This is a genomic window from Syntrophales bacterium (assembly GCA_023228425.1).
In the GTDB taxonomy this organism is placed as follows: Bacteria; Desulfobacterota; Syntrophia; order Syntrophales; family UBA2210; genus MLS-D.
On the sequence record JALOBE010000015.1, the window covers coordinates 1 to 56283 of the forward strand.

Sequence of the window (56283 nt, forward strand, 5' to 3'; positions counted from 1 at the left end):
AACACGCTGAAATCAAAACCCTATTTCTAATGGTTTCCATTAGAACATACTCAGGATAATCTCACAACTAAAAGCGACTAACGCTATCTATTATGACCAAAATCTGCTAATGGAAAATCTGGGTTTATAGTGCTTCGTCGCGCGTTGCTGCCGGAATCAACGCTCATGCCCCGGAGGCTTGTTTGAAAAACCCCGGAATTTTGATTATCACCCTCATCATGATCGCGATACTCTCGATCGCCTGCCCGTCTCACGGGGCTGCCGCGCGGGGATCCGGCGAACGCGAAATCGTCGTAGGTGCCGGATCGTCCCTCCACGGCGGCCTCGCCAGCAGACAAGTGCTGATTTCACCGGCTCTCAGCACGCAGCCGACGCGCCAGCCCTCTCTTCGACTGCGCCTCGAAGGAAACCTTGAATTGATCCATTATGATGGAAAACTGACTACCATTGCCGGCATCGCGCCGATGATCCGAGTCTACCTCGTGCCCGGGCGGGACCGGGGGCTTTTTGTCGAGGGAGGAGTGGGCGTTAATGTCAAAAGCCGGAAGACCATCCGCGAAAGAGAACTGGGAGGTTCCCTCATTTTCAGCCCCTCCCTGGGCGCGGGATACGCTTTTTCTGAGCGGCGGCACCCCGCGGCTCTTTCAATTCGTTACAGGCATCTCTCAAACGGAGGACTCTATTCAGAGAATCGGGGATTTGATTCCTGGTATGGCTTGATTTCTATAGGGTTTTAACGCAAGGAGGATGATCATGGAAAAAACCAAACCAACCCGGGATGAGGCGCTGGCTCTCCTGATGCAGTATAACCGGAGCGAAGGACTGATTGTGCATGCCCTCGCGGTAGAGGGGGTTATGCGCCACTTCGCCGGGAAATTCGGCGGCGATCCCGATGTGTGGGGCATCGTCGGTCTGGTCCACGACCTGGACTACGAACAATACCCCGACCATCACTGCCGGAAGAGCCGCGAGATTCTCGAGGAAAACAACTGGCCCGAGGAGTACATCCGTGCCGTCGTAAGCCACGGCTGGGGCATTTGCAGTGACGTTCCTCCCGAATCGAAGATGGAACAGGTACTCTACGCAATTGACGAACTGACGGGGCTGGTATCAGCCGCGGCGCTGGTACGGCCATCCCGAAGCGTGATGGATCTGACCACAAAGTCGGTCAGAAAAAAATGGAAGGACAAGCGCTTCGCCGCCGGTGTCGACCGTGGAATCATCGAAGCGGGGGCCCGAATGCTGGATATGGACATCAACGACCTGATCACGGAAACCATTGAAGGCATGCGCGGCGTGGCCGAAGACATCGGTCTGAAATAAAAGATAAAAACCTCTTTTCTCTGACGGAGGCATTCTCAGAGGGCTGTATTACAGGCAGAAAGCGACTGTCGCCTCGGGAAATTTAGAGATGAGGCAGTCGTTTTCCTGCCGACCGCATACCGGGAATTCTTTCCGGGGTATGCGATGATGACTTGTGAACGTGCCAGTACTTAAACAAACCATGAACCGGGAGGATATGCCGTGATGGGTCTGATCAAAGAGTTTAAAGAATTTGCGGTACGGGGTAATGTCGTCGATATGGCAGTCGGCATCATTATAGGAGCCGCCTTTGGTAAAATCGTTTCGTCCGCCGTGGGCGACGTTATCATGCCTCCCATCGGTGTCCTCCTGGGAGGAGTCGATTTCTCCAATCTTGCCTTTACTGTGAAAGAGGCCACCGGAGACCTGCCGGCTGTCGTCATCGGCTATGGGAAATTTATTCAGACGGTTATTGATTTTACCATCATCGCGTTTACCATATTTATCGCGATAAAGGGAATCAACTCGCTGAAGCGTAAAGAAGAAGCGCCCGCGGCTCCACCGGAACCTCCGGCACAGGAAGTATTGCTGATGGAAATACGTGATTTGCTGAAAGAACGTAAGTAAACCCCGGTACGGGGGCTCCGGTACCGGAGGTCATACCTCCGGTACCATTCTACGAAGCCGTCATCTTGTACCGCCCATCAAAGAGCCCGGAAGGCCACGGACAACCTGCCGTCCCGCAGAGGAGCCGACGGAGCGAACGGCACTCTTTTTGCCGCGGCCTGCACCATGCCGTCTGCCCTGCCGCCAGGGGGTCCCGTTCGTCCGAAAAGTAATTCGTTTATTCCGCCGCCAGGGCTCTTCGCCGCTGTCGCCGCCGCGTGCTGCCGGGCTGCCTCACGCGACTGCGCGTGCCCGGCATCACCCGAACTCCGTCAGCCGCTTCCTCTGTTTCACAGCTGCGGGACGTCTGTTCGATACTGTCAAGTGTCGATTTTGCATTGACAAGTTATTTTGCATGTATACTATTGGTATGCAAAATAAAATGGAAGGTGCCTCCATGAACGATGATGATCGGTTGATATTGCTCCTGTTTACAGCCCAGCAAAAGTTGCGGTCCTACCTCAACAATGCACTGGCGGCATCGGATATCGGTGTGACCGTTGCCCAGTCGGGAATCCTCTTCCTTCTCAAACAGAAGGAAGGACGGACAATGACGGAAATAAGCAGGATCCTCGGCATTGACAACTCAACCGTGACCGGCCTGACGGATCGCCTGGAAAAGGCGGGCCTGGTCAGGAGACAGAACAACCCGAATGATCGACGGATTTCACACCTGCAGATTACAGAAAAAGGGCTGCGGGAGGCGGATCGGGCACGAGTGGTGATTCATCGGGTCAATGATGAAATCAAGTCAGGACACACAGACGAAGAGATCGATTCTTTCAAACGGGTACTCAAACGTTTCTTTGCCAAGTTCGACGGATCGAAAAAAGCGGTAGAGGCGGAGGCTTCTTCGGAGAAACTTTCCACCCGTGAAGAAAGATTTGAAGGGGCCGGGCGATGACACACCGATTCTCTCCGGATCTGACGGCTCTGCGGCATCGGGTGGAAACCTTCGCGGCAAAGGAAGCTCTTCCCGTCCTGATAACCAGTGAAGACTTTCCCCGGAACCTCTGGTCAACCATGGGACAGAAAGGATTACTCGGCCTGGGGATTCCGGAAGAATACGGCGGGTCGGGAGGAACGTGGATAACTATCCAGGCTGTCGGCGAATCCCTGGTACGGGGATGCTCGAGCATCGGCCTGGCCCTGTCCTGGCTTATCCATGTTCTTTTGAGCCGCTTTATGATCATGGGATTGGGAACCAGGGACCAGATGGATCAGTGGCTGCCCCGGCTCGCCCGGGGTGAAACCACGATAGCGCTCGCTATTTCAGAGCCCCGGGTAGGGTCTCATCCCCGGCACCTGCGGACATTCGCCGCACATGAGGGCACGCAATGGAGACTTCAGGGAGAAAAAAATTATCTCTCCAACGGCCCCCTGGCCGGGGTGTTTTTAGTCCTCGCTGTTTCAAGCGGAAAAGGAAGCGCAAAGGGATTCACCGCCTTTCTGGCACCGCGGGACACAAAGGGTCTTCGGTTAACGGAAACTATCCGGTCGGAAACCCTGAAGCCGTCGATTCTCTGCGGTATGAAGCTGGAATCGTGTGTTCTTCCGGAGGATTCGGTTCTTGGCCCGCCCGAGAGGGCCTATGATACAGTTTCTAAACCCTTTCGGGATCTGGAGGACACCCTTCTTATGGGTCCGGTGGTGGGCGCCACGGCGGTGCAGATATCGCGCCTGGCGGCACTGATTCGTAACCAGGAGATAGAAAGAAGCGATGAACTGAAAAGAGGCATGGGGGAACTTCAATCGCACCTGGACACCCTGAGAGTACTTGCCGTCGAGGCAGCCGCCATGATCGATAGCAGCCATCGCGACCGGGAGTACCATTCAACTTTACTCTATTTTCGTCGATCGGTCGGGCATTTTCAATCCACGATCCTGCGTTTGATCGAACAGGGCCATATCGAAACCGATGAGGCATTCAGAACGCTCACAAACGATATAGCGTTCACTATCGGTATCGCCCGCAATGTTGCCATGATACGCCGGCAGCAAATGGGAGAAGCACTTCTTCTTGAAAAGGACAGTCATTATGCAGAACAATATTGAACACCCGGTTACATCACCGGACATACTCCGACAGGAACTCCGGAAACGTGGTTACGTGGCGAGCCGGCAGATCGCGACGACGGTTTACCTGGCCTGCCGTCTTTGCAAACCGGTACTGGTGGAAGGCCCGGCCGGAGTGGGTAAAACCGAACTGGCAAAAGCAACGGCGTCTCTGCTGGATCTGCCTCTCATACGCCTTCAGTGTTATGAGGGACTGGATGAATCCAAGGCGCTGTATGAATGGAAATATGGGAAGCAGCTGTTGTACACACAGCTGCTCAAGGACAAGCTCGACAGCATCATCCGGCGAGAGAACGGCTTCAGTGAGTCCATCGAAAAGTTGTATCGTTATGACGACATCTTCTTCTCTCCCCACTTTCTTGAACCACGGCCCCTGATGAAGGCATTGCAACAGGACCGGGGGGCTGTCTTGCTGGTGGATGAAATCGACAAATCCGACGATGAGTTCGAGGCATTTTTGCTGGAAATACTCTCGGATTTTCAAATTTCCATTCCCGAAATCGGAACGGTCAAGGCCCGCGTCAAACCCTTTGTATTCCTGACAAGCAACAATACGCGGGAACTGGGCGAAGCCCTCAAGCGCCGTTGCCTGCACTTGTTCATTCCCTATCCGGACGCGGCGCTTGAAAGAAGCGTCGTCAAAATACATGCTCCGGACATATCAGACACGCTCAACCGACAGCTGGTCGCCTTCACCCAGGCCGTGAGGCGACTGGACATCAGGAAAGCCCCCTCGATCAGCGAAACCATTGACTGGGCCCGCGTTCTCCTGGTCCTGCACGCGGAACACCTGAACAGCGACGTGGTGAGGGACACACTGAACGTATTTCTGAAACATGAGGCAGACATCGCTCTTGTAGCGGACCGCCTGCATGAGCTCACAACAGGCGCCCTCAGGGCGGCAGGTGATTCCTGATGGATCGTGTCATCAGCACGTTCATTACCTGCCTTCGACAGGCCGGCCTGGGGATTTCCACGTCAGAAACACTTGACGCTCTTGAGGCGGTGCGACTGGTCGGCTACGAGGACCGGGCTGTTTTTAAAGACGCGCTCTCGGCCACCCTGGTCAAGTCCGCCCACGAAATGGACACTTTTTTACGGTATTTTGACAGGTATTTCTCTCTGGACCCGATTACCGATGAGACAATGAACGCCATCGGTTCACTGACAAAATCTCCGGATGAATCCGGGGCGGCTGCCGATGTTTCTCTTGTCGACATGCCGGCCATGAAAAATAAAACAGCGCTGCTCCTGGCTCTTCAGAAAGCGGCCCAAGAAGTCAGACTCGAGGACATCCGGTATATAACACAGAGAAACCCTTACGTGACCAAGATGCTTGATGCCATGGGCATGCGGGACATGGAGCTTCTGATCGGGAGCCTCAAGGCAGAGGGCACAGCGGCTGCATCAGGTCGGGCGGCGGCCCTTGAAAGGGCCGTAACGTCTCTGAAGGAAAGTACCAGGTGGTACGTGGACCGCCAAATGGCACTGAACATGTCATCGGCTGCCGTGAGCCGGACCGATCCGACCTTGCGCCACAGAAAACTCTCAACACTTGAAGAACGGGACCTCAAGGAGATAGAAGCTATTATCCGACGCATGGTGAAGCGTCTCCGGGACCGTCAGTCCAGGAGCAGGACGTCCGCTCACCGGGGACAGCTGGATTTCAAGAAGACCTTGAGAAAGAATATGGCCCGCCATGGATTCCTGTTCGATACTCAATGGAAGAAAAAGAAGATTGACCGTCCCGAACTGGTCGTTATATGCGATATCAGCAAATCGGTCATGCGAACCGTCCGCTTTCTGCTCATGTTTATCTATGGCTTGAATCAGATCGTGTCGCGCATCAGAACCTTTGCTCTGTGTTCGAATCTTGTTGAAGTCACCTCTGTTTTAGACAGGTTGCCTCTTGAGGAAGCCATAGAAAAAATACGGCTCGGCGAAGGATTACCGATATTTATGGGGTACACCGATTACAATCAGTCTTTTCTGGATTTCAGGGACATGTTTATGGACAGCGTCTCCCGTAAAACCACCGTAATCATTCTCGGGGATGCCCGCAATAATTACCAGGAAGCACAGACGGCGGTGCTCCGGACAATTCATGAGCGCAGCAAGCGCCTGATCTGGTTGAACCCGGAGGATGAATCTTTCTGGGGATCGGGAGACTCGGAAATGAAACAGTATATTCCCTGCTGCAGCATGGTTCAGGAGTGCAACACGCTGCACCATCTTGAAGAGTTTGTCCGGAAGACGATTTCGATATGAGATGCCCGCCGGAAGAGCTGCGCGCGCGCCGGTCAGGCAATAATGTGTGGTCCGCGGGTGAGATCTGACGGCAAGGCTGTACGACGCCTGTACGTTTGCGTCAGTGAAACATTCTCAACTTTACGAAGCCGTCAAAGCTGGAGCCACCCGGGCTCCATCTTTCTCAATTCCGCGTTGATATACTTGCGGTCCTTCCAGAGGTGTTCCACAAGTTCCTCATACCCTCTCCCCTGGTGATCACTGTTTTCAGCGATGGCGGGAAGGATCGTGAAGGAGGCCGATTCCCTGTCGCAGCGGATGTCGACGTAATTTCCCTCCATTCCACCGAGAAGGGGCACGTGGTAAGAGAAATCCCCGCCAGCCCGCAGGATGTCTTTTGCAAGCAATCGGGCGTCTTTTTTCGATCGTATCTGAAAGGGCTGTTTCCTGACCATACGGTTCCGTCACTTCCTTTCCCCTGTGGATTTTCTCCTCATATATCATATCAAAAAAAGCACTGTATCCGATTTTCCAGATTTTGCAATGCTTTTCTCCCCTTCCCCGGCAGCCCGGGAGAGATCACGATCGTTGTTCAGGGAGGTAAAAAATGCTGACGGACCGGAAAGAGAACAATGAACAGGAGTGCGTACCGGGACTGACGGTGTGCTTAAGCGAAATCGGTTAGTTCCATGTCGGAGAATCGGAGACGGTTATTCCGTCACCAGACCAAGCTTCTTCATGATCGGATCATGCACCGACACAATGGCGGTGGTTTCGGTCTCATCGTCATAGAGAAGAACGGCCGGCCCCCGTTCGAGCCCGGACTTCTTCCGGTTGTACTTCTCGTCCCAGGAAACCTCGATTTCACCGTAATCGGTCCCGCATCCGGAGATGAATTCCCTGATCACGCCATCCAGCGCTTCGGGGCTCAGCCTGTTCACGGATATTCTGTGGTTCCGAACTCTCTTCGTGACCCGGTGCAAGAAATTTCTTGCACCGGATCGCCTAAGATATTGAACCGGCTTTCCGGCGGTGTGTACCTTGGGAATCCGCGTGGCTATAAATCGAAATCGAAGGGGCTGTCCCCATCCACCGGGCTGGTACGTGCAACCATTGAACTCCCCATCGGGTCGCTTTCGAGTGCGATACCACGCTGACTGATTAAAAATCGGGTCCAATATTTCCAATGAGTTACAAGACTGCCTTTGGGAAATTCGGACTTTTTACGAGGCCGTCAAACTTGTTTTTCTCTCAAGTACAAAAAACTACTTGAGGACACCTATGTCCACGAAATAGAAGAACTATTTTTCGCGGGTGTTACACTCCGGTCATACGTTTATGAAAGTACCCCACAGAAAAACGGGAACCTGGGGGCAAACCCCACGTTCCCGTTATCACAGGGAATAATTTTACAAATATGGTGCCGAAGCCGGGACTTGAACCCGGACGGGCGTGGCCCACTACCCCCTCAAGATAGCGTGTCTACCAAGTTCCACCACTTCGGCATGTTGCCGCACCGTAGTGCCTTTCCCCTGTTTTGTCAATAAAAAAACGCCGGGTTATCCCCCCTGCCCGGCGTCGGGTTTATCAATCAGCCGCCGGGCCTGGAGGCGGAGGCGGTTGGTCCGGAATGTCGGGAACGACAGGCAACGGCGCGCGTTCGTCGATGCTGTGTTCCACCGCTGAGGGAGGAGCAGGTCCCCGAATAACCGATTCGCTCTTATGGGCCGCAAAGTATGCGAGCCAAAGTGACGTCAGCATAAAAACAACAGCCACCACGGTTGTTGCCTTTCCGAGAAACGTTCCCGGGCCGCTGCTGCCGAAAATGGTCTGGCTTGATCCGCCGAAGGCCGCGCCCATGTTAGCCCCCTTGCCTGACTGCAGGAGGACGACGAGCACCATTGAAATGCAGACGATTATGTGAAGAACGACAACCACAGTACTCAACACGTATATCTCCTTACACCGTTGCAGATGATCGGAACCGCACTATGTTCATGAATGATGCCGGTTTGAGACTGGCTCCACCGACAAGAACGCCGTTTATTCCTTCGTGCGCCATCAACTCGTCTATGGTTCCTTCGTTGACGCTTCCCCCGTATATGACAGGAACCGTCCGACCGTCACCGATTCCGGCATATCCGGAAAGGATTTCCTTTATAAATATATGTACTTCAACAGCCTGCTCAGGGGTCGCTGTTTTACCGGTGCCGATAGCCCAGACAGGTTCGTAGGCAACTATAATTTTCCGTATATCATCGGCAGAAACATTTCGCAATCCTTCTTTTATTTGCCCTTCGACTGTGGAAAGCGTCCTGCCCGATTCCCGCTGTTCAAGGGTTTCTCCCACACAGACTACGGGTATGAGTCCCGTCTTCAGGGCGAGCTTTACTTTTTTGTTGACCTGGCCGTCTGTTTCTCCAAAAAGATTGCGCCGTTCGGAATGGCCTATCAGGACGTATGAACAACCCGCATCGGCAATCATCGCTGCCGAAATTTCGCCCGTGAAGGCCCCCGATTCCGCATAGGCCATGGTTTGTGCCGCCAGTTGAACGGTCGATCCCCTCAGGATATCGGCCACCGGACGGAGCGCCGTGAACGGCGGCGCAATGATTACCGTCCTGTCCGTGAACGTCGATGCTTCGGCTTTCAGTTCCCGGGCAAAGTCAACTGCTTCCTCAATGGTCTTATGCATCTTCCAGTTCGCCGCTATGATTGGTTTTTGCATTTCAGCACTCCTCGTATGGTTCCGTGAGTTCCTTCAGAGTGGAAGCTTCCCGAAGGTATCCGTCGCGGGGAAGCGGACATGCGGAAGTAGTAACGCCATGAAAGCCGATAGTCAACACAATTTTTCGGCACCATCCTTCCTTTCCTGCAGTGATCAGACCGTCATTCCTTCATCCACCGGCAGGAAAATAAAACTTCTCCCCGCACCGTGTGGACAGGAGACTCCGGGCCGTTTCGTTCTGCTGCTGATGCCCGGCGGATCGCCGCACCACGGCCCGCGAGGGAGACCTTCGTCCGTACTGCTCCGGAATATCGAAACAAACAGCCATTTTGATGTGCAGATGCGGACAATGCTCCGGGCAGCCTCGCGGCCGCCGACGCCGGCGCAATACAAGACTTGAAAAACACACAAACGTGACGCAACAGAAAGATGGTGGTGGATTTGGGAAGAGATAAGGGGTTGACAAGAAGATTGTTTTAGAATATAATAAGTGGTTACATAATATATGTGGATAAAATCATGGAAGAGCGGACGAATTCAACATTACAGTGGATTCCGGGGAAATGGACGGCAGTGGGCCTGCCGATTCTTGCCCTTGTATGCTCTATCTCGGTTCTTGCCCTTGATGGCCGCGAGGCATGTACCGGTGAGTACCGACCGCAGGAGCATCTGTTTGCCCGGTTCGCGGAGGTTCAGTCACTGGCTGAGCCGGAGACCGTCTGTGTTGATCCCGTCGAGGAAGAAGCGGTCATCATTGTGTGGAGAGACGACAGTTTTGACGACATCATCGAGGAACGGGCCCAACGCTACGGTATCGAACCGGAGCTGGTAAAGGCGATCATAATGGCAGAATCCGGCTATGACCCCATGGCGGTTTCCAGCGGGGGGGCCAGGGGGTTGATGCAGCTTATGCCCCGTACAGCCGAATCGCTGGGAGTTGAAGACTGCTTCGACCCTGTGGAAAACATCGATGCCGGCATACGGCACTTCAGGGATCTCATGGACCAGTTCGACGAGCAGACAACACTGGCTCTGGCAGCCTATAACGCCGGTTCGCGGCGGGTCAGGGAGTACCAGGGTGTCCCACCCTACCCGGCAACCAAAATATACATAAAGAACGTCTTCCGGTATTACCGTTATTTCAAGAACATCACCGACGACACGGCTGAACACACCGCCTGAGACGGACTCGCTTCCCACGGTCGTTATTGCGAAGCCCGCTGGTCCCTCGGTATAAAATCACGCACCTTGGATCCGATATATATCTGCCTGGGTCGACAGAGCCTCGATTCCGGGTCCTCCATGCTTTCCATCCACTGACTGATCCATCCCGGCAGCCGCCCAATGGCAAACATGACGGGGAACATGTTCACCGGGATGTCAATGGCGCGAAGCAGAATGCCGCCGTAGAAATCCACGTTCGGGTAGAGCTTGTGCTCGATGAAATAGGGGTCTTCAATCACCCGTTCTTCCATTTCCCGCGCTATGGCGAGGAGCGGGTCAACCCTTCCCAGTTTCGCCAGCAACCTGTCACAGAGCTTCTTGATGATCGGAACCCTGGGATCGTAGGTTCTGTATACCCGATGACCGAACCCCATGAGACGGAAGGGATCTTTTTTGTTTTTCGCCCTTTCTATGAAGGGTACGACGTTTCCTCCGCTCGCCTCTATCTCCTGAAGCATTTCGACCACCGCCTGGTTTGCGCCGCCATGGAGCGGTCCCCAGAGCGCGCTGATGCCGGCGGAGATCGAGGCGTACAGGTTGACCTGGGCGCTTCCCACGTGGCGGACGGCCGAGGTGGAGCAATTCTGTTCGTGGTCCGCCGATATGATCCAGAATACTTCGAGGGCTCGCACGACGTCATAATCGATGACATAGGGGCGAACAGGGGAGTCGAACATCATGTTCAGGAAATTCGCGCAGTACCCCAGCTCGGGGGAAGGATAGATCACAAGGTGACCCTGGCTTATCTTGTAGGACATGGCGGCCATGGTTCTCAGCTTGGAAAGAAGCCGTGCTACAGTGATGTTGGTTTCCTCCTCCTGGCTGCGTTCCGGCACTTCGGGGTAAAAAGCGCGCAGAGCATTCACCATGGATGAAAGAATTCCCATGGGGTGGGCACCCCGGGGAAAGTTGGAAAAGAAGGTTTTCATGTCCTCGTGGACAAGAGAGTGATGGTTGAGCAGCCCTGAAAAAGTGCTCAATTCGTCAGGGTTGGGGAGATGTCCGTTAATGAGCAGATAGGATGTTTCCACAAAAGTGGAATTCTCCGCAAGCTGTTCAATGGGGATTCCCCGGTACCTCAGGATTCCTTTCTCACCGTCAAGATACGCTATGGCGCTTCTGCAGTTTCCCGTGTTGACATAACCGGGGTCATAGGTGATGTAGCCCGTTTCTTCGAGGAGATTTGAGATATCGATGGCTTTTTCTCCCTCAGAACCGACGATAACAGGAAATTCATAGGTTTTTCCCTCGAGAATAAGCGTTGCTTTCTGCGGCATGATGTGTACCTCAATACATAATAAATGTTGGAAAAAACCGCAATGTAACAGACCCCTCCTAACTTTGCCAGATAAATTAATCCGTCACCCGCTATAACAGGAGACCTCGAGGTTTCGATAAGGGTTTGACCCGACCGGCCCATTGTAGTAGCTAGTGCCGTGTCACGCCCCATCGTTTTCCCGGATAGTGTGACCAAGCGCTCCACGAGGCAGGTTTTGCTCAGGAGGGTCAGATGTTTCACGACACCGGAGGCGGCTCCACGATGCAGCATCATGGGTGTACCTTTACCGTAAGGAGGATTGTGTTTCATGGGTGCTCTGCCCCGGGAATTTTTCAACCCCCGGTCTGTCGCCGTGATCGGTGCGACGCGAAAACCGGGATTTGGTTCCGGAATCCCCCGTTTGTTGAAGCGGCTGGGCTACACGGACCACCTCTATCTTGTCAATCCCCGCGAACATGAGATCGAGGGACTGCCGGTCTACCGTCGTGTCACCGACATTCCCGATCCCGTCGATCTCGCCATAGTCATCGTTCCCCGGGATCACGCGCGAAGCGTCATCGAAGACTGTATCGCGAAAAACATTCACGCGGTGATCTTGGAAACAGCCGGTTTCAGTGAAACGGGACCCGAAGGCGCCCGCATGGAGCGGGAAATAGCTGATCTGATAAAGGACGAGCCCGTCAGAATCATCGGTCCCAACTGCGTGGGGCTTATCAATCCCCATGGCCGTTTCACGTCAACGGAAGTTGCCCTCGAGGATATTACCCCGGGAAACATCGGAGTCATAGCCCAGAGCGGCGTCTTCGGCAGCATCGTCGCCGACTGGGCGCCGGGGCAGGACCTGGCCGTCAGCTCCCTGGTCACCATCGGGAACCGCCTCGACGTCGATGAAGCGGACGTGCTGTACCATTTCGCCCAGGACGCCACAACCGATGTCATTGTTCTGTATCTTGAGGGGGCGAAAGACGGACGGCGCTTTCGAAAGGCCCTTGGAGAAGCCTCACGCCGGAAACCTGTCCTGCTGTACAAGAGCGGCAGGACCGAGGTGGGGCGACGGGCCGCCGCGTCACACACGGGGAGCATGAGCGGTGTCGACGGCCTCTATGAAGGCCTGTTGAAACAGGCGGGCGTCATCAGGGCATCCAGTTTCCAGGAGCTTTTCGACCTGGCTCGGGTCTTTTCGCGGCAGCCTCTCATGAAGGGCACCGATACGGGGATCGTATCGACGTCGGGATCACTGGGTGTCATGGCTGCCGACGCGGCCGTCCAGTGGGGACTCCGGTTCCCCGATCTTTCACCCGGGACATTGGAGATGATCGAACGGCAGGCGCCGGCCTGGATGAACGTGAAAAACCCTCTCGATGTCGGACCGTCAGGCCTTTTCGGGCCCGGCCTGGAAGGTCTGCTCCGGGATTCGAGGATACAGGGAGTGATCGCCATCCCCGTTGTTCCCGACTCAACTATGCGGTTGATAGCGGATAGGGGGATGGGCCCCGATGTGCTTACAGGCGATGTCGAAGCTCTCCGGCGCCTGCTGCCGGACAAACCGGTGGTTACCTACACGGTGGGCGGCGCCTTCTGGACGTCGCTGGCGAGAAAAACCATCGGTCCCCACTTTACCATGGTACGTTCCGCCGAAACAGCGGCGAAAGCGCTCTGGGCGCTCCACCGGTATTACCGATTCCGGCGCGACAACCCCTGAAAGCCCGTCACGGCACCTGACCGATGCTTTCATCAACGGCGAAACCTGTTGAACTCGGGAGGGCGTTTTTCGAGGTAGGCAGATCTACCCTCCCGGGCTTCCTCCGTTCGGTAGTACAGATCGGCCGCCGTGAAGGACATTGCCTCGGTGCCGGCGATATGGTCGGACTCCCTGTTGAGGGCCGCTTTCAGCATCCTGATGGCCGTCGGGCTCATGGCGAGGATTTTCCGGCACCAGGCCTCGGTTTCACGGTCCAGTTCACCCTTTGGAACGACTTTGTTCACGAGTCCCATGCGAAGGGCTTCTTCAGCGCTGTAACGTTCGCAGAGAAACCATATTTCCCGGGCCTTTTTTTCGCCCACCACCCTGGTGAGGTAGGCGGCACCGTAGCCGGCGTCGAAGCTTCCCACCTTCGGTCCCGCCTGTCCGAACAGGGCGTGGTCGGCGGCGATGGACAGGTCGCACACGAGATGAAGCACATGCCCGCCGCCGATGGCATAGCCGTTTACAGCCGCTATGACCGGCACGGGAACGCGGCGTATGAGGTCGTGGACCTTTCTCAGGTAGATAATGAGATCAGCATCATAGCCCGCAGCCGCGTCAGCCGGATCGCCGGCATCGCCTCCCACCGAGAAAGCCCGGTCTCCATTTCCCCTCAGGACAGCGACGCCGATCGACGGGTCGCGAAAAATGTCTTCAAAGGCGTCGGCCATTTCAATGACCGTCCGGGTCCGGAAGGCGTTGAGCTTGTCGGGGCGATTCATGACGACCCGCGCGATGCCGTCCTTTTTTTCATAGACAATATCTGAATAGTTCATTGCGCAACTCCTGTACAAGGTCTGTGTTCCCGTGCGTGGTGACAGGTACTGGTACGATACCATTCCGCATCATATCACGCAATCACATGTTGACGGCGGGCTATCGAAAGGAGGAGACAGGGACATCTTTTTGTGATAGGGAGCAGACATTATGGCGATACACTGACAATACCGACGGCTTCGTACAATGGTACCGGATGCTTGGTTGCGTCCCCTCCCTCGTCACGGCGGCGTACCTCACAGTACGCCTCATTAAGATGTGTGCGCCGTGCCTCAAGGAGCTTTTTACAAAGCCGCTCTCTATCAGACGTTTTCAGACTTTGTACGAGTTCGTCAATACTTTTCTTCGTCAGAAAGATACTGCCGATGGGTTTGCTGCATCTTCTTCTGGAATCTCCCGGAGCCTTTCTCCTGATGGCGATACCGCTCCTGTATGCCGTGATTTTTCATGAAATCGCCCACGGTTTCGTGGCGAACCGGATGGGTGATCCCACGGCGCGGCATATGGGGCGATTAAGCCTGAACCCCCTGAAACACCTTGACCCCGTGGGGACCTTCATGCTGTTTATCTTCGGCTTCGGGTGGGCCAAACCCGTTCCCGTCAACTTCGCCGCTATCGGTAACGACAGGAAAGCGCTGATTGCCGTTTCCGCGGCGGGTGTCGTCACCAACATGATTCTCGCTTTTATCGCCCTGTTTCTGCTGCAGTTGCTGAAGCCCTCGCCGGGCGGGATTCCGGCGACGGCGCTGACCTATTTTGCCTACATCAACATCATCCTGGCGGCTTTTAACCTCATACCGATTCCCCCGCTTGACGGTTCGAAGATACTCATGGGGTTTCTGCCGCCGGGGCTTCAGCGGCAGCTTTCCCGGCTCGAACCATACGGCTTTTTCATTATCATTGCCCTGCTGTTCCTGGGTGTTCTGCGACCGGTCATTCTGTTTATTTTTAATATTCTCTACGGTCTGATCGGGTTCGTACTCGGCTGATGGGAGGCGGCGCGCCGGTTTCCCTCCGGATTCTCCGGCAGACTTTTTCAGAAATCACTTGACTTCAGCGGAAAAATGAGTAAAGTGCCGACTATTCTGAGCGCGTCGGGGCTTCATGAGGGTCGCGGGGCGTGTTAAAGTCTGGATTGAAACACTTTGAAGTACGAAGTTGAACATCGAAAATTTCAATTGTCGGTTTGTTTCATAGATGTGGCCGATCCAACTTTAGGAAAATCCGGAAAGAAGGAGGATTGCCACAATGTCTACAGGCATAGTGAAATGGTTCAATGAAAGCAAGGGTTTCGGTTTCATCGAGAACGATGAAGGCGGAGATGTCTTTGTTCATTACAGTGCCATTCAGGGCGATGGTTTCAAGGTTCTTCGTGAAAACCAGCGTGTGAGCTTCGACGTGGAGCAGGGCAAAAAAGGTCCTGCGGCGGCTAATGTGAGGCTTCTGTAAAAGAATCTGAACATGGATCATGAAACGCCTCCGGGACTCAATTCCCGGGGGCGTTTTTCATGTTCGGCCCGCGGGCGCGGAAGAGAAGAAGTGAAGAAAGGTCTTTCCGATGGCGCCCGTGATGTGATACCTCTACGCAACACCCATGTATAAGGAGTGATGCCCCATGATACGCAAAGAGTCACCTCCTGCCGGCGACTTTATCAGGGATAGTATCGACGAGGATCTCAGAAAGGGTGTGGTTTCCTCCGTTGCGACCCGTTTTCCGCCGGAGCCGAACGGATATCTGCACATCGGCCACGCCAAGTCACTCTGCCTGAATTTCGGTATCGCGGCCCAGTACGGCGGTACCTGCAACCTCAGAATGGATGATACCGATCCGGAAGGTGAGTCCCCGGAGTTCGTGGAATCCATCATCAGGGACGTGTCGTGGCTGGGATTCGACTGGAACGATCGTCTCTATTTTGCCTCCGACTATTTTGAAAAGCTGCATGACTTTGCCGTGGCCCTGATCGAGGCGGGCGGCGCCTATGTCTGCGACCTGTCTGCCGATGAGATCAGGGAATACCGGGGCACCTTTACTGAACCGGGAAGGGAAAGCCCCTGGAGAAACCGTTCTGTTGCGGAGAATCTGGACCTTTTCAAACGCATGCGGGAGGGAGAATTCGCCGACGGTGAGCGGGTACTCCGGGCCCGGATCGACATGGCTTCTCCAAACATCGTCATGCGGGACCCCGTCCTGTACCGTATCAAGAGAGAATCCCATTACCGACGGGGAACGGACTGGGTCATCTATCCCATGTATGATTTTGCCCACTGTCTTTCCGACGCTCTTGAAGGCATCACCCACTCAATCTGCACTCTTGAGTTCGAAAATAACCGCCCGCTCTACGACTGGCTCGTGGAACGGCTCATCGAAACCGGAAGACCCCGCCAGATCGAATTTGCCCGCCTCAATCTCAGCTTCACTGTCCTGAGCAAGCGGATCCTCATTGAACTGGTGCGCGGGGGCGTTGTGTCCGGGTGGGATGATCCCCGAATGCCGACGGTAGCGGGAATGAGACGAAGGGGATATACACCGGAGGCAATCCGTGCGTTCTGCGGAATCATCGGTGTTGCAAAGAATGAGAACCTCGTGGACATATCGGTCCTCGAGCACTGCCTCCGGGATGACCTGAACGAACGGGCTCCCAGGGCCATGGCTGTCCTGCGTCCGTTGAAAGTTGTCATCGAAAATTATCCCGAAAACCGGGTGGAAGAAATCGATATTCCCAATCATCCCCGGAATCCCGGCATGGGGACCCGGAAGGTTGCCTTTTCCCGGGAATTGTACATAGAGCGTGACGACTATCTGGACGATCCTCCGAGAAGCTTTCATCGCCTCGGACCGGGCCGGGAGGTGCGTTTGAGAAACGCCTGCGTCATTCAGTGCCGGGAGGCGATCCGGGACCCGGCCACAGGCGACATCATCGAACTGCGGTGTATCTGTGACCCTGAAACGCTGGACGGTCGCCCGTCCGAGGGCCGCAAGGTCAAGGGCGTCATTCACTGGGTGTCGGCACCCCATGCCATCCCTTCAGAGGTCCGGCTCTACGATCGGCTCTTCAGCATTCCCGATCCGGCCGGTGAAGATGATATCCTTTCCTGCCTGAACCCGAATTCCCTGGAGAAACTTCACACCTGCTTCCTGGAAGCAAGCCTCCATGAGGCCCGGCCGGGGGATCGTTACCAGTTTGAGCGGTTGGGATATTTCTGCCGCGACAGCACAAGCTCGCCGGGGGACAGGCCCGTATTCAACAGGATCGTGCCATTGCGCGACAGCTGGGAAAAGATAGCCGCCCGAACGACCGCTGAAACGAGAGGGTGACCGGTGTCACGGCAGACGCCGTGACCCGGTTCTCCATCCTTTTCAATGCTCCCCTGCCACCACGAGTCCCGCCTCCTTTTTTATCCGGAACGGACGGACCGGGTACGTATTTTGTTCGTCACATCACAGGGTTTCTCCTCGCGGTCGAAATGGAACAATCAATTAAAGATCTTGACAAACCGGACCCGACGATGAAGAAATTTATCCATGGAACGATTAAAATTCAGATGGAACGATCCTCGGGTATTTCGTGTGATCGCGATTGCGGTGCTGGTGCTTGCCGCCGCCCTGTTCATGGTCGGGAAGCCGGTATCTGTAGAATCTCTGATTGAGTGGGGGAGCGCCATGAGTGCCCATCCTGCCGTCGCGGTGGGTCTCGTGGCTCTTCAGGCAGTGCTGCTTGCCCTGGCTCTGCCCGGTACGCTCATGCTCTGGGTGGTGGCCCCCCTGTATACACCCTTTCAGGCCGCCTTGATACTGACGGCAGGCAGTGTTCTCGGTGCTTCGGGGGCATACGGGATCTCCAGGCATATCAGAGGCGACAGGCTATTCCGGGGTTTCAGCGGCCGCGTCATAGGACTCCTCAGAAGGAGGAACGATCTTTTTATACAGCTCCTGCTCCGTATTGTTCCCGGTTTTCCGCATTCAGTCATAAATTACGGTGCCGGGATGCTCAAGCTCCCCTTGAGTACGTTTCTTGTCGCCACGACCCTGGGGCTGGCGGTCAAATGGTTCGTTTACGCCTCTGCCATGCATGCTATGCTCGAAATGGGTTCCGGTGAAGGAAAAATAGGAATAGATTCGTTGATCCCGCTTTTTATTCTAGCGATCCTTTTCGCTGTGGGATGGCTGGTTCATCAAAGGGTAAAGACCAGGCGGTCGCCGTACCCGGAACATGATGCATGATGAATGAACGGCGGGGTGGAGGGGATTGCCACTCGTAGGGAAATCCCCCCTCCACTATCAAATGGCTGGGGGAAGAGGATTCGAACCTCTATTCACGGAGTCAGAGTCCGTTGTCCTGCCGTTGAACGATCCCCCAATGATGTCGGATTCAGGATATCGTTGTTGTGTCAACGAGGCCCTTCTATAAAAGATTATGATCCCTTCTGTCAATACCTTTCGTAAAAAATCAGTCCGGAGCCCGGCGGGGACGCAAGACATGCCCTGATCCCGAAGGGCCGGAGACTACGAAATCAATCCCCTGAAGCCGGTGGCAGACCCGCGGGCGGTCCATCGCACTTCAATCAGGATCCTCAGGGCACGATGACCGTAAAAAGCGCGTTTTGTCGAAGTTAACATATTCAACAGGCTCGTAAAAGTCGGGAAACGTTCGATCCATGACGGCTTCGTAAAAAGATAGGCGGGCGCGGTGCGTGCACCCCCGAAGAATGACGCGTGTTGCGGGATAGGCGACGGTGACGAAGAACACGGGACGGGAAAACCTCCGGACTTTCATGAAGCCGTCATATTTTATGTTAACTTTTTTATTGACACCGGACGGGGCTTTCCTTACAGTCGTTGCCGGATGCCTCGTAAACAACGAAGAACCGAGACCTGGTTTGAAAAACTATCGATTGTGTCATTTCGATATCAAGGAAAGATTTCTCGTCGCTTCGCTTCTCGAAATGACGGACCTTAAGACGCTCCTCGAAATGACATTTTTAAAGGTCACTTCGAACGTTCCCCTGTCACTTCGAACGCATGTGAGAAGTCTGAAATATCCCTCGCTTTGCTCGGGACAGGGATTTCTCGTCGCTACGCTCCTCGAAATGACGGACCTTAAGGCGCTCCTCGAAATGACAAAATAAAGGTCTCAACCGGAAGCTCGAAATACAATCATACCGCCTGCCCGGATTTCTTAAACAGGTACTCCTATGATTGAGAAGAAGAATTCTGAAGGACCGGGGCCGTCTCCGGCGAGAACTTCACGGGACAAGGAACTCATATATCTGACCCCTCTGGCCGTTATCGAAATCGGCCGGGACGGTCGTATACTCGACGCGAACCGCCACGGCCGCAAACTGCTTGGCTTCAGCCGTAATGAAAATCGTGCTGGGGGAGAAAACATCTTCGACCGTATTGATGCCGCCGATCATGATCTGGTCAGGGCCCGCATTAAATCAATCCGCGCGGGAGAACCTGTGTTCCCCACCAAGATCAGGGTGTTACGCCGGGACGGCACAGTCGTTCCCGTTCTCATCGTCTATGCGAATCTGATAGCGGCCGGAGGAAAAGAAACGGGTATCAGGGCCGCTATGACCGGTTGTGCCGAAGAGATCGAGACTGACCATGTTCACTGGAGGATTCAGGAGAAGTACAGGAAGCTCGTGGACCTTCTGCCCCAGGGTGTCTTCGAAACGGATGCCGCGGGCCGTGTAATCTATGCCAACAGGAGCATGCTCAAAATGTTCCGGCTTACGGCGGAAGACATCCGCGGAGGGCTGAGCGTCGCCGACGCGATTCTGCCGAAGGAACGGCCCAGAATGAATAAGATCATGCAGAGACTCGAAAACGGAAAGAAGCCCTGTTCCGAAACCGTTGGCTGTCTCAGAAAAGACGGTTCCGTCTTTCCGGGCCTGTTCACCGGCCGCGGCATAGTGCGCAACGGCACCTTCCGGGGGATATGGGGTATCGTGGCGGACGGAACAGTCCGAAGAGAAACGGCCGGGAATGTCGGTGTACTGGATGAACCGTACCGATCGCTCTTTTTCTCCGCGGGAACGGCGATGATCATCATCGAGGACGACATGTCCATATCACTCGCGAATGAAGCGTTTTACCGGTTCAGCGGCTATCCGCCCGGTGAAAACCTGACACTCTCCTCCCTGGTTCCGGATGAAGACAGGGACTTTATGACGAAAACGCTTCGCGAGCGGGCCGGCGGCGAAAAGACCGTTCCCCTGAGATACGAATTCAGGCATGTGAGGCGGGATGGTGGAGTACGGGACGGCATTTTGAGTGCCGAGCTGATTCCGGGGACACGGCGGACCCTGGCCTCTGTCGTCGATATCACTGACCTGAAACAGACGCAGAAGAAGCTGCAAAGGGAATCAGAAAACCTGTTGGACGCAAAGGCGGCCCTGAACGTTCTCCTCAAGCGTCGTGAAGAGGACAGGTCGAACCTGGGAAGAACGGTCCGGACGAATCTGAAACACATCGTTCTTCCCCACCTGGACATGTTGAAGGCACACAGGCTCTCCGCTGAAGGGACTGACATCATTGCAGCCATAGAAGACAGCCTGGAAGCGATCTTGTCTCCTTTTCTTCAAGATATTACCGCTACCTACGCGCAGCTGACCCCGCGGGAGATCGAAATTCTGATCCTCGTAAAGGAAGGCCGTTCAACCAAAGAAATTTCCCGGATGCTCAACAGCTCGCAGCGTACAATCGATTATCACCGGAACAATATACGGAGGAAGCTGGGGATCAGCAACAGCAGGGTCAATCTGAGAACCCACATCATGACCCACCTCGATGCCTACTGATGGTGTGTCATCGGACAACCCCGGCGGCTTCGTACAATGGTACCGGAGGCATGCCTCAGGCACTACAGCCGGATGCTGCTTGATTGCGCTCTTTCCTTCGTCACTGCGGCGTACCGCACAGTACGCATCGAGACCTTTTATTGTGTCATTTCGAGAAGCATCGCGATTTTGTCATTTCGAGGAGCATAGCGATTTTGTCATTTCGAGGAGCGTAGCGACGAGAAATCCCTGTCCCGAGCAAAGCGAGAGATCATTGAGGCTTCTCACATGCGTTCGAAGTGACGGGGGAACGTTCGAAGTGACCTTTAAAAATGTCATTTCGAGGAGCGCGAGCGACGAGAAATCTTTCCTTGATATCGAAATGACACAATCGATAGTTTTTAAAGGTCTCGCCTCATTCCTCATGATGCGCGTGCCGTGCCTCAAGGAGCTTTTTACAAAGCCGTCCTCTATCAGACGTTTTTCGACATTGTAGGAGGACGCCGATCTTATATGCGCCGTTTGAGGTCTGTCAGTTGTATGACCGATGCGGCGATTTCCTCAACCGACATGTAGGTAATGTTCAGGTAGGGTATCCGTTCCCGGCGGAAGAGTTTTTCGGCAGACGTGAGTTCCGCGCGAATCTGCTGCATACTGGCATACTGGCTGTTGGCCCGGCGTTCCTGACGGATCTGGTAAAGCCGCTCCGCGCCGACTGTGAGACCGAAGAGTTTTGAATGCTCCGCTGCCAGCCTCGGCGGCAGGTCGTCCCGTTCGAAGTCATCGACTGTAAGCGGGTAGTTTGCCGCCTGGATGCCGAACTGCAGTGCCAGGTAAAGGCAGGTCGGGGTCTTGCCCGTTCGGGACACGCCGGTGATGATTATATCGGCCTGGGAGTAGTCGCTCATGGCTGACCCGTCGTCATTCTGCAGCGTATAATGGAGGGCGTCGATGCGTTCGGTGTAAATGTGGGGATTTCCCATACCGTGCGACCGGCCGACGACGGGTTTTGAGGGCACACCCAGGGCCTCTTCCATGGAACCGGTAAAGGTGGAAAAGAAGTCGAAGACTTCTCCGCGGCACTGGGCCAGGCGTTTCCGCAGAACCGGATTTGTCAGAGTGGTAAAAACGAGAGGCGGCAAACCATCTTTCTCGGCGGTCTTGTCGATGCGCTGAATCGCCCGGTCGATCTTCTCGTTTGTATTGACGAAGGGGAGGCAGACGGACTGAAAGATGATGCCTGGAAACTGCGTCAACAGCGTATGACCCAGCGTTTCAGCGGTAATGCCCGTGCCGTCCGAAATATAAAAGACGGAGCGCACCATGGTCAGGTTCCCGTCCGTACCGTGTAGCGCAGGATGGCTGTCTCACCCGGCGCGACGGGAAGGTCAAAGCGCACCCTGAATGCGTCAATTACGGTGAAGGGATGACTGCTGTCCAGTATGTCCCAGTCCCCCGCGAGGGTTTCCACCGAGGCAACAGTGATCGCTTCATCCTTGCGGTTTGTCACCGAGAGTTCCTGGCGGGATTCGACCACCCGGCTCGTGACCTGCCTGAACTCGAGCTGCTTCCGCTCAGCCGTTACATCAAAGGTTTTCCCCGCCCGGAGACGGATTTCGGCATCTTTCGGTGTGTGATGGATCCTGTCTTCGCCGATGAACCAGGTTCCGCCCTGTCCATCGGTCTGGTAGAGGCGGACCACGCCGGCCGGGAGGGGTATGCCCAGGTTGCTTGTTTCATCATTGAGCAGCGTCAGGTAGACTTCCACTGATTGCCGTTCCGTGATACCCGGCGGGGAGGATCGGGGAAACAGCCTCGGTGATGAAACCCGGTACTCCCTCTCGAACGGGACATCCCCGATATCGATGAAACCGACCTGTACGGCCTGGTTGTTCTCTATGGATGTGGTACGCTGCAGGTCATACCGGTAATACTCAAACAGGGGGGCTTCTTCAAACTGGTCGGGGACCGCCGCGCTTCGAGCCATGAGGGCCTTTTCGCCAAAGCCCTGGACGTCTGAATCATCGACGAGCCGCACTTCACCGGCCACCAGAGAAACCCGGGCGTTTGACCAGGCGGTGCCGCTCCGGTTGTCGATGGTAACCCAGGAGGACAGGTCTCCCCTGTTTGTGTCGGCGTCGATATTGAATGTGTAATCGGAACGCCACCGGATGCCGCCCGTGAGATAGACCGCAGTAATGTCATGGTCACCGCTCCGGGGATTGTCAAAAAGCCAGGTGATGGTCGGTTCCGTTGTCAGGTTCTCCGGAACCTCCGGTAGCACCATGATGCCCGGATGGCCGAGATAGATCTCTTCGCCGATACGGAAAATCAGGCCTTCCCGGTTGCTCAGCAGCGTTGCTTCCAGGACGTCCTTTCGATCATGGTGGCGGTTATAGTCTACAATCTTTATGGTCTTGCCCACGTATCGGTCCAGCAGGGTTTTTTCGCTCATGAGGTCGTAGGAGTAAACCTGTTCCAGGATGTGCGGGGAAGGACCATCAACCGGCGATGACAGGTGGAGCGTCACGGGCATGATCCTGTCCGCAACGTCGGTGAAACGAAGAGAACACCTGCCCGCCGGAAGCGCCACCCGACGGCTGTCCCGTATGAAGCCCCTGTCGTTGGAATAGACCGTCAGTTCTAACGACGTCCTGTCTTCAGACGTGGTGGTCAGCCGGGGGGGCGTGTCAGCCCGGCCTGTTCCTGTCGCCATGATGATGACGGCCATAACCGTAACCGCCGCGTGCCATGCTTTCACGATGTGTTCTCCTCGTCGGGGCTGTGGATTACGGGCATCATCCTACCCGACGAGCCGTGATTCATCAAGAGGAAAGGCGACCGGCCAGAGGTGGCACAGTGCGAGGTATGTCTTTTCCTTTGCCGGGGCGGTGAGGGGCTATGCCGTGGGTTTCGAAGAAACCTGCTTTCCCTAGGGCAGGCGCTTTTCTTCGGGCCGCATGAGGCCGGCATTCCTGTTCTTGAATATTCGGCTTGTCCGGTGGTATGCTGGGTGTGTCCCGTCGAATACGGAAACGACGTGTCCTTTGCATTGTGTCGCTTCGGAGGGCATCACGACGGGAAATCGTTCACTGCTATGGTCACCCGTGTGCGACTTCCCCCCGCGGCTGAAATAACGAAATCTATCGTTTTTCAATGGATTTACGAAAGAACATGAAAGGAGAATGTGTCGATGAAAGGATGGCGGGAGGATGAGATCGAAAACAGGTATCTTATGGCTCCCTGCGGCTTGTATTGTGGAGCCTGCGGGATATATATAGCGACGCGGGACGACAACGAAAAATTTCGCTCCGTCATGGCCGATCTCTACGGGACACGGCCTGAGGAAACGCGATGCCTCGGGTGCATGCAGCCCGACGGAGCGGGGATGATCTACGAGTACTGCCGCTCCTGCGCTATACGGGATTGCGTTCAAGCAAAGGGCTGGTATTCCTGTCACCAGTGCGATGAATGGCCCTGCGACCTGATAGAGAATTTTCCCTACGTCACGGGAATTCGGGTGATGAAACGTACCATTCCCATCTGGAGGGAGCAGGCGGCACAGCATGGCGATGAGAAAGGAAGCGTCGAATGGGCCCGGGGCGAGTGTGCCCGGTACCACTGTTCCTCCTGCGGATATCCGCTTTTCAGGGGGGCCCGGCGATGCAGAAACTGTTCCAGGCCCGTGGCGGATGAACTCGATGGTTCTCTGTGAAAAAGGAGAGAAGCAATGGATATGAACAGTACTCTTCCTCCGGCTGTCACGCTGCAGGAGGTCGCCTTGAGGGACGGTCTTCAGAATGAACAAACGATACTGACCGTCGAACAGAAGGTATGGCTCGTCAACGCCCTTGCGGACTGCGGCTTGGCCAGGATCGAGGTGTCATCCTTCGTGAATCCGAAGGTGGTTCCCCAGATGGCCGATGCTGAAGAGATATGGGAGCGGATGGACCGTGTCGAGGGAGTACTCTATTCCGCGCTGATTCTTGACGAAAACGGTCTCAACAGGGCTATTCGAAGCGCCGTTCCACATGTCGGGATCTGGGTGTCGGCAAGTGAGACCCACAGCAAGGAAAACAGCAACAAGACCATCGGCGAGTCTCTCAACCATGCCCTGGATTTGATCGAACGGGCAAAGGATGCCGGCATGTGCGTCAGGGCGGGTGTGATGTGTGCCTTCGGCTGCGCCTATGAAGGCGACGTGCCGGTGGATCGGGTGGCGGGTGTCGTCAGGAGCATGAAAGCGGCAGGCCCCGATGAAATAAGCCTTGCCGATACAGCGGGAATGGCAAACCCCCTGCAGATCGACTCCACCGTCAGGACCGTGAACGACGGCATCGACGGTTTGCCCCTGTCGCTTCACCTCCATAACACGAGAGGTCTCGGCATGGTCAATGTCTATGCCGCCATCCTTCGGGGAGTGACAATTTTTGATTCCTCCCTGGGCGGCATCGGGGGATGTCCCTTTATCAAGAACGCCTCCGGTAATATCGCAACGGAAGACATGACCCACATGCTCAAATCCATAGGTATCGAGACGGGAGTGGATCTGGAGAGGCTCGTGGCCGTCTCCCTTCGGTTCGAAGAGATGCTGGGGAAGAAACTGCCCGCCGCCATAACGAATCTCTACGGGACGACATCCTGGATGTCCCCTGTCAACTGATTCTTCGGAGCGGACTCCGCCCCCTGGGGTTCCGGTTCATTCTGTCCGGGGACAGGAAAGCGTGACACCGTGGGGAAACTATTTTTCAAGGGATGTAAGGCCTTCCCTGATAGCGTACTTCACCAGTTCAGATATACTGTGAATATTTAATTTTTCCATGATGTTGCGCCGGTGCGTCTCCACGGTTTTGACGCTTACGCCGAGATGGAAGGCTATTTCCTTTGTGGACATCCCTTCGGCGAGTACCTGGAGGACTTCCCGTTCCCGTTGGGTAAGGTTCGTGAATACGGAACCCTCGGATTGGGGAGCTTTCCCGATGTAGCGGCTGACGACGATTCCCGCGATTCTGGGACTTAAATAGATCTGGTCGGATGCCACCGACCGGATCGCCCGAACCAGTTCTTCGAAGGCGCAATCCTTCAGCAGGTATCCCGCGGCGCCTGCCTCAAGCATGCCTGAAACGAACCGCCGGTCCGAATACATGGACAGGGCGATTACCTTTGTCCGGCGGTTCAGGCGCACGATCTGACGAGTCGCGTCGATTCCGTTCATGTCCGGCATGGCGATGTCCATGATGACGATATCGGGGGATAGCTCTTCCGCCAGATGCGCGGCTGTCCGGCCGTCTTCGGCCTCGGCGATCACTTCCATCCCTGATTCACTGTCGATGAGAGTTCGTAATCCGTCCCTTACAATTTTATGGTCATCTGCAATCAGTATTCGAAGGTTTCCCATGGCTCCTCCATGCGAGTTGGGGATTATGAAGTTGCTGTCGCCGTCAATCCCGATTCCTGTTGCTCCGGGCTTGTGCCCGGAAACCCGTCGACGACAGACTCTACCCCGATATGACGTAAATAGCAAGGAACGCAAATACCCGTCGACTTGCCCTGGTGATTCATGCGTGATACATAAGGCACTGCATACAGGGAAGGGAGGGGAAAAAATGACAGGAAGTGAAGAGGAACTGGAATCCAGGATAGTCATGATAGCGGAGGAGATTCTCCGCTCTGAACGCATCGTGGCCTTCACCGGTGCCGGGATAAGTACCGAATCAGGCATTCCGGATTTCAGGAGCCCGGGCGGAATCTGGACCCGGTTCGATCCCGAAGATTTCACCATACAGCGATTTCTTTCCAGCGAGACGTCCCGTAAAAAGCAGTGGAAGGTTCTCCTGGAGGGCGGGCTCTTCGGAGTGGTTGAGCCCAACCCCGCCCACCTGGCTCTCGCCCGGCTTGAAGCCTTCGGTAAACTTGACTGCATCATTACCCAGAACATTGACAATCTCCACCAGCTGGCGGGTAATCGCCCCGATCGGGTTCTTGAGCTGCACGGTTCCCTCAGGCAGGTTCGTTGCCTGGACTGCGGCCGTCGTTTCGAGACGGAACGGATCCTTCAGCGGCTCAGGGCGGGCGTCGAAATCCCGGACTGTGAGGTCTGCTTTGGAATCCTCAAGCCCGACGCGGTTTTTTTTGGAGAATCCCTTCCCTGGGATACCATGACCGCGGCTATCGATCATTCAAGAAACTGCGATCTCTTCATCGTCATAGGATCGTCGCTGGTAGTGGCGCCGGCGTCCCACATGCCCGTCCATGCTCTCGATTCGGGGGCCAGGCTCATCATCATAAACGTCGGGGATACCTCCTGTGATTCACGGGCCCACATACGCATCAACGGGATGGCGGGTTCCGTCATGTCCCGAATTCTTGAAAGGGTTTCCCGGCGACTGTGTGTCTGATTATCTTCGCGTATCGCCTTCACAGTGAATACCCCCTCATCATCGCCGCCAATCGCGATGAATTCTACGATCGTCCCACGGCGGCGGCCTCGTTCTGGAAAGACGCGCCGGAGGTTCTCGGCGGCAGGGATCTCAGGGGAGGCGGAACCTGGATGGGGATAGAGCGTGGAGGACGTCTGGCGGCGCTGACAAACTACCGCGATCCCCGGTTCATGAAAGACGGGGCGCCTTCACGGGGGATGCTGGTCAGTTCCTTCCTGACGGGCGGGGATGAGCCGGTTTCTTTCCTGCGCCGCGTGAATGAAACAGCTGAAGACTACAGTGGATTCACCCTGCTCCTGGGGAGTCCCGAAAGCCTCTGGTGGTACTCCAACGCCGGCGGCGGCATAACCTCCGTCAAACCGGGAATCCACGGTCTGAGCAATCATCTCATGGACACACCCTGGCCCAAGGTTGAACGGGGGAAACAGCTCCTGAAGGAACTCCTCTCCGGAGAAGGCAGCCCGTCACCCGAGGGTATTCTGGACATTCTGGAGGATTCCCACCACCCGCCGGATCACCTGCTGCCCGATACGGGGGTGGGTATCGAATGGGAACGAATGCTCTCACCGCTCTTCATCACCAGTTCCTCCTATGGTACCTTTTCGTCCACGGTCCTGCTCGTGAACAAGAAGCGGGAGGTTCTCTTCGTGGAAAAGGACCAGCGTCCGGGGCCTTCACAGGGAACCGTCGCGCGGTTCGAGTTCCCTCTCGGTGGGGGAAGCAACGAAAGGCAGTCATAGTGGCTGAACGGGAATATCCCGGGGCCCCACGCCTGGGCGCGGGTGCTCTGGTCATGAAAGGAAAGACCGTTCTGCTGGTAAAGCGGGGAACTTCCGGAACTGCCGGTTTCTTCGGAGACGAAGAAGCTTCTCGAACGGTTCTCTTTCGGCTTCTCCTGAAAACGGCCTCTTACAGCCGATACACTTTCTCTCCCGGCAGGATGGTGAACCCCCTCTGCTGAAGAATCTCGATAGCCTCATCGGTTCGGTCAAACCGGAAAATGATGATGGCGTTCTCGCCGCTCCGTTCGACAAAGGCATAGGTGTATTCAACGTTGACGTCCTTTTCCGAAAGGGCCTTCATGATGCTGTGAAACCCGCCGGGGCGGTCGGGAACTTCAACGGCTACAACGGCGGTCCGGCGAACCGTGAGGCCCTCCTCCTGCAGCGCCTTTTCGGCGGCTTCCGTGTCGTTTACAATGAGCCTCACAATTCCGAAATCCGATGTATCCGCGAGAGAAAGAGCCCTGATGTTGATCCCGGCATCGCCGAGTACCCTGGTTACGCCTTCCAGACCGCCAGGTCTGTTTTCAAGAAAGATCGATATCTGATCGACCGTCATGTCCCGCCCTCCTTTCTAGCTCAGATGTTCCGTTTGTCGACGACGCGATCGGCCTTGCCCTCGAAACGTTGAAGACTTTTGGGTTCAACCAGTTTTATGGCCGCCGTCACTCCGAGGTAATCCTTGATATCTTTCGCGATGCGCCGTTCTATTTTCTGGAGGGAACGGACTTCGTCCGAAAATATGTGCTCGCCCACTTCAACCCGAATTTGCAGAGTATCCAGTGTTCCCTCGCGATCGACCGTCAATTCGTAATGGGGTTCAAGCCCCTCGATTCCCAGGAGGATGCTTTCTATCTGTGACGGGAAGACATTGATTCCCCTGATGATAAGCATATCGTCGCTTCGTCCCGATACGCGCGCCATCCTGGTAAGCGTCCGCCCGCACCGACAGGGTTCCTTCATGAGGCGGGAAAGGTCTCTCGTGCGGTACCGGATCAGAGGGAACGCCTCCTTGGTGAGGGACGTAAAGACCAGTTCGCCGATTTCCCCGTTTTTCACGAGTTCTCCCGTAGCGGGGTCGATGGCCTCGACGATGAAGTGATCTTCAAACACATGAAGTCCGTGCTTGCCTTCGATGCATTCCATGGAAACGCCCGGGCCGATTACTTCAGACAGACCGTAAATGTCCAGGGCGTTGATACCCAGACGTTCCTCGATTTCGTCGCGCATCTGCTCGCTCCAGGGCTCGGCTCCGAGAATGCCCACCCTGAGCCTCAGGGACTTCATGTCGAGGCCCATTTCCTGCCCTTGCCCGGCAAGAAAAAGGGCGTATGAAGGGGTGCAGCAGATGGCCGTGGGAGCGAAATCCTGGAGAATCATGAGCTGTTTTTTCGTGCTGCCCCCGGACATGGGGATAACACTGGCTCCCAGCAATTCGGCCCCGTAATGAGCCCCCAGGCCTCCCGTGAAGAGTCCGTACCCGTATGCGTTGTGAATAATGTCGTTCTTCGTGAGACCAGCGGCGACGAAGGAACGCGCCATGAGCGCTGACCAGGTATTGATATCCCGCTTCGTATAGCCCACGACGGTGGGCTTTCCCGTCGTGCCCGATGACGCGTGAAGCCGTATGACGTTACTCATGGGTACCGCGAAGAGCCCGAAGGGGTAGTTGTCTTTCAGGTCCTGCTTGGTGGTGAAAGGTAATCTTCTGATATCATCAAGGGTCCGGATGTCGTCGGGTGTGATGCCGGCCTCGTCGAAAGCGGTACGATAGAACCCGACGGTGTGATAAACTCGCTCCACCACCTGTCGAAGGCGCTTCAACTGAAGCGCGTCGAGGGCTTCCCGGGGCAGTGTTTCGAACTCTTCGTCGAAAATCATAAAGCGGTCTCCTTTTTCGATATATGCTCACCGAGAGATGCAGGCAGGATGCGGTATCACGCCTGTCGGCGGGATACTCCTGTTTCACCGTGAGCCATGGTTACAGCTATCAGACTACGGAGGAAAAAACAAGTTCAGAGGTGAAGCTGGGGAGGGGTTCCCGAGGGGTTTCTTCCCTCGCAAGGAGCCTTTTATTTTCATATTTCGGGATTTTATGATAGAAAAAACGCAGCAGAGAGAAACACAGCGACAGCATCAAGGAGGCTTCGTATGAAAGTGTACTACAGCGACGCATTTATCCCCAGCTACTGTAGCGATCCGGCCGCTTCACTGGGCCGCATGGAGTCGATAGTCAGGGCACTGCGCGGCAACGTCAGCTTTCTGGACGTCATTCCGGCCGACATCGAGGATATCGCCGCCTGTCACACGGACCGTCATATTGCACAGGTGCGCAGCCAGGGGCTTTACGACATCGCTTCCCTGGCGGCAGGCGGTGCCATCCAGGCGGCCTTTACGGGCCTTGAAGAACCGTCCTTCGCGCTGGTCAGACCTCCCGGTCACCATGCCTCCGCCGACAGTTCCTGGGGATTCTGCTATTTCAACAATATCGCCATCGCCATAAGCAAACTCCGGGAACAGAAAAAAATCGGGAAAGCCTTCATCCTGGATTTCGACCTTCATTTTGGTGACGGTACCATGAACATCCTCGGTAACAGCGGCTACGTCGATATCCTGAACCCCTCGGATGCCGATCCGGCACGATATCTCCTCGAGCTTGAGGAAGCCATGCCGGATGACGCCGACATGATTGCCGTGTCAGCGGGGTTTGACAACCACCGCGAAGACTGGGGAGGGCTGCTCTCGACTGACGATTACCGGGAGCTCGGCCGCATCGTGCGACGGGCGAGTGAGCGATCCGGCGGCGGATGCTTCGGAGTTCTTGAAGGAGGCTACAACCACGGCGTACTCGGTCAGAGCGTAATGGCCTTTCTGGAAGGCATGCGGGGAGACTGAAGGCGGGTCCACGATGGGAGGCACGGCTTCAGACGACCTGTTCCTGAAGCTCTCTCACCCTCCATTGCTTCCCCGGACCGTGCGGCAGGGCGCTCCACAGGACAGGTCGAGACCCTTTGATTTTGTCATCTCGACCGTCCCTTTCATCATTGAGACTGTCCTCTCGCCGTTTCGACCGTCTTCACCGTCATTTCGACCGTTTCCCCCGTCATTTCGACCATCTTCACCGTCATTCCGACCGTTTCCCCCGTCATTTCGACCGGAGGGAGAAATCTTTCACGGTGATGATGGAAAAGCGAGATTTCTCGTCGCTTCGCTCCTCGAAATGACGGGATATGGGTGCTCCTCGAAATAACGGAATATGGCCGCTCCTCAAAATGACGGGATGTGGGTGCTCCTCGAAATGACGGACCTTAGGCGCTCTTCCAAATGACGGGATGTGGCCGCTCCGGCTTCGTAAGGGGCAGTCGCCTCTACTTGCCGATGCAGAACCTGCTGAATATGATGTCCAGCACCTCATCGCCGGCACCTTCGCCAGTGATGAGCGACAGGGTCCGAAGCGACTCCCTTACGTCAAAGGCTATCAATTCGGGTGACCTGTTTTCCTGAAGACCCTGTTTTGACTGATGGACGAGGGAGAGGACTTTCTCGAGGGCCTCTTTGTGACGCAGGTTCGTGAGAACCACGTCGGTACCATCGATATCTGCCGCGGTTTCCGGCATGGTCAGGATCCTCTCTTTCAGGGCATCGATGCCCCGGTTCTCTTTGGCCGAGATGAAAATGAAATCATGCCCCGGAACAAGGGCCTCCATTTCTTCCCGGGTGTGGCGCTGGGGAAGATCACTCTTGTTGACGGCGATCAACAGACCGCCGCCGATGGTTTCTTCGATGATCCTCCGATCATCGTCAAGCAGGTCAGCGCTTCCATCAATGACGACGATAACGATATCGGCCTCCGCGGCCCGCCGCCGGGCCAGGGAAACGCCCTGCCGCTCCACGTCATGATCCGATTCACGGATTCCCGCCGTGTCGACGCACCGAACGGGCAGGTCACCAATCATGATATCCACTTCTATCAGGTCCCGGGTGGTCCCCGGCTCTGAAGTCACGATGGCCTTGGGTTTTCCGGCCAGGCAATTGAGCAGGCTCGATTTCCCCACGTTGGGCCTGCCCGCGATAACCACCGTCATACCCCGGCTATAGAGTTTCCCCCGGGCGTAGGTGGCCAGTAGCTTCTCCAGGGACCAAGCGGTCTTCTCCAGATGTTCCACGCAGTTTCCAGGGGAAGGGAGTTCTATGTCTTCTTCGGTAAAATCGATTGACGTTTCCAGCAGGACCAGCACGTCGAGGAGCGATGAACGGATGGAGGCGACAGCTTCCGACAGGACCCCTTTCATGGTGTAGAGAGCGTGTTTGAGCCCCCGGTCAGTCCTGGTGGTGATGAGTTCGGCAACCGCTTCAGCCTGGGCGAGATCGATGCGGTTATTCAGAAAAGCCCGTTTCGTGAATTCTCCCGGTTCCGCGATGCGGACCCCCAATTTCAGAACCGATTCGAGTACCGTTCCGAGAATCAGCGGATTTCCGTGGCAGCTTATTTCCAGTACGTCCTCGCCGGTGTAGGAGTGAGGTCCGCGCATGAGCACCACCATCACTTCGTCGATGACGGTCTGTGTATCGGGGTTGACGATGTCACCGTGATAGAGGCGGTGGCTCTCAAAGGACAGGATGTCTTTCCGGGGACGGAAGATGTTCCGGCCTATATCTTCGGCACCGTCACCACTCACCCGCAGGACACCGATGCCTCCGACACCCGCCGGTGTGGCGATTGCAGCTATCGTATCTTCCCGCGCCATTGTGGGTCATTTCCCGTCACGCTTCAGCGCCGCCGTAGTGGAGCCCGGATGATCAGTTTTTTTTACCGGGAACTATGACGATCTTTCTGAAATCGCCATCACCGCGGCTTCTGGTAGACAGTTCACGGTCGTCCTTGAGGGCAAGATGGACAATGCGTCTGTCATGCGCGTTCATGGGACTCACCGTAACCGGCTTCCTGGTCCGCTTTGCCTTCTCCCCCAGTTTAAGGGCCAGGGCAACCAGTGATGACTCGCGTTTTTCCCTGTAATTTTCGGTGTCCAGAATGATCCGTTTCCTGCCGCTTCCGTTTTTGTTCAATGCTTTGTTGATGAGATACTGCAGCGCATCGAGGGTCTGCCCGCTCTTCCCGATAAGGATGCCGCTTCCATCACCCTGAATGTTCAGAACAATACAATCATCCTCTTCTTCGACGGTGACGGGAAAATCAAAACCCATGCGGAGGAGGATGCCCTCGATCAGAATTCGTGCCTCTTCGACGGTGTCGCCTTCCGTTCTGTGGTCCGGGGCGGTGGTGGTCATTCCCGTTTCGGTCGGCGGGCTCTCCGCCGCCGGGAACGCTTCCGACAGAGAGCTTTCGAAGTCCATGTCCAAAGACAGCGCCCGGGCTCTGATACGGGCCTTTTTTGTTCCCACAAGACCGAGAAACCCCGTTGATCCCTCTGAAATAATCTCGATATTCAGTTTTTCTCTTGCAAGCTGCAACTCCCGGCAGGCTTTTTCAATGGCTTCATCAATCGTTTTTGCCTCGAATTCATGAGACCTGTTCATGGTTACTACCTCATTCATGTCGGAGAGTTTCACGTCCGGCACACTCACGGTTATGCTGATATCGCATCCCGAGGTCCGCGAAGAAATGCCGGAATTCCTCGCGGGATGTTTCAGGTGCGCTTGTTGATCCAGTATTGCTGTCCAATGCTCAAGATGTTGTTAAAAAGCCAGTAGATGACCAGCCCCGCCGGAAAGTTCAGGAAAAGAAAGGTAAACATGACGGGCATCCAGGTCATTATCTTTGCCTGCATTTCATTGCCGACCGGAGTGGGCGTCATTCTCTGCTGCAGGAACATGGAGGCTCCCATAATAATCGGTGTTACATAATAGGGGTCTTTCGCCGACAGATCCTGAATCCAGAAAAAGAACGGCGAATGGCGGAGTTCTATGGAAAAGAGAAGCGCCCGGTAGAGACCAAAAAACACCGGAATCTGTATCATTATGGGAAGACAGCCGCTCAGGGGGTTGATATTGTGAGCCCGGTACAGCGACATGGTTTCTTCCTGGAGTTTCTGCTTGTTGTCCTTGTATTTTTCCTTGATCTTCGCCATCTCGGGCTGCAGCCTCTGCATCTGTTTCATGGACTTGTAGCTGATTGTTCCCAGGGGCCAGAAACATATCTTTACAATGATGGTCAGTATAATGATGGCGACGCCGTAATTCTTCACACCGCTGTTGATGATCTTCAAACCCTTCAGAAGGGGAAGGGCGAGCCACTTGATCCACGAACCGTAGTTGATGGCCTGTTCCAGGAACACATTCTGATTTTTGAGAATGTCGTATTCTTTCGGCCCCAGGTAGCAGGTGTACTCAAACACGCCCGACTGTCCCGGCGGTATCAGGCTTCGGGGGCCCCGAAGCGACACGGAGGCCTCATTGTGTGCACCCTTGGCAATGGTCATCGTCGACAGCGACGGCTGGTCCGCAATTATGGCTGCAATAAAATACTTGCTCTGATAGCCGCCCCAGAGAACTTCGGGGCCATGAAACTGGGGTTCTCCCATGTTTTTCTGCTTAACCGTCAGCAGACTGTCGTTGATGTAAGCCACGGGGCCGATGTGGCTGAAGCGATCGGCCTTCGTTTCCGTGTCCATGTGTTCATGCCAGGTTATCTGGGCGTTCTGGGTCAGGGTGACCCCGGACAGGTTGTAGACCCGAATTTCAAGGTCGATGGTATAGCTGTCGCTGTGAAAGGTGTATTTCTTCTCAACCTTGATTTCTCCCGGATAGAACAGGGTGAAGACCAGACTCTCCCGCTGAGCGCCGCGGGTCAGGTCAATCCCTTCCCGGTCGGCGCTGAACCGTGCGTTGGCAGGGATATCGATGTTTGACTCGGGAAAGGTCACGGTCAGAGGATAGACCATGTCGGGGCGTACATTGACAAGTTCAATGAAATCGGAATCGTCATCGATGGTCTTCCGGTAGTTGTTCAGCGTGATCGAGGCAAGGCTTCCCCCCCGGCTCGACATCACTGCCCGGTACAGGGGTGTCGATACCGGTATTGTTTCCTCCTCGAAAACCTCCCGCGGTGCTTCAAAAGGCATGCTCCGCGCCGCCGGTTCGACGGGAGAAGCGACCTGCTGTTCCCGCCGTTCAACGGTTTGTGGAGGGGCGGTCTCCGTCACTGCGGTCGTCGTCTCCGAGGCCGGTTTCGCCGGCGGCCTCACGAAAAAAAACTGGTAGATCGCTAACAGAGCCAATGACAGAACGATGGCAAGAATGGCCTTCTTGTCCATTAAAAAACCTCCACAGGTTGCGTGGCCTATTCCACGGGATCATAACCGCCGCGACTGAAAGGGTGGCAGCGAAGCAGGCGCAAGCATGCCATCCATGTCCCTTTCAGGGGGCCGTAACGCTCCAGGGCCGTTATCGAATACTCGGAACAGGAAGGATAGTAACGACATGACGGCGGGAAAATCGGTGACAGTACGATCTGGTACAAACGGATCAAAAGCACCAGAAATCTTTTAAGAAGTTGCATAATGCACGGGATTATCGTTGCTTAAAAATTCGTCCGAGTTCCGATGCCACTTCCCGATACCCGGTCAACGACAGATCCTTTCTCGCTATAACCACTACGTCAGTGGATTCAGGGAACCTGTCCCTGTTCAAACGAAAAAACTCTCGAACCAGGCGCTTGATTCTGTTACGCCGTACCGCGTTTCCCACCTTTTTGCCGACTGTTATCCCGAACCGCGCCGTTCCCTTGTCATTCCGACTCAACAACACGATGAAGCTCTTCGAGTGAATACGCTTCCCCTTTTTATAGACCGCCTGGAAATCGCTTCGCGTACGTATTTTCTCGTTTCTTCGAATTGAGAATGTTCCCATGGCGCCTGCCGGCCGCCATCACCGGTCGTGAAGCGCGAGACGGCGGCCACTCGATGGAGGCTATACGGAGAGCCGCTTCCGTCCTTTTGCCCGACGCCTGTTCAATATCTGCCGTCCCCATCGTGTGGCCATCCTGGCCCTGAACCCGTGGGTCCGTTTCCTTTTCACGTTTGAAGCGTTCGTTAAATTCTTTTTCATCGTAAAATCTCCACCATGGTTGAATGAGTGAATGAGGGGGTATCCGACCACAGAACACTTTCTTTGTCAACAGAATTTTGGCGGGAGTTTCGCTGTCCTGTCGGCATATTGCCTATTATATCCTTGACAGCGACCATGCAAGATTATATAGGCAGAATGTTTTTATTGAAGAGTCTATGCCGTCAGAGTGGCGGCCTGTCATGCCGGTGCGGATTCCATTCCCGGCTTCTTGCGGCGCCGGAAATCCCGTTCTAGCTGCAGCATCAGGTACGACATGCTACGATGAGGTCCAATCCTGAGAATGTGAAAGGAGAATTTTCAAATGAGAGAAGCGGTACTAGTAAGTGGAGCCCGGACGGCCGTCGGCGATTTCGGCGGTTCCCTGAAAGGCGTGTCGGTCGTGGAACTGGGCAGGCTGGTTATCAAGGAAGCCATCATCAGGGCGGGCTTGAGGCCGGCTCTCAATGACGACGTCAAAGCCGCCCGCCCCACCATTTTCGGCGAATTCGACATGACGGACCTGCAGAAGAAACACTACGATTACGACAGCGGTCTGACGCCGGTGTATTTCGACGAAGTCCTCATGGGGAACGTTCTCAACTCCGGGGTGGGCCAGAACCCCGCCCGCCAGTCGGCGATTTACGCCGGGCTGCCGGAAGAATCCAACGCCTCGACGATTCAGAAGGTCTGTGCCTCTGGCATGAAAGCCATCGCCCTGGCCGCCCAGGCCATCTGCGCCGGCGATGCGGACGTTATCGTTGCCGGCGGTATGGAAAACATGAGCAATGTCCCCTTCAGTGTGAACGATGCCCGCTGGGGATACCGCATGAACATGCCCTACGGCAAGATCACGGACCTGATGGTGCATGACGGGCTCTGGGAAATCTTCAACGCCTACCACATGGGCAACACGGCGGAAAATATCGCCGCCAGGTACGGTATTACCCGCGAAGAGCAGGACCAGCTGGCCTTCGAGAGTCATCGGAGAGCTCGGGCCGCCAATGAAAGCGGCGCCGTGGCCGATGAAATCGTCCCCGTGGTCATTCCCCAGCGAAGGGGAGACCCCAAGGTCTTTGCCGTTGACGAGCGTCCCATGGACACGTCCCTGGAAAAAATGGCCAAGCTTGCGACGGTTTTCAGAAAAGACGGTACCGTTACCGCCGGTAACGCTTCGGGAATCAACGATGCCGCCGCCGCTGTGGTTGTCATGAGCGCCGAAAAAGCCAAGGAACTGGGCGTGCAACCACTGGTGAAGATCAAGGGCTATGCTTCGGGCGGCATTGATCCGGCCTACATGGGCCTCGGACCCATTCCGGCTACCCGCAAACTTTTCAAAAAGCTGGGACTCACCATGAAAGACATGGGACTTATTGAGCTCAACGAAGCCTTCGCCTGCCAGGCTCTGGCCTGCATCAGGGAACTCGAAATCGATCCGGACATCTGCAATCTGAACGGGAGCGGAATTTCCATCGGCCACCCCATCGGCTGCACCGGTGCCAGGATCACCTACACCCTGGCGAACCAGATGAAGAAACGTGGTGTGAACCTGGGTCTCGCTTCTCTCTGTATCGGCGGCGGACAGGGAATGTCCATCGTTCTGGAAGCCGTCTGAGACGAAGAAATCCGGGGGATAAAGATACCGGAACTATCGATATGAAAAACGGGGGGATGCCCGAGGGTTGGGCTTCCCCCGTTCTTTTTCGCCTACACTGGAGATAATAAGAACATCTTTCTCATAATCCGTAACCGACAGGAAATTTCAACTGACTCGCCGCCGTTTTCCCTCCGGGCGGCCGCGCCGTGTTCCCTTGAGGAATCGTCACAATCGAACCCGGGGGTACAGGTACGGGTGTTCTTGATTCCCGACTAAGGGATTGGAGGGTCCGACGAAGTGAAATAAGCATATTGTAAGTACGGGAAGTTTTGATTATATTTGTATGACTCGCAATGTAACGGGAGGGACACTATTGACATCCTGCAGGTGCAAACCGATTGTGCAGGCAAGCATTTGAACAGCCTATCGTGTTCAAAGAACGGAGGAACAGAGACAATGGAATTTAAAAATCTCATTTTTACCATTGAAGGCGGGGTTGCCACCATTACCTTCAACCGCCCGAAAGCTCTGAACGCAATGAATTCCGAAAGCTTGAGGGAACTTTTTGAAGCGGTGTGCATCTGTGAGAATGACGCTGCCGTCAAGGCCGTTGTTCTGACCGGTTCCGGAGACAAGGCGTTCGTAGCCGGTGCCGACATTTCCGAAATGGCTCCCCTGAAACCCCAGGAAGCGATGCGATTCATGGAGCTGGGACACAAAACCCTTCGGACACTGGAACTCATGCCCAAACCGTCAATCGCCGCCGTCAACGGATACGCCCTGGGTGGCGGTACGGAAATATCCATGGCCTGCGATATGCGCTTCGCCTCGGAAACGGCGCGCTTCGGCCAGCCTGAAATCCTGATCGGTATCATCCCCGGATGGGGCGGCACACAGCGGATGTCACGACTGATCGGCACGGGCCTCGCGAAGGAATTCATCATGGGCGGCGACCAGATCGACGCACGCCGGGCCTTTGAAATCGGCTTGGTCAACAGGGTTTATCCTCCCGATAAGCTCATGGAGGAGACGATGAAGTTCGCCGGGAAGTTGACAACGCTTCCGGCCTTTACCCTGAAGATGGCGAAACAGGCCATCAACTTCGGCTATGACCTGGCGCTGGATAACGCCAACCGCCTCGAGATTGAATGCTGCTCCCAGTGCTTCAGCACGGAGGACCAGAAGGAAGGAATGAAGGCATTCGTGGAGAAGCGCAAACCTGTCTACAAGGGTTGCTGATGGGGCGGCCCCCTTGAGACCGGCCTGCAAGAAGACACAGCCGGCTCTGTTCATCCGCACAATGAAGCCGGCTGTGTCGTTTTAAATTCAGTGGGCCGGATTTGTGATCGCCTGGCGATTCCGCGGGGAAAGAAAATCATGACCCCATGCCGCGATTAAAGCGTTGATCACCGACCTGTTTTGAACAGTAATGCATGATGGTCCCGTAAAAAGTCCGAATTTCCCGAAAAAAGCTTTGCAACTCATTGGAAATATTGGGCTCGATTTTCAAAATTCGTCATTTTTCGACTTTTTACGGAGTCGTCGGTAATGGGTCGTGTGCCCCGGAAAGTCCCCGGGGCGCGTGAAGGACGACAGGGGCAGAAAACGAGGTGAGTTGCAAGGTTTACAATTGAACTTGCGGACAGAAAGCGGTATGGTGGAAACGTTTGATCCCGGCATCTCCGGGAGGAGATTCATCCGGTATGGAACAGTTTGACGTTATTATCGCAGGAGCAGGCCTCGCGGGGCTCGCCGCAGCTTCCACGCTGGCCTCGGAAGGACTCGAAGTCCTGATCCTCGAGCGTGGGGATTATCCCGGGGCAAAGAACGTTACCGGCGGCCGGATCTATGTCAACCCCCTTCGCGGTCTCTTTCCGGACCTCTTCGACAGCGCGCCCCTGGAGCGGCCTGTCGTTTCTGAAAGTTCCGTCCTGATGGCCCGGGAGAGATCCGTCACCCTATCCTATTCCGGCGATGAACTGCGGGCCGAACCATATCAGAGTCACAGCATCCTGCGGGCGAAATTCGACCGCTGGCTGGCGGAGCGGGCCGAGGCAAAGGGTGCCATGCTGATGACGAAGGCGCGCGTGGACGACCTGATTCAGGAGCGGGGAGCCGTAGTGGGGGTGCGCGTTGGAGAGGAAGAACTGCGGGCACCCGTGGTCATCGCCTGCGACGGCGTTCTCTCGCTGATCGCTGAAAAGGCGGGGCTCAGAAAACCAGCGTCTCACCATCATTATGCCCTGGGGATCAAGGAAGTAATCGGCCTCGATCCGGGAGTCATCAACGACCGATTCAACCTTGAAGGCAACGAGGGAGCGGCACGCCTCTTCGTCGGCGAGGCCACGGGAGGCCTCTTCGGCGGGGGCTTTCTCTACACGAACAGAGAAAGCCTCAGTCTGGGCATAGTCGTGGGCATGAAGTCCTTTCTTGAATCCGGGTCTTCTCCCGACGCTCCGGAACTCTTCGAGCTGTTCAGGAATCGTCCTGAAATCAGGCCCCTCATTCAGGGAGGCACACCACTGGAGTACGCGGCTCACGTCATATCAGAAGGGGGATACCGGGCCCTGGGGCCGTTCCATGGACCGGGCATCCTCCTGGCGGGAGACGCCGCCGGCCTGACCCTCAACATGGGCGTCACGGTCCGCGGCATGGAGTATGCCCTCGCCTCAGGCTCCTGCGCGGCCCGGGCTGTCCTGCGGGCCCGGGAGACGGGCGACTTCGGCAGCGACGGCCTGTCGGTCTACACGGCATTGCTGGAGGACAGTTTTGTGCTGAAAGATTTCAAGGCCTTCCAGGAAACGTCGACCGTACTGAACAACCCCCGCTTTTTCCGGCATTACCCGGAGCTGGTCGGGGCCATCCTGGCGGATATCTACCGTGTGCCGGCGGGCCCCAAGGAGCGCCTCTTTCCGACGGTCCGGAAGAGACTCACAACCCGGGAGCTTCTACACCAGGCGAAAGACCTGTGGGAGGTAAGAAAAATATGATTGACCCCGCCTCACTCAAGGCAAAACTCGGACTTGACGTCTTCAAACCAGGCGGGCGCCCCCATATCCGCATCAAGACCGGGAGGGAGCAAGACCCGCGTCTGGCGATGGCCGTCAGGATGTGCCCGGCCGGTCTTTACACCATGGCGGAAGATGGTGTTGTCACGCTCACCATCGACGGATGCCTCGAGTGTGGTACGTGCCGGTATGTCTGCGGGAACGATGTGCTGGAATGGACATATCCCGAGGGGGGAACAGGCGTACAATTCCGATTCGGATAGAAATAGAATGTGAACGGCTCCGTGAACATTGACGGCTTTTTCGAGAACATGAGTATTGGAGGAATAAAACATGAATTTCAACATAACTGAAGAACAGGAACTGATCCGGAACAACATGCGCGAATTCGCGGCAAAGCATGTGGAACCACTGGCCGCCGAAATAGACGAGAACAGCCGTCACCCGGCCGAGCTCTTTCAGAAGCTCGCCGAAGGGGACTGGATGGGGATACCCATCCCTGAAGAATATGGCGGTGCCGGGGCGGACTACCTGACCCACATCATCGCCGTGGAGGAACTGTCCCGATCCTGCGCTTCCACGGGATTTACCCTTTCCATTCACGTGGGAATCGCATCCATGCTGGTACTGCTCTTCGGCACCGAGGAACAGAAGAAACAGTATCTTGCTCCCATGGCCCGGGGAGAGAATCTCGGGGCCTTTGTGCTTACCGAACCCGGTGCCGGGACAGACATAATGGCCGCCACCACCACCGCTCAGGCCGATGGAGAGCACTACATCCTCAACGGCACGAAGATCTTTATTTCTAACGGTCCCACGGCGGGGACCTACCTCGTCTTCGGCTGGACGGACAAGTCCGCGGGCCGCAGGGGCATGAGCGCCTTCATCATTCCCCGGGACACGCCGGGCATGACGCCGGGCAGACATTTTCAGAAGATGGGCTTACGTTCCTCCCAGACCTCGGAGGTGGTGTTCAAGGACTGCCGCGTGCCCCGGGAAAACCTGCTCGGTGCCGAGGGCGCCGGAATGACCATGGCCATGACCGGTTTCGACCACGGCCGGATCGGCATAGCCGCCCAGTGCGTCGGCATCATCCAGGCCGCCCTGGATGAATCCTTACGCTATTCCAAGGAACGCGTCCAGTTCGGCTCCCCCATCTCCCGGCAGCAGGCGATTTCCTTCATGATGGCCGACATGGCTACAGAACTTTCGGCGGCCCGGTTCCTGACCCGTCACGCCGCCTGGCTCAAGGATCAAGGGCTGCCCTTCAGCAAGGAAGCCGCCATGGCGAAACTCTATTCCTCGGAAGCGGCCATGCGCCAGACCGTCAAGGCTGTGCAAATACAGGGCGGTTACGGATACTGCAAGGGAGCGAAGGTTGAGCGGCTCATGCGCGACGCAAAAATTACCGAAATCTACGAGGGAACCTCGGAGGCGCAGCGCATGGTAATTTCTGCCAATATCCTGCGATAGTCCGGAGGAACCAACCAATGTCAACCATCATCGCGTGTTTCAAATGGGTTGTCGATGAGGCCTATATCCGGCGGAATTCTTCGGGGTCGCTTGATTTCTCGTCTGTGGACTTCAAAATCAGCGAGTATGATCGTAACGCCATCGAAGAGGCGGTCCGGCTCAGGGACGATCATGGGGGAACGGTAATCGCCATGACCGTGGGAACTCCGGAAGCCGCAAAGGGTGTCAAGGATGCCCTTTCCCGGGGGGCCGACCAGGCGTGTTTCATCGCGGACGAGGCCTTTTCCGATCTGGAACCGTCCCTCACGGCGGCCTTCATGGCCGAGGTTATCCGCGGGCGCTTTGCCGATTACAGCCTCATACTCTGCGGCGAGGGTTCCGGTGATCTCTATGCCCAGCAGGTTGGCCCGGCCCTGGCGGAATACCTCGAAATCCCCTGTGTTTCTTATGTTCAGAAAGTGAGTCTCCGTGGGGAGGTCCTGGTCGCGGAACGACGGGTGGAAGAAGGAATCGAGGTCGTCGAGGCCCGTCTGCCCGCCCTCGTCACGGTGTGCCCCGATGTGAATGTTCCGCGCATTCCCGGTGTCAGGGATACCCTGGGGGCTTCAAAAAAGCCGGTCATGACACTTGGAAGGGCCGATCTGGTTTTTTCGGGCGGGCCCTTCCTGCGGACCGTCAGTCTCACGGCGGCGCCCATGGACCGGAGCTGTGAGCGGTTCCCGGCCGATTCGACGGGAATCAGGAGTTTTGTCGACGCCCTGCAGAAAAAGGGGGTCATACCATAGGAGACGATAATGGCTGGAATATGGGTCTATGGTGATAATCACGAGCAGTGCCTGGAGCTTTTGAACATAGGCCGGAGTCTGGCGGAGCGGACGGGGACACCCCTGTCAGTTCTGGCCGGCGATGGCGGTGAGGCTTCCGATTATATCGCCCGCGGCGCCGATGAGGTCTTGCTGCTGCCGGTCCTGGGAGATGGCCGGTCTCATGACGCATACATACCGGTGATGGCGGAAGAGGCCCGACGGGTCGGGCCGGATGTCTTTCTCCTGGCGGCCACGTCGCGGGGGAAGGAGATGGCCTCGCGTTTAGCCGTCCGCCTCGGGACCGGTCTGTGCAGCGGCTGTGTCTCCCTGGACTTTACTGAAAGTCCGGAGATGATCGAGATGCAGCGTCATGCCTTCGGCGGAGCGGCCCTTCAGCGGGTTACCTGCGCCGGACGGCCCGTCATGGCGACCATACCACTCCGGACCTATGATCCTGCCGCCGCCCGGACCGGCCGGGAGGGGACCGTCCGCGAACTCCCGGTACCCCGTCCGTCCGCTGTCAGGATCATTGAACGCAGGGTCAGGGAACGGGAAACCAGGGATATCACCGAGGCACAGATCGTCGTCGCCGTGGGGAGGGGATTTGAAAAGCCCGAGGATCTCTCGCTGGCGCGGGATATCGCGGCGGTCCTCGGCGGAGAAATCGGCTGCACCCGTCCCATATCGGACGAACAGCACTGGCTTCCGGAAGAACTCTGCATCGGGCTCTCCGGAGTGGAAATACGGCCCGACCTGTATCTCGGACTGGGCATTTCAGGCCAGGTTCAGCATGTAACGGGCATCAGGAACGCCCGGGTCATCGCCGCCGTCAACAAAGACGAACAGGCCCCTATTTTCGACGTGGCCGATTGCGGCATCGTCGGAGACCTCTACGACGTGGTCCCTGCACTGATCAAGGAACTATCGGAGAAATAGGGAAGACAACCGGGGATTCGTACCTTCCCGGCGGAGCCTGCCCTATCCCTCACGGGAACAGCCTGCGGTTGAGCCTGTGCGCCGGCTCTGCGCGGTTGGTTCCCGGCGGCGCTGCAAGCACGATTTCTTATGAAAACCAGGGGATCGGAGGGGGGAAATGTGTACACCGGTTCCCGGACGTTTTGTCATACCTTCGGGACATCCTCGGGTGTACGAGCCGGGAAGGCTATTTCCGACAGGATCATTCCAGAGAAGATGAGGACGGCCCCGAGGTACCCCCAGGAACCGAGTCTTTCTCCGAGGGCGTAGGCCGCGTAAAGGGCTCCGAAGACAGGCTCCATACAGAATATGAGCGCCGTGTGGGTGGGCGTCGTGAAGCGTTGCATCGACGTCTGGACGAGAAAGGCGAAGACCGTGGCAAAAAGGACACAGATAATCAGGGCCCAGAGGATCTGTGGGTGCCGGGTGAGTACGGCGCCGCCGTCGCCGGCCATGACGGCACCGGCGGTACTCAGAATCGCCACTGTGCCGAGCTGGATTGCCGTGAGCCAGTAGACATCGCTCTTGCGGGCATACCGGGCCGTGAGAATGAGATGAACGGCCACGAAAAAGGCACAGGCTATTGCCAGGAGATCCCCTTTGTTGAAAGACCAGCTTCCGTCGGTGCAGAGGAAAAAGAGTCCCGCCGCGGCGAGAAGAACCCCCACAATCATGTTGGCGCCCAGATGATGCTTCAGGATAAAAGCGCTTATGATTGACACAATCACAATGTTGAGCCCCGTGAGAAAGGCCGTGTTGGAAGCCGTCGTCCAGACCAGGGCAGCCGTCTGAAAGGCGTAGGCACCGAAAAGAAGTACCCCCAATGCGATGCCGCGCCTGATGACATCCTGCGAGAGAGGGCGGCGCAGGACAGCGCAGATAAGGGTCATGACGATGAAAGCGAGTATGAACCGCTGGGAGAGAAAAAGAAACACCCCCACCGTTTCGATGGCTTCCTTGACGATGACAAAGGTGATACCCCAGAAGAACGTCACCACGAGAAGCAGAACGTCGGCTCCGTATTTTATCGGCATGATTCCTTGCACACTCTGATAGTCATTGGCGGACGGCAGAAAGGCGACAGGACACTCTATATCTTCTTTTGCCGTAAAAACCAACGGATTTATTTGTCTTGACAACAGTTTCCCCCGATAGTAAAAATTCCTTCCGTCACAAGGATTCCACCATCTTTTTCACAGGAGGAGACAATGAAACTATTTCGATTTACAACCCTGATTGCAGCCCTCGCCTTTGTATGCGCGGCTCCCCAAGGCGTTCTTGTCGCCGGTGCCGCCGACGAGCCCCGCGCCATAACCGTCGCTACCGACGCCACCTGGCCGCCCATGGAAATGGTGGACGAAAACAAGGATATCATAGGATTCGATATTGATTTCTTCAAGGCCGTGGCCGCCGAGGTCGGTCTGGAACCACAGTTTCAGAATACCGCCTGGGACGGCATCTTCGCCGGCATAGCGGCGGGTAAATACGACGCCATCATTTCTTCGGTGACCATCACCGAGGAGCGCCGGAAGACGATGGACTTTTCGACACCCTACATCAACGCGGGCCAGATCCTTATCGTGCCCAAGACAATGGAGAATGTGACGGTTCTTGCTGATTTGGAGGGCAAGAAAGTGGGGGCCCAGATCGGTACCACGGGCGCCTTTGAAGTGAAGAAAACCCCCGGCGCCGAGCTGAGGTCCTATGACGAAATCGGGCTTGCCTTTGAAGACATGGCTGCCGGCCGCATAGACGCCGTCGTCTGCGACACCCCCGTCGCCGCGGACTATGCCCTCCAGAGAGAAGAGTACAAGGAGCGTTTCATGATCGTGGGGGAACCCTTCACGGACGAATATTACGGAATCGTTGTGAGGAAGGGCAACACACAGCTTCTCGATCGTATCAACAGGGGAATAGCGGCCGTCCAGGAAAAGGGAATCGACGAGCAGCTTAAAGAGAAGTGGCTGAGATAAAAGGTAAATCTCCAAGAACGGTTATTGCCGTTACAGACGGGGTCGCCATTCCAAGCAGGAGGGACCCCGGGCTGTTTACCGCCTGGAGAGTCTCTTTCGCGGGGGCTCTCCTCGCTGTGATATTGCTGGTCACCTTCAAGCCGGACCCCTATCTTCAGATCCTCAAGTTCCTTCCCGACGGTATTCTGATCACTTTCGAGGTGACGATCCTGTCAATCCTGCTCGCCCTGGTGATAGGCCTGTTTACCGGGTTGGGCCGTATCTCCCGGAACCGGTTCATCAACGGCCTGGCCTCGGTCTATGTCGAGGTCATACGGGGCATTCCCCTGCTGGTCCAGCTCTTTTACATCTATTTCGCCCTGGGCCGCATCGTAAACGTTCCGCCCATAACGAGCGCCGTGATCGCCATGGCCGTCTGTTACGGCGCTTACATGGGCGAGATATTCCGGGCCGGCATCGAATCAATTCACAAGGGGCAGACCGAGGCCGCGCGCTCTCTGGGGATGACCTCGGTCCAGACCATGCGCCACGTGATCCTCCCCCAGGCGTTCAAGACGATACTGCCCCCCGTGGGAAATGAATTCGTGGCCCTTCTGAAAGACTCCTCCCTGGTATCAATTCTCGCCGTTTCGGATCTCCTCAGGCGGGGAAGAGAATATGCGGCCCAGTCCTTCGCCTATTTTGAAACCTACACCATGGTTGCCCTGGTCTACCTCATCATCACCCTGTTCCTGTCGAAGCTCATCAGTATCATGGAGGATCGCATCAATGCGGGCGGTAAATAATAACGTGATGATCCGAGTCAGGGACGTGGTCAAATGCTACGGTGAGCTGACGGCACTCAATAATGTTTCTCTCAATGTATACGACGGCGAGAAAATGGTCATTATCGGACCAAGCGGGTCCGGGAAGAGTACCCTGCTGCGGGTACTCAACAGGCTCGAGACCATCGATGCCGGGGAAATAACCGTCGATGGCGCGAAAGTCAATGATCCCGCAACGGACATCAACAGCGTCCGGAAGGAAATCGGCATGGTTTTTCAATCCTTCAACCTCTTTCCCCACAAGACGGTCCTGGAAAACGTCAACCTGGCCCAGATGGTGGTGAGGAAGCGTTCGCGGAAAGAGGCCGCGGAGATTTCACGGGAACTTCTGAAAAAGGTGTTCATCTCCGAGAAGGAAGACCAGTATCCGACGCAACTATCCGGCGGTCAGCAGCAGAGGGTGGCCATCGCCCGGGCGCTTGCCATGAAGCCGAAAGTCATGCTCTTCGATGAGCCCACGTCGGCGCTGGATCCGGAAACCATCGGCGAGGTCCTGGAAGTCATGAAAAACCTTGCCCGAGATGGAATGACCATGATTGTGGTGACCCATGAAATGGGATTCGCCCGCGAGGTGGCCGACCGGATTATATTTATGGATCGCGGGTCCATCATCGAACAGGGAACACCGGAACACTTTTTCAAGAACCCCATCGAAGAACGAACAAGACTGTTCCTGAAACAGATCCTCTGACCCCAAGGAGGGACGTACTTAACTTATTAACTTTGTCAACATTTTGCTTGACTTTTCTCTTACCAACAGTGACAAAGTTAATAAGTTAAGTACGTCCCTCTTACGTTATGAAAAGCAGTGATTTCCGGGAAGGCATGAAACGGGCTTTCCCACTCGTTATCGGCGTAATTCCCTTCGGCCTGGCCTATGGTATTTCGGCAAGCAGCGCCGGATTGCGCCTCCACGAGACGGTTTTCATGTCCATGGCCGTCTTCGCCGGCGCGTCACAGTTCGTGGCGGTGGAGATGATGCGCCAGCAATCCCTGGTTGTCTTCATCCTGGCCATGACGTTCATAATAAACCTGCGCCATATTCTTATGGCCCTCTCCCTGAAAAGCTATGTCAGGCAGAATGAACGCCTGAAGGCATCGCTTCTTTCCTTCGGTCTCGTCGATGAAAGCTACGCAGTTTCCAGCCTGTATTTCAGGGAAAAGAAAGAGGGCAGATGGTCCTTTCTTTTTTCTGCGAGCCTTCTTATGTATATAGGATGGGCTTTCAGTTCGTCTGCGGGGTTCCTCCTGGGCGACCGCATCGCGGACCCCCTTGCCTGGGGTCTTGATTTTGCCATGCCCGCGACCTTTATCGGAATCCTGATACCCCAGATACAGTCGTTGCATATCTGTATCGTCGTTTTTGTCGCCGGGGCATCGGCGGTCCTGTTCAAAGTATTGCTGGGAGGAAGTTATTACATAATAATCGCAGCTGTAGCAGGAGCCATGACGGGATACCTGCTCGAAAGGAGGATACCGTGAGCGCAATCTTCGTAACCATCGTATTCATGGCTCTGATTACCTACTTTACGCGAAGCATCGTCTTTATTGCAGATTTCAGAATTCCCGACGAATTCGAAAAGTTCCTTCGCTATATCCCCTTCGCTATTCTGAGTACCCTCATATTCCCCAGCCTCCTGGTCCGGGACGGTACCCTGCTGGTCACCACAGACAACCACCATCTGATGGTAGGTATCGTCGCAATCGGTATAGCCGCCGTTTTCAGGAAGCCCGTCGTCACCGTTTTCTGCGGTATGGCCCTCATGCTCGCCCTGAAGGGGACGCTCTTAATGTATTGACCATCAATAAAGACATGGGCAGAATGATGCGGGAAGAGTGACGGCTTTGTCAGAAGTTCAGCTCGTGCCACTTTTGACGTCCTCGTATTTATTTACGAAACGCCACTTTTGTCCTGTCCGCGAAGGGAATAAGACCTTTCAAACTATCGATTGTGTCATTTCGATATCAAGGAAAGATTTCTCGTCGCTTCGCTCCTCGAAATGACGGATCTTAAGGCGCTCCTCGAAATGACAAGGAGAGCTTTAATACCAGCCATTTTTGTCATTTCGACCGAAGGGAGAAATCTTGCACTAACGGCCATCATCAGGATTTCTCGTCGCTTCGCTCCTCGAAATGACGGACCTTAAGGCGCTCCTCGAAATGGCACAATAAAGGTCTCGGAATCCTTCCCACGGCGCTCGTGCCCTGTGGCAGTTGACCTTTCGGAACAAAACCTGCACCTTTTGCGTGGAGTACTCGGTCGTGCCGCACCCGGGAACAACAGGGCGCGGCAGGGTGCTGTGCTAGCCTACGAGTTTGTTCTGCACGGCGTAGACGGTGATTTCGGCGTTGTTCTTCAATTTCATTTTTTCAAGGATGTTCCGGCGGTAAGTACTGATCGTCTTGACGCTCAGGCACAGTTCATCGCCTATGGCCGAGACGGTTTTACCCGAGGCGATCATGAGCATTACCTGGTACTCGCGGTCTGAGAGAAGTTCGTGGGGCGGCCGGGTTATGTCGGAGCCGAGGAAGTCGGTGAGGCGCTCTCCCAAGGTGGTGCTGATATACTTGCCGCCCTGGGCGACCTTCCGAATGGCTGCAATCAGCTCGTTGGGGGCGCTTGCCTTTGTCAGGTAGCCCGAAGCCCCCGCTCGCAGCGCCCGGATGGCGTATTGCTCTTCGGGATACATGCTGAGGATCAGCACCGGCAGTTTCGGCTTTTCCTCTTTCAGATCCTTAAGGACCTCCAGCCCGCTTCTGCCCGGCATCGAGATATCAAGAAGAATCACGTCATGCTCCTTTTTCCGTATCAAGGCCATGACTTCCTGACCATTTCCCGCTTCGTCGGTGACTTCCATGTCGGCGGTTTCCGAAAGGACCTGCTTGAAGCCGGCCCGCACGATGGGGTGGTCATCGGCAATGAGTATGCGGATTTTTTTCATTGGGTTTCTCCTCTGCTCTCGTAGGGTATGCGGACATCTACGGTAGTTCCCTTTCCCTGTTCACCGGTGATGCTGACCTCACCTCCCCAGTAGGACACCCGCTCCCGGATTCCCAGGAGTCCGAAGGAGCCGGCCTTCGCCATGTGTTCCTCGGTGATTCCCTTCCCGTTGTCCTTGACGATTAACCGGATTCTGCTTCCGGAGAGTTTCAGAGAAACGGTGACCCGGTGCGCCTCGGCATGACGGGCGATATTCGTCAGAGTCTCCTGGAAAATGCGAAAAATGGCTGTGGAGAGGTCGGGATCGAGCTGCATGTCCTCCGGTTTCACCGTAACGCGGCAGGGAATCCCCGTTCTTTTTGAGAATTCGTTGGCCTGCCATTCGATAGCCACGGGCAGACCCAGATGATCGAGCATTCCCGGTCTGAGATCCATATAGATGCGTTTGAGCGTCGTCATGGTCATGTCCACGAGGCCTGCCATGGCATCCACACGTTCCCGGATCTCCGGGTGCTCTTCGGGAATTCTTCGGTTAAGCAGGACAATGTCCGTGTTGAGAGCCGTGAGCAACTGCCCCAGTTCATCGTGGAGTTCCCGGGCTATGCGGGTCTGTTCCTTCTCACGGACGGATTGAAGATGGGCCGAGAGGTTCCGCAGCTGCTGGCGCGAGTGCTCCAATTCGTCCTTGGCCCGTTTGCGCTCCGTGATGTCTTCGTAGGTTATGACGATGTTCCTCTCCTTGAGGCTTTCGCCGATGCGCGAAACGGTAATGAGGCAGTCAATACCGGTTCCGTCCTTGTGACGGCAGGGGAACTCTGTGCTGTAGGTGCGGGAATGTTCCAGGGTAGAGTACAGCTCCCGGGCGATGGCGTCCCAGTCATGATCGCTCCTGTACAGGATACGGGTTGTCGCTCCTATGAGCTCTTCAGCCCTCCAGCCGAAGACCCTCTCAACGCCGTTGTTCGCGAAGATGATGCGGCGATTTATCAGCCCGATCACTGCATGGGGTATGGCATCGAGAATCGACGCTTCCAGGGCTTCCAGTTCGGTGAGCTTTTCACGGGCCTCTATCTGTTCCGTAATGTCCATGGAATTTCCCAGGACGGCCCGGCGGCCCCGATAGCTTATAAAGGTCACCGTTTCCATGATCCAGCGAATCCGGCCGTCCTTCGTGATGATCCTGAACTCATGGGGAGAGTTCCGTTTCCCATGGAGCAGTCGATGGCCGTTTTCCTTTACCATGAGCCGATCATCGGGATGAACGAGCCCCATGGAGTTCATTCCCGTCAGTTCCTTCTGGCCGTACCCGGCGTAGCCCGCCGCATTCTCGTTGACAAACTGGAAAACTCCGTCCTGGACGATATAGACTCCCGCCTGGGAGCTGTCGGCCATGGTCCGGTAGGCTTCTTCGGCACGTTTGCGGTCTGTAATGTCCTCGAAGGTTATGACGATATTCTTGTCCTTGAGGGTTTCGCCGATGCGGGATGCCGTAATGAGGCAGTCGATATGGCTTCCGTCCTTGCGGCGGGCGGGGAATTCCGTACTGTGGGTGCGGCTGTCCTTCAGAGTGGAGTAAAGCTCTTCGGCGATAGCTTCCCAGTCGCTGTCGCTTTCGTAGAGAACCCGCGTGGTTGCTCCTATGAGTTCATTCGCGTGCCAGCCGAACACCCGTTCAACGCCGTCATTGGCAAAGATAATCCGTCGGTTTTTCAATCCGATAACGGCATGGGGTATGGCATCGAGGATAGAGGCTTCCAGTACCTCCAGCTGGGCCAGCTTGTCCAGGGCTTCCATGTGCTCGGTAATGTCCATGGAGTTTCCCAGGACGGCCCGTTGCCCCCTGTAATGGATAGGCGCGATGACTTCCGTCACCCATCGTATATCTCCACTTTTTGTAATAGTTCTGAATTCATAAGAGGAGGTCCGTTTGCCCTTGAGCGTCTCGATTGCCGCCCTGCGGACCCGATCCCGGTCTTCCGGATGGACGAGACTCATGGACTGCATTCCTATGAGTTCTTCCCGGGGGTAACCCCAGTAATCCGCCGCGTGCTGGTTGACAAAGCGGAAGGTTCCTTCCTGAACGACGTAGATACCCGCCCGGGATGTGTGTTCGAGCGTTTTGTAGAGGCCCTCCGCGAGAATCGGGTTCTCGCTCGACGGAGTCAGTTCTTCAATTTTTTTGCGAAGCCGTCCGATCGTTTTGATCATCTGTTCCCTGGTCATGGTTTCTTCGCGCACGGCTATCCTCCCGGATTTTGAAGCAACAAGCTGAATGCTGAAAATTTATAGCAGGTTTGACACAAGGGTGCAAGTGAAAGGGGGGACGTACTTAACTTATTAACTTACTCAAGATCTGTCTGCCTGGTTCTTGGCGGCAGACACGAAGAAGTTAATAAGTTAAGTACGTCCCCCCTTGACCGAAGGAGGGGAATTCAGATGTGCGTTGAGGACTCACGCACACCATTGGGCGGATTTCCTGGCAGAGGTCCGGACACGCCCATAAACCGCAATCGCAAGAATCATCCGCCGGTGATCAGGCCTTCCACAGGGCATCATGGAGAAGCTCGACGTTGAAAAAGGCCGGCTTCGGACGCCAGGTTTTCATACCATATGTTTTTCCGGCAGGCCTTTCTCTCAATTCCGTTTCGCCGCCCCATACTTCATCATGGAGAAGCTCGACGTTGAAAAAGGCCGGTTTTCCGAGGGGTGCTTCCCTCACGTAACCCGTTCGATCAAACATCCATTCCCGGATGCGTTCAACCCTTTCTGCGGCGAAGATTCCCTTCGGGACTGTCACCGCGATGTTTCCTTGTACGCGTTCCATGGTTCGTCTCCTCCTGTCGGCTTGTTGGTTGTTCTGTGTCTCCCGATTCCTCGACTTCCCGGGGACTTTTTCGATTACAGGATACAAACGGAACAGTGCCGGCGCAATCGGGGCTGGTCTGAAAATCCTATCGGAAGATGGGCTTCATCAGGAGCAGGACAAGCAACCTCTCCGGTATCGGTGTTTGTCCTATCCCGTCACTGTGCCACAACCGCAGTCGCCCGTAGTCGATCGAGCCTGTTTTTTGGCTTGCATTCAGGGCAGCCTTGGGCTACATTCGTTTCCTGCAGTGTACGGCATGGGCGGTTAACTCAGCGGGAGAGTGCTACCTTCACACGGTAGAAGTCACTGGTTCAATCCCAGTACCGCCTACCATGATCAACAGAAGGGGGTCCGACGCCGACCGGACCCCCCTTTTTTATGCATCTTGCACCCATAATCTGAAAAGTGTATACTCCTCGAGGCTTGAGGCACGGCGTGCGCATCCTGAGGAATGAGGCGTACTTTACGTACTTTAAGGTACGCCGCAGTGACGGAGAAAAGAGCGCAATCAAGAGTATCCGGCCATGGGACCGGAAGCATGCCTCCGGTCCCATTGTACGAAGTCGTCGGATGTGATGGTTTTCAATAAGGGGCTCGATTGGTAGTGATCCGCCCCACTGTCCGTGAACGATGATTCAGGGCCGTGAAACACGGCACCTGCGGGAGGAGGAAATGAAAAATCCATTTATTTCGACCTTGGTTGTTTTTTTTATGGTGTTTTCCCTGGTCTTGTCGATTCCTGCTGTCTCAATCGGCGGTTGTGGTGGCGGCGGTGGCTCAGGTCGGCAGCAGGGAGATTCGAGTGATGACCCGGGGCTTCCCGGGAGCGTTTCCGTAAAGTCGGGCTTCGGGTTCATAGATCCGTCCCCCCTGGGAGAGCTGGGCATCGCCAACGGAACAGTAGACATCAACAATATTCCTGAATTCAAGCCGCTTACTCCGAGGGAGAAGAAGGAGATGGAGCAGCGGATCAACCAGGCTGATGCCGCTTTCTGGTCCTCCCTGGGTCAAGCGGCGGAGATCAGCGAAGGCGTATCGAAAGTTGCCGCGGGCGCGGGTAAGGTTGCCGGCTGGGGTCTCGCCTTCACGCCCGTCGGATTGCCGGTGAAAATCGCCATTGTTACGGCGCGGGGTGCCGCGGACGGTTACGCCGCTTCGCTAGAAAAGGGTAGCGGAGATGAGGCGTCACGGGCTGCCCTTTCCGGTGCTGCTGCGGGGGTAGCTGAGGGGCTTACATCTTCGGTCAACCCGGTGGTCGGTATCGTCGCTGGAGAAGTAGTGGGGAGCCTTTCAACCAGTGACGTTTCCAACAGGGCTCCCGAACCGAACATCGGCGACATGGCAATGCAGGATGCCAAGATAACCCACGATCCCGTAACCGGAAGAGCGCTTACGGCCCCTGTCTATAGATAAGCGAAGAACGCGTCACACTATGGGACGGGCCGCAGGCGCCGCCCCCGGTGTGTGTCTTGATTTGAGGAGAGCGACAATGATCAGAAAGATTACTGCTGCAGGTGTCATAGTACTCATGGTGTGGGCGATGGCGGGATGCGCGGTTCAGCAACAGCTCCAGCAGAGCCGTTCCATTTCAGAGGTCCCCCCTTTTGAAATCAATCCGCCCAAAGTGGATGCCATAGCGGCTGACGACGTCCCCGGAGATGTCCGCATGGTGACGGCGGCCATCGTTCAAACATTGAGGAAAAACCGGCAAGGCATACCGCGGGTCAGCTTCGATCCCGCGGGCAAGCACTATACACCGGAGACCAGGTTTACTTACTCCGGGTTCTCCGTTACCGACATAAGCATCAAAGACCACTGGGCGCGGGATACGGGACGCAAGAGCTTTGACTGTCGGGTGGATGGCTCCATACTCTTTTCAGACGCCCTCGGCAGAAGGGCGCTGGTGAGCTACAGTGCTGAGTACGAGCTTTTCAGGGACAGGATACTGATAAAGAATTCTACTGTGCAACCGGTGCCCCCGATATTTCCGAATACGAGGGCCTTTATTATCGAAGGAACCGAACTGCAGGCCATTGTCGACAAGCGACCGGGGTTTGAAGAATTTTTCACCGGGGTTGTGTCGAAATCCTACAGCATGATCCCCACAGTGGAGGAACGCCGGGAACGGAAGATGCTGGAAAGTATGAGCCTTTACGAACGGTTCAAGAGAGGGACCGGTATCGAGCGGCAGCCTAATTTCATGGTTATTTTTGTCATGGACCGCCTGACACCCGACGCCGAGATTGACGTTGTGGTCTCGAGAAATCCCAACGACAAGGTTTCCATGGCAAAACCGGTCTACCGCGACTTCGACGGTTGGCGGGTCGCCCTCTTCGGCGGGAACTTCGCCGTTGATTATGATGAGTTTTACGCGCAGGTCATCTACAGGCCGGCCCTGGGAGTTCTCCCTGAAGGAGCCGATCGCGTACTGACAGGCCTCTTTTCATCGATGAAAAACTACGATGCCGTCGATGTGTCTGCCCGGATCGAAAAACGCTCCGGACCCGTTGTTTCTGCCGAGGGACCGATCGGGCTGGGACAGTACATCCTGGACCCTTCACGGCGCGATGACGCTTCTCTCATACAATTCCGTCTCGCGGAGCTGGGCTTTTACAGAATGACCGTCGACGGGTTATGGGGTCCCGGCTCGCAAAAGGCACTGGCGGCCTTTCAGAGAGCCGTCGGCCTCGCTCCTGACGGAGCCTGGGACATGCAGACCCAGTTGAAACTGTTTTCCGGGACGGGGAAGTAATGACGGCCCCCTAGAAAGGGGAAAACATCTGGTTGAGAGGTGGTATGCCGCAGTGACGAAGGCCAGAGCGCAATGAGGCATTCGGCTATAGTACCGGAGGCATGCCTCCGGTAACTTTTTACGAGGCCGCCAGTAATTGGTATCCGGGTTTCCTTCCATCGTGCCGGCGGGGAGTCGCACCCATGTTCGAGTGGCTGCAGGGACTTACTAAATCAGACGATGACCGAATCATCGGAGGGGTGTGCGGCGGGCTCGCTGAACACAGCCCGCTACCCTCCTGGGTCTGGCGCATCATTGCCTGTCTCGTCAGCCTCGCCTGGGGCTTCGGTGTGATTATCTATATCCTTCTGTGGATATTCATGCCGTCGCCGTCACAGAAACCCGCCCGGGACGAGTGAAGCGGACCAGGAAGCTCTGTATCCGACACGCCGGTCCCTGTCGCAACGTACTCCTTTCGTGAAACCTCGGCATGGCAAGGGTCTCCGGTACTTTTTCCGCACGTCCCCCATCGCAATGTGTTCTTTTCGTGAAACCTCGGTATCGCTCCCTCAGAGCGCCCCGAAACACCATCTGCTCTATCATTTCAATCACCCTCCCCGTCCGTCACTTCGACCATTCCTACCCGTCATTTCGGTCGTTCCCGTTCGTCATTCCGACCATTCCTACCCGTCATTTCGACCGGAGGGAACCGGAGGGAGAAATCTTTCACAAAGACGAAAAAAGAAAGATTTCTCGTCGCTTCGCTCCTCGAAATGACGGACCTTAGGCGCTCCTCGAAATGACGGAATGTGAGCGCTCATCCAAATAACGGAATGTAACAAGCCCACCATACCAGCGGATTCCCGTCATTCCGAACCGCCGAAGGCGTGTGAGGAATCTGTATCACGGACACCCGTCGAAATGACGGTATATATGAAACTCCTCGAAATGGCGGAATGTGAGCGCTCATCCAAATA

General features: G+C 55.7%; 55 protein-coding genes and 3 tRNA genes. 35 read left to right on the top strand and 23 right to left on the bottom strand.

The window, feature by feature from the left end; all coding sequences use genetic code 11:
* The first annotated feature begins 182 nt into the window (after positions 1-182).
* The 7 genes from M0Q23_06860 (at position 183) to M0Q23_06890 (ending at position 6312) form a co-directional block, all read left to right on the top strand.
* Positions 183-737, top strand: a complete 555-nt coding sequence (locus M0Q23_06860) for an acyloxyacyl hydrolase (protein ID MCK9528345.1) — start codon at positions 183-185, stop codon at positions 735-737.
* A gap of 16 nt (positions 738-753) precedes the next feature.
* A complete protein-coding gene (locus M0Q23_06865; protein MCK9528346.1) occupies positions 754-1323 on the top strand; it encodes a hydrolase in 570 nt (189 codons plus the stop codon).
* Positions 1324-1527: 204 nt separating this feature from the next.
* A complete protein-coding gene (mscL, locus tag M0Q23_06870; protein MCK9528347.1) occupies positions 1528-1929 on the top strand; it encodes a large-conductance mechanosensitive channel protein MscL in 402 nt (133 codons plus the stop codon).
* Between the two features lie 436 nt (positions 1930-2365).
* A complete protein-coding gene (locus tag M0Q23_06875; GenBank protein ID MCK9528348.1) occupies positions 2366-2872 on the top strand; it encodes a MarR family transcriptional regulator in 507 nt (168 codons plus the stop codon).
* On the top strand, positions 2869-4023 hold the full coding sequence (locus M0Q23_06880) for an acyl-CoA dehydrogenase family protein (protein MCK9528349.1): 1155 nt from the start codon (positions 2869-2871) through the stop codon (positions 4021-4023). Before M0Q23_06875 ends, M0Q23_06880 begins: the two co-directional genes overlap by 4 nt.
* Complete coding sequence (locus M0Q23_06885; GenBank protein ID MCK9528350.1) at positions 4007-4960, top strand: MoxR family ATPase; 954 nt, start codon at positions 4007-4009, stop codon at positions 4958-4960. The genes M0Q23_06880 and M0Q23_06885 overlap by 17 nt, the downstream gene beginning before the upstream one ends.
* Positions 4960-6312, top strand: coding sequence for a VWA domain-containing protein (locus M0Q23_06890; GenBank protein MCK9528351.1), 1353 nt, complete (start codon positions 4960-4962; stop codon positions 6310-6312). Before M0Q23_06885 ends, M0Q23_06890 begins: the two co-directional genes overlap by 1 nt.
* A 131-nt stretch (positions 6313-6443) precedes the next feature.
* Here M0Q23_06890 and M0Q23_06895 read toward each other — a convergent pair whose 3' ends face one another.
* From M0Q23_06895 to tpiA, 5 genes are all read right to left on the bottom strand, one after another.
* Entirely contained in the window at positions 6444-6746 is a 303-nt protein-coding gene (locus tag M0Q23_06895; GenBank protein ID MCK9528352.1) for a hypothetical protein, read from the bottom strand.
* Positions 6747-7001: 255 nt separating this feature from the next.
* Entirely contained in the window at positions 7002-7232 is a 231-nt protein-coding gene (locus M0Q23_06900; GenBank protein ID MCK9528353.1) for a YheU family protein, read from the bottom strand.
* A gap of 477 nt (positions 7233-7709) precedes the next feature.
* Positions 7710-7796: transfer RNA gene (locus M0Q23_06905), tRNA-Leu, on the bottom strand.
* 82 nt (positions 7797-7878) lie between these two features.
* Positions 7879-8229 carry a preprotein translocase subunit SecG gene (gene secG, locus M0Q23_06910; GenBank protein ID MCK9528354.1) on the bottom strand — a complete coding sequence of 117 codons (351 nt, stop codon included), beginning with the start codon at positions 8227-8229 and terminating at the stop codon, positions 7879-7881.
* Between the two features lie 22 nt (positions 8230-8251).
* Complete coding sequence (gene tpiA, locus M0Q23_06915; GenBank protein ID MCK9528355.1) at positions 8252-9019, bottom strand: triose-phosphate isomerase; 768 nt, start codon at positions 9017-9019, stop codon at positions 8252-8254.
* A gap of 519 nt (positions 9020-9538) precedes the next feature.
* Between tpiA and M0Q23_06920 the strand changes: the two genes are divergently transcribed.
* Positions 9539-10201: a lytic transglycosylase domain-containing protein gene (locus tag M0Q23_06920; GenBank protein ID MCK9528356.1), complete on the top strand. Its 663-nt coding sequence runs from the start codon at positions 9539-9541 to the stop codon at positions 10199-10201.
* Positions 10202-10224: 23 nt separating this feature from the next.
* Here the strand turns inward: M0Q23_06920 and M0Q23_06925 are convergent, their stop codons facing one another.
* A complete protein-coding gene (locus M0Q23_06925) occupies positions 10225-11520 on the bottom strand; it encodes a citrate synthase (protein MCK9528357.1) in 1296 nt (431 codons plus the stop codon).
* A gap of 309 nt (positions 11521-11829) precedes the next feature.
* Here M0Q23_06925 and M0Q23_06930 point away from each other — a divergent pair, with 309 nt between their 5' ends.
* Positions 11830-13224, top strand: coding sequence for a CoA-binding protein (locus M0Q23_06930; GenBank protein MCK9528358.1), 1395 nt, complete (start codon positions 11830-11832; stop codon positions 13222-13224).
* A 32-nt stretch (positions 13225-13256) separates the two neighbouring features.
* Here the strand turns inward: M0Q23_06930 and M0Q23_06935 are convergent, their stop codons facing one another.
* Complete coding sequence (locus tag M0Q23_06935) at positions 13257-14042, bottom strand: enoyl-CoA hydratase-related protein (GenBank protein ID MCK9528359.1); 786 nt, start codon at positions 14040-14042, stop codon at positions 13257-13259.
* 366 nt (positions 14043-14408) lie between these two features.
* Here M0Q23_06935 and M0Q23_06940 point away from each other — a divergent pair, with 366 nt between their 5' ends.
* The 4 genes from M0Q23_06940 (at position 14409) to M0Q23_06955 (ending at position 18265) form a co-directional block, all read left to right on the top strand.
* A complete protein-coding gene (locus tag M0Q23_06940) occupies positions 14409-15032 on the top strand; it encodes a site-2 protease family protein (GenBank protein MCK9528360.1) in 624 nt (207 codons plus the stop codon).
* A gap of 259 nt (positions 15033-15291) precedes the next feature.
* Complete coding sequence (locus tag M0Q23_06945; GenBank protein MCK9528361.1) at positions 15292-15492, top strand: cold-shock protein; 201 nt, start codon at positions 15292-15294, stop codon at positions 15490-15492.
* A 166-nt stretch (positions 15493-15658) separates the two neighbouring features.
* Positions 15659-17359: a glutamine--tRNA ligase/YqeY domain fusion protein gene (locus tag M0Q23_06950; protein MCK9528362.1), complete on the top strand. Its 1701-nt coding sequence runs from the start codon at positions 15659-15661 to the stop codon at positions 17357-17359.
* A 207-nt stretch (positions 17360-17566) separates the two neighbouring features.
* Positions 17567-18265: a VTT domain-containing protein gene (locus M0Q23_06955; protein ID MCK9528363.1), complete on the top strand. Its 699-nt coding sequence runs from the start codon at positions 17567-17569 to the stop codon at positions 18263-18265.
* Between the two features lie 62 nt (positions 18266-18327).
* Here M0Q23_06955 and M0Q23_06960 read toward each other — a convergent pair.
* A tRNA-Gln gene (locus M0Q23_06960) sits at positions 18328-18401 on the bottom strand.
* Between the two features lie 835 nt (positions 18402-19236).
* Here M0Q23_06960 and M0Q23_06965 point away from each other — a divergent pair.
* Positions 19237-20847: a PAS domain S-box protein gene (locus M0Q23_06965; protein MCK9528364.1), complete on the top strand. Its 1611-nt coding sequence runs from the start codon at positions 19237-19239 to the stop codon at positions 20845-20847.
* Between the two features lie 488 nt (positions 20848-21335).
* Here the strand turns inward: M0Q23_06965 and M0Q23_06970 are convergent, their stop codons facing one another.
* Positions 21336-22151 (bottom strand): kinase/pyrophosphorylase, encoded by an 816-nt coding sequence (locus M0Q23_06970; protein MCK9528365.1) that lies wholly within the window; start codon positions 22149-22151, stop codon positions 21336-21338.
* A 2-nt stretch (positions 22152-22153) separates the two neighbouring features.
* A complete protein-coding gene (locus M0Q23_06975) occupies positions 22154-23587 on the bottom strand; it encodes a hypothetical protein (protein ID MCK9528366.1) in 1434 nt (477 codons plus the stop codon).
* Positions 23588-24019: 432 nt separating this feature from the next.
* Here M0Q23_06975 and M0Q23_06980 point away from each other — a divergent pair, with 432 nt between their 5' ends.
* On the top strand, positions 24020-24541 hold the full coding sequence (locus M0Q23_06980; GenBank protein ID MCK9528367.1) for a DUF3795 domain-containing protein: 522 nt from the start codon (positions 24020-24022) through the stop codon (positions 24539-24541).
* A 15-nt stretch (positions 24542-24556) separates the two neighbouring features.
* Positions 24557-25489: a hydroxymethylglutaryl-CoA lyase gene (locus tag M0Q23_06985; GenBank protein ID MCK9528368.1), complete on the top strand. Its 933-nt coding sequence runs from the start codon at positions 24557-24559 to the stop codon at positions 25487-25489.
* Between the two features lie 78 nt (positions 25490-25567).
* Here M0Q23_06985 and M0Q23_06990 read toward each other — a convergent pair whose 3' ends face one another.
* The gene (locus M0Q23_06990; GenBank protein MCK9528369.1) at positions 25568-26224 is read right to left on the bottom strand and encodes a response regulator transcription factor; all 657 of its coding nucleotides are present in this window, start codon (positions 26222-26224) and stop codon (positions 25568-25570) included.
* A gap of 208 nt (positions 26225-26432) precedes the next feature.
* Here M0Q23_06990 and M0Q23_06995 point away from each other — a divergent pair, with 208 nt between their 5' ends.
* Positions 26433-27224, top strand: coding sequence for an NAD-dependent deacylase (locus tag M0Q23_06995; protein ID MCK9528370.1), 792 nt, complete (start codon positions 26433-26435; stop codon positions 27222-27224).
* Positions 27215-28006, top strand: coding sequence for an NRDE family protein (locus M0Q23_07000; protein MCK9528371.1), 792 nt, complete (start codon positions 27215-27217; stop codon positions 28004-28006). The genes M0Q23_06995 and M0Q23_07000 overlap by 10 nt, the downstream gene beginning before the upstream one ends.
* Positions 28007-28175: 169 nt before the next feature.
* Here the strand turns inward: M0Q23_07000 and M0Q23_07005 are convergent, their stop codons facing one another.
* Together M0Q23_07005 and M0Q23_07010 are read right to left on the bottom strand one after the other, a co-directional pair.
* The gene (locus tag M0Q23_07005) at positions 28176-28607 is read right to left on the bottom strand and encodes an ACT domain-containing protein (protein MCK9528372.1); all 432 of its coding nucleotides are present in this window, start codon (positions 28605-28607) and stop codon (positions 28176-28178) included.
* 20 nt (positions 28608-28627) lie between these two features.
* Entirely contained in the window at positions 28628-29929 is a 1302-nt protein-coding gene (locus M0Q23_07010; GenBank protein MCK9528373.1) for a phenylacetate--CoA ligase, read from the bottom strand.
* A 270-nt stretch (positions 29930-30199) separates the two neighbouring features.
* On the opposite strand from M0Q23_07010, the gene M0Q23_07015 reads away from it, so the two are divergent.
* Complete coding sequence (locus tag M0Q23_07015) at positions 30200-30943, top strand: histone deacetylase family protein (GenBank protein MCK9528374.1); 744 nt, start codon at positions 30200-30202, stop codon at positions 30941-30943.
* A gap of 473 nt (positions 30944-31416) precedes the next feature.
* Here M0Q23_07015 and mnmE read toward each other — a convergent pair whose 3' ends face one another.
* The 6 genes from mnmE to rpmH all read right to left on the bottom strand — a co-directional run bounded on the left by mnmE (position 31417) and on the right by rpmH (position 36115).
* Positions 31417-32796 carry a tRNA uridine-5-carboxymethylaminomethyl(34) synthesis GTPase MnmE gene (gene mnmE / locus M0Q23_07020; protein ID MCK9528375.1) on the bottom strand — a complete coding sequence of 460 codons (1380 nt, stop codon included), beginning with the start codon at positions 32794-32796 and terminating at the stop codon, positions 31417-31419.
* A gap of 52 nt (positions 32797-32848) precedes the next feature.
* Positions 32849-33604 (bottom strand): protein jag, encoded by a 756-nt coding sequence (locus tag M0Q23_07025; protein MCK9528376.1) that lies wholly within the window; start codon positions 33602-33604, stop codon positions 32849-32851.
* A 92-nt stretch (positions 33605-33696) separates the two neighbouring features.
* A complete protein-coding gene (gene yidC, locus M0Q23_07030) occupies positions 33697-35322 on the bottom strand; it encodes a membrane protein insertase YidC (GenBank protein ID MCK9528377.1) in 1626 nt (541 codons plus the stop codon).
* A 26-nt stretch (positions 35323-35348) separates the two neighbouring features.
* Positions 35349-35567 carry a membrane protein insertion efficiency factor YidD gene (gene yidD / locus M0Q23_07035; protein MCK9528378.1) on the bottom strand — a complete coding sequence of 73 codons (219 nt, stop codon included), beginning with the start codon at positions 35565-35567 and terminating at the stop codon, positions 35349-35351.
* An 11-nt stretch (positions 35568-35578) separates the two neighbouring features.
* Entirely contained in the window at positions 35579-35917 is a 339-nt protein-coding gene (gene rnpA / locus M0Q23_07040) for a ribonuclease P protein component (GenBank protein ID MCK9528379.1), read from the bottom strand.
* 60 nt (positions 35918-35977) lie between these two features.
* A complete protein-coding gene (rpmH, locus tag M0Q23_07045) occupies positions 35978-36115 on the bottom strand; it encodes a 50S ribosomal protein L34 (protein MCK9528380.1) in 138 nt (45 codons plus the stop codon).
* A 322-nt stretch (positions 36116-36437) separates the two neighbouring features.
* Between rpmH and M0Q23_07050 the strand changes: the two genes are divergently transcribed.
* The 7 genes from M0Q23_07050 to M0Q23_07080 all read left to right on the top strand — a co-directional run bounded on the left by M0Q23_07050 (position 36438) and on the right by M0Q23_07080 (position 43932).
* Positions 36438-37727 (top strand): acetyl-CoA C-acetyltransferase, encoded by a 1290-nt coding sequence (locus M0Q23_07050; GenBank protein ID MCK9528381.1) that lies wholly within the window; start codon positions 36438-36440, stop codon positions 37725-37727.
* Between the two features lie 438 nt (positions 37728-38165).
* On the top strand, positions 38166-38948 hold the full coding sequence (locus M0Q23_07055) for an enoyl-CoA hydratase-related protein (GenBank protein ID MCK9528382.1): 783 nt from the start codon (positions 38166-38168) through the stop codon (positions 38946-38948).
* A 464-nt stretch (positions 38949-39412) separates the two neighbouring features.
* The gene (locus M0Q23_07060; GenBank protein MCK9528383.1) at positions 39413-40699 is read left to right on the top strand and encodes an FAD-dependent oxidoreductase; all 1287 of its coding nucleotides are present in this window, start codon (positions 39413-39415) and stop codon (positions 40697-40699) included.
* Complete coding sequence (locus M0Q23_07065; protein MCK9528384.1) at positions 40696-40980, top strand: 4Fe-4S dicluster domain-containing protein; 285 nt, start codon at positions 40696-40698, stop codon at positions 40978-40980. The genes M0Q23_07060 and M0Q23_07065 overlap by 4 nt, the downstream gene beginning before the upstream one ends.
* A 70-nt stretch (positions 40981-41050) precedes the next feature.
* Complete coding sequence (locus M0Q23_07070) at positions 41051-42190, top strand: acyl-CoA dehydrogenase family protein (protein MCK9528385.1); 1140 nt, start codon at positions 41051-41053, stop codon at positions 42188-42190.
* Positions 42191-42207: 17 nt separating this feature from the next.
* Positions 42208-42975, top strand: coding sequence for an electron transfer flavoprotein subunit beta/FixA family protein (locus M0Q23_07075; protein ID MCK9528386.1), 768 nt, complete (start codon positions 42208-42210; stop codon positions 42973-42975).
* A 9-nt stretch (positions 42976-42984) separates the two neighbouring features.
* Entirely contained in the window at positions 42985-43932 is a 948-nt protein-coding gene (locus M0Q23_07080; protein ID MCK9528387.1) for an electron transfer flavoprotein subunit alpha/FixB family protein, read from the top strand.
* Positions 43933-44117: 185 nt separating this feature from the next.
* Here M0Q23_07080 and M0Q23_07085 read toward each other — a convergent pair whose 3' ends face one another.
* Entirely contained in the window at positions 44118-45005 is an 888-nt protein-coding gene (locus tag M0Q23_07085; protein MCK9528388.1) for a DMT family transporter, read from the bottom strand.
* Between the two features lie 174 nt (positions 45006-45179).
* On the opposite strand from M0Q23_07085, the gene M0Q23_07090 reads away from it, so the two are divergent.
* The 5 genes from M0Q23_07090 to M0Q23_07110 all read left to right on the top strand — a co-directional run bounded on the left by M0Q23_07090 (position 45180) and on the right by M0Q23_07110 (position 48567).
* Positions 45180-45944, top strand: a complete 765-nt coding sequence (locus M0Q23_07090) for a basic amino acid ABC transporter substrate-binding protein (GenBank protein MCK9528389.1) — start codon at positions 45180-45182, stop codon at positions 45942-45944.
* Entirely contained in the window at positions 45932-46729 is a 798-nt protein-coding gene (locus M0Q23_07095) for an amino acid ABC transporter permease (protein ID MCK9528390.1), read from the top strand. Before M0Q23_07090 ends, M0Q23_07095 begins: the two co-directional genes overlap by 13 nt.
* Before the next feature lie 7 nt (positions 46730-46736).
* The gene (locus M0Q23_07100; protein MCK9528391.1) at positions 46737-47459 is read left to right on the top strand and encodes an amino acid ABC transporter ATP-binding protein; all 723 of its coding nucleotides are present in this window, start codon (positions 46737-46739) and stop codon (positions 47457-47459) included.
* Positions 47460-47593: 134 nt separating this feature from the next.
* Positions 47594-48250, top strand: coding sequence for an AzlC family ABC transporter permease (locus tag M0Q23_07105; GenBank protein MCK9528392.1), 657 nt, complete (start codon positions 47594-47596; stop codon positions 48248-48250).
* Entirely contained in the window at positions 48247-48567 is a 321-nt protein-coding gene (locus M0Q23_07110; GenBank protein ID MCK9528393.1) for an AzlD domain-containing protein, read from the top strand. The genes M0Q23_07105 and M0Q23_07110 overlap by 4 nt, the downstream gene beginning before the upstream one ends.
* A 504-nt stretch (positions 48568-49071) precedes the next feature.
* Here the strand turns inward: M0Q23_07110 and M0Q23_07115 are convergent.
* The 3 genes from M0Q23_07115 to M0Q23_07125 form a co-directional block, all read right to left on the bottom strand.
* The gene (locus M0Q23_07115) at positions 49072-49710 is read right to left on the bottom strand and encodes a response regulator transcription factor (GenBank protein MCK9528394.1); all 639 of its coding nucleotides are present in this window, start codon (positions 49708-49710) and stop codon (positions 49072-49074) included.
* A complete protein-coding gene (locus M0Q23_07120; protein ID MCK9528395.1) occupies positions 49707-51947 on the bottom strand; it encodes a PAS domain-containing sensor histidine kinase in 2241 nt (746 codons plus the stop codon). Before M0Q23_07120 ends, M0Q23_07115 begins: the two co-directional genes overlap by 4 nt.
* A 295-nt stretch (positions 51948-52242) precedes the next feature.
* On the bottom strand, positions 52243-52533 hold the full coding sequence (locus tag M0Q23_07125) for a hypothetical protein (protein MCK9528396.1): 291 nt from the start codon (positions 52531-52533) through the stop codon (positions 52243-52245).
* Between the two features lie 300 nt (positions 52534-52833).
* Between M0Q23_07125 and M0Q23_07130 the strand changes: the two genes are divergently transcribed.
* The 4 genes from M0Q23_07130 (at position 52834) to M0Q23_07145 (ending at position 55725) form a co-directional block, all read left to right on the top strand.
* Positions 52834-52908, top strand: a tRNA-Val gene (locus M0Q23_07130).
* 339 nt (positions 52909-53247) lie between these two features.
* Positions 53248-53988: a hypothetical protein gene (locus M0Q23_07135; protein ID MCK9528397.1), complete on the top strand. Its 741-nt coding sequence runs from the start codon at positions 53248-53250 to the stop codon at positions 53986-53988.
* Positions 53989-54064: 76 nt separating this feature from the next.
* A complete protein-coding gene (locus M0Q23_07140; protein MCK9528398.1) occupies positions 54065-55327 on the top strand; it encodes a peptidoglycan-binding protein in 1263 nt (420 codons plus the stop codon).
* 182 nt (positions 55328-55509) lie between these two features.
* Positions 55510-55725: a PspC domain-containing protein gene (locus tag M0Q23_07145; GenBank protein MCK9528399.1), complete on the top strand. Its 216-nt coding sequence runs from the start codon at positions 55510-55512 to the stop codon at positions 55723-55725.
* Positions 55726-56283: the final 558 nt, after the last annotated feature.

What these genes read in the sequence shown, in the direction of transcription:
- M0Q23_07025 (MCK9528376.1), bottom strand. Translation starts at nt 33,604, where the DNA reads ATGAATGAGGTAGTAACCATGAACAGGTCTCATGAATTCGAGGCAAAA.
- M0Q23_06940 (MCK9528360.1), top strand. Translation starts at nt 14,409, where the DNA reads ATGGGTTTGCTGCATCTTCTTCTGGAATCTCCCGGAGCCTTTCTCCTG.
- M0Q23_07060 (MCK9528383.1), top strand. Translation starts at nt 39,413, where the DNA reads ATGGAACAGTTTGACGTTATTATCGCAGGAGCAGGCCTCGCGGGGCTC.
- M0Q23_06885 (MCK9528350.1), top strand. Translation starts at nt 4,007, where the DNA reads ATGCAGAACAATATTGAACACCCGGTTACATCACCGGACATACTCCGA.
- M0Q23_07010 (MCK9528373.1), bottom strand. Translation starts at nt 29,929, where the DNA reads ATGATTTTCGACGAAGAGTTCGAAACACTGCCCCGGGAAGCCCTCGAC.
- M0Q23_06985 (MCK9528368.1), top strand. Translation starts at nt 24,557, where the DNA reads ATGGATATGAACAGTACTCTTCCTCCGGCTGTCACGCTGCAGGAGGTC.
- M0Q23_07015 (MCK9528374.1), top strand. Translation starts at nt 30,200, where the DNA reads ATGAAAGTGTACTACAGCGACGCATTTATCCCCAGCTACTGTAGCGAT.
- tpiA (MCK9528355.1), bottom strand. Translation starts at nt 9,019, where the DNA reads ATGCAAAAACCAATCATAGCGGCGAACTGGAAGATGCATAAGACCATT.
- M0Q23_06890 (MCK9528351.1), top strand. Translation starts at nt 4,960, where the DNA reads ATGGATCGTGTCATCAGCACGTTCATTACCTGCCTTCGACAGGCCGGC.
- M0Q23_07140 (MCK9528398.1), top strand. Translation starts at nt 54,065, where the DNA reads ATGATCAGAAAGATTACTGCTGCAGGTGTCATAGTACTCATGGTGTGG.
- mscL (MCK9528347.1), top strand. Translation starts at nt 1,528, where the DNA reads ATGGGTCTGATCAAAGAGTTTAAAGAATTTGCGGTACGGGGTAATGTC.
- M0Q23_06970 (MCK9528365.1), bottom strand. Translation starts at nt 22,151, where the DNA reads ATGGTGCGCTCCGTCTTTTATATTTCGGACGGCACGGGCATTACCGCT.
- M0Q23_06935 (MCK9528359.1), bottom strand. Translation starts at nt 14,042, where the DNA reads ATGAACTATTCAGATATTGTCTATGAAAAAAAGGACGGCATCGCGCGG.
- yidC (MCK9528377.1), bottom strand. Translation starts at nt 35,322, where the DNA reads ATGGACAAGAAGGCCATTCTTGCCATCGTTCTGTCATTGGCTCTGTTA.
- rpmH (MCK9528380.1), bottom strand. Translation starts at nt 36,115, where the DNA reads ATGAAAAAGAATTTAACGAACGCTTCAAACGTGAAAAGGAAACGGACC.
- M0Q23_07085 (MCK9528388.1), bottom strand. Translation starts at nt 45,005, where the DNA reads ATGCCGATAAAATACGGAGCCGACGTTCTGCTTCTCGTGGTGACGTTC.
- M0Q23_07105 (MCK9528392.1), top strand. Translation starts at nt 47,594, where the DNA reads ATGAAACGGGCTTTCCCACTCGTTATCGGCGTAATTCCCTTCGGCCTG.
- rnpA (MCK9528379.1), bottom strand. Translation starts at nt 35,917, where the DNA reads ATGGGAACATTCTCAATTCGAAGAAACGAGAAAATACGTACGCGAAGC.
- M0Q23_06930 (MCK9528358.1), top strand. Translation starts at nt 11,830, where the DNA reads ATGGGTGCTCTGCCCCGGGAATTTTTCAACCCCCGGTCTGTCGCCGTG.
- M0Q23_06895 (MCK9528352.1), bottom strand. Translation starts at nt 6,746, where the DNA reads ATGGTCAGGAAACAGCCCTTTCAGATACGATCGAAAAAAGACGCCCGA.
- M0Q23_06965 (MCK9528364.1), top strand. Translation starts at nt 19,237, where the DNA reads ATGATTGAGAAGAAGAATTCTGAAGGACCGGGGCCGTCTCCGGCGAGA.
- M0Q23_06995 (MCK9528370.1), top strand. Translation starts at nt 26,433, where the DNA reads ATGACAGGAAGTGAAGAGGAACTGGAATCCAGGATAGTCATGATAGCG.
- M0Q23_06980 (MCK9528367.1), top strand. Translation starts at nt 24,020, where the DNA reads ATGAAAGGATGGCGGGAGGATGAGATCGAAAACAGGTATCTTATGGCT.
- M0Q23_07065 (MCK9528384.1), top strand. Translation starts at nt 40,696, where the DNA reads ATGATTGACCCCGCCTCACTCAAGGCAAAACTCGGACTTGACGTCTTC.
- M0Q23_07135 (MCK9528397.1), top strand. Translation starts at nt 53,248, where the DNA reads ATGAAAAATCCATTTATTTCGACCTTGGTTGTTTTTTTTATGGTGTTT.
- M0Q23_07145 (MCK9528399.1), top strand. Translation starts at nt 55,510, where the DNA reads ATGTTCGAGTGGCTGCAGGGACTTACTAAATCAGACGATGACCGAATC.
- M0Q23_06990 (MCK9528369.1), bottom strand. Translation starts at nt 26,224, where the DNA reads ATGGGAAACCTTCGAATACTGATTGCAGATGACCATAAAATTGTAAGG.
- M0Q23_07075 (MCK9528386.1), top strand. Translation starts at nt 42,208, where the DNA reads ATGTCAACCATCATCGCGTGTTTCAAATGGGTTGTCGATGAGGCCTAT.
- M0Q23_07115 (MCK9528394.1), bottom strand. Translation starts at nt 49,710, where the DNA reads ATGAAAAAAATCCGCATACTCATTGCCGATGACCACCCCATCGTGCGG.
- M0Q23_06880 (MCK9528349.1), top strand. Translation starts at nt 2,869, where the DNA reads ATGACACACCGATTCTCTCCGGATCTGACGGCTCTGCGGCATCGGGTG.
- mnmE (MCK9528375.1), bottom strand. Translation starts at nt 32,796, where the DNA reads ATGGCGCGGGAAGATACGATAGCTGCAATCGCCACACCGGCGGGTGTC.
- M0Q23_06920 (MCK9528356.1), top strand. Translation starts at nt 9,539, where the DNA reads ATGGAAGAGCGGACGAATTCAACATTACAGTGGATTCCGGGGAAATGG.
- M0Q23_07100 (MCK9528391.1), top strand. Translation starts at nt 46,737, where the DNA reads ATGATCCGAGTCAGGGACGTGGTCAAATGCTACGGTGAGCTGACGGCA.
- M0Q23_06875 (MCK9528348.1), top strand. Translation starts at nt 2,366, where the DNA reads ATGAACGATGATGATCGGTTGATATTGCTCCTGTTTACAGCCCAGCAA.
- M0Q23_07050 (MCK9528381.1), top strand. Translation starts at nt 36,438, where the DNA reads ATGAGAGAAGCGGTACTAGTAAGTGGAGCCCGGACGGCCGTCGGCGAT.
- M0Q23_06925 (MCK9528357.1), bottom strand. Translation starts at nt 11,520, where the DNA reads ATGCCGCAGAAAGCAACGCTTATTCTCGAGGGAAAAACCTATGAATTT.
- M0Q23_07090 (MCK9528389.1), top strand. Translation starts at nt 45,180, where the DNA reads ATGAAACTATTTCGATTTACAACCCTGATTGCAGCCCTCGCCTTTGTA.
- M0Q23_06950 (MCK9528362.1), top strand. Translation starts at nt 15,659, where the DNA reads ATGATACGCAAAGAGTCACCTCCTGCCGGCGACTTTATCAGGGATAGT.
- M0Q23_07125 (MCK9528396.1), bottom strand. Translation starts at nt 52,533, where the DNA reads ATGGAACGCGTACAAGGAAACATCGCGGTGACAGTCCCGAAGGGAATC.
- M0Q23_06865 (MCK9528346.1), top strand. Translation starts at nt 754, where the DNA reads ATGGAAAAAACCAAACCAACCCGGGATGAGGCGCTGGCTCTCCTGATG.
- M0Q23_07055 (MCK9528382.1), top strand. Translation starts at nt 38,166, where the DNA reads ATGGAATTTAAAAATCTCATTTTTACCATTGAAGGCGGGGTTGCCACC.
- M0Q23_06955 (MCK9528363.1), top strand. Translation starts at nt 17,567, where the DNA reads ATGGAACGATTAAAATTCAGATGGAACGATCCTCGGGTATTTCGTGTG.
- M0Q23_07005 (MCK9528372.1), bottom strand. Translation starts at nt 28,607, where the DNA reads ATGACGGTCGATCAGATATCGATCTTTCTTGAAAACAGACCTGGCGGT.
- M0Q23_06945 (MCK9528361.1), top strand. Translation starts at nt 15,292, where the DNA reads ATGTCTACAGGCATAGTGAAATGGTTCAATGAAAGCAAGGGTTTCGGT.
- M0Q23_07080 (MCK9528387.1), top strand. Translation starts at nt 42,985, where the DNA reads ATGGCTGGAATATGGGTCTATGGTGATAATCACGAGCAGTGCCTGGAG.
- M0Q23_07070 (MCK9528385.1), top strand. Translation starts at nt 41,051, where the DNA reads ATGAATTTCAACATAACTGAAGAACAGGAACTGATCCGGAACAACATG.
- yidD (MCK9528378.1), bottom strand. Translation starts at nt 35,567, where the DNA reads ATGCAACTTCTTAAAAGATTTCTGGTGCTTTTGATCCGTTTGTACCAG.